The organism is Vulcanisaeta sp. (genome assembly GCF_049966235.1).
Taxonomy (GTDB): Archaea; Thermoproteota; Thermoprotei; order Thermoproteales; family Thermocladiaceae; genus Vulcanisaeta; species Vulcanisaeta moutnovskia.
Map to the genome: position 1 here is coordinate 1 of NZ_JBMFVA010000014.1, position 52,208 is coordinate 52,208.

Genomic DNA, 52,208 nt, shown 5'->3' on the forward strand with positions numbered 1-52,208 from the left:
CACAGAACCACTTGCCAAGGCTGGCTCGTACCCATTGCTGGGTGGCCATGTTCGACTGATCCATCAGTCATTTCCCAGCCGTGTTGAATGCCTTTAGTAGCTCCTTGTCGCTGAACGTATTGGCTATCTTGATGTCGTCCCCATCGAGCTTAGACAGCGATAGGCTTATCGCTACGCCTCCACTCTTCGTAACCCTAGCCACCTTGACAGCCACTTCCCTATTGTATATGTGAACCATCAGCGATTTCTCGCCGTTCCCACCGGTCACTATTACGTCGATGGCGTTCCTCTTGAGCATCTCTATCAGCTCGAGTAGTTGCTTCCAGTATTCCTCGACCCACCTCCTCCTAAGCTTCCTTAGTAGCTTGATCATCTTCCTAGCGATCTTCTTGGCTTCCTTGATCTTTTTGCCCTTGTCATTCTTATGCTCCTCGAGCCAACGCTCAAGCAGATTAATCAACTCATCAATGAAGGCTGCACTCCCAAGCTTGTCCCTATGCCTCTCAATCCTCCTTTTTAATTCCTCGATTAGTCTCTTAACCTCCTCAATGATGGCTTCATCAGTCACTGGCTCACCGCAGACCAACCTCTTGCCACGCCTGACGCCCCAACAAATCCTCGGCTTGGCTAGGCCCAAACCCACGGGTTGTGTTTTGACCTCTACTCCCACCGTTTCTATTTCTCTCTCATCAATTAGTAATTCCCAGCAGAGACTTAAAAATACGGCAACGCACCATGAACACCCAGGCAGTGCGCTTCAAACCTACAGGCCCATGAAAGGCTTAAAGGTATGAAGCCGCATTTTAAAACAATAAAAAGGGACTACGCAAACAAAGTTTCATGAAACAGCTACAGAGCCCTGACCAAGCCTATAAAGCAAACGCCTATAATTACGACTATTCCTCCTCCTAGGCACAAGATTCCTCCTAGGCTTAGCAGGAACCTTAGGCGTTTGACTCCTCACCTTGCCTGCTTTTGTCAGACTGCCGTGGGAAGGCACGTTCTATCCCGCACTTTTATGTAAGTACTACTATTTAAGTCTTACTTACCTTTCTGCTGCAGTACTGAAAGTAATTTATAAACCAAGAAGATAAATTAACTATATGGATGCAAAATGCTTCTAAGCAATTTGCCCGGTATTAACAACTATGTAAAAATTACGATCGAAGAGCTCATCAATATGTTAGTAAATGTAAAAAATGAAATACTAAATAATTGGGATAAAATCAGGAGCGAAGGCAATGTTAGCGCTAAGGATTCTGCCCTGGGCACCAAGATGCATTACCTAAGTGGATTCTCACTACATCCATTCGTTACATTGGACGTTAAAGTCAATAATGCAGAGCAAATACTCGCCGGCCTCTTCATTAGTGATGTATCCCCAGTAGAGTACAATAACGGTATGCGAGCAGTTACGCTCAACTCGCCAGATCCCCACCTGGCAGCCACATTATTGATTTCGTTAATTAGCTACCTCAACGTGGATAAGGTTAAGGACTACATTTATGGTTGTTCTGGTGGGTTCTTTGGTGGTTCCTCGGGTAGGGGTAGTGAGCATTATGTGGTTTGTCCCGTGAAAGCCTCTGTGATTAATGACATTGTTAATCTAGCCAGTGGATGGCCTAGTTATGGGCTTACCGATAGGGTTGTTAAGTTGTTGGAGGCTGCTAGGTACTCAACGCCCTGCCTAACCTATGCCAAGTACCCCCGTGGTTAATGTGCTTGGTCATGACTTAGTGCTTAGGAAGCATAACATGGGACGTGGTTGGTACTTGGCTAAGTCCACGAGTGATGAGAGTTTAGCAAGGGCCATAGTCAGTGACCTTAAGGCCGCCGGGTTCAACGTCAGTGTCAACAACCGTGATGGAAGGTTCGAATTATACGTGCCGATTGAGGATACTAAGCGTGTCCTGAGGATGCTTGGTGTTTATGAGAGGTTCTATGGCGAGCCTAGGAGGATACCGAGTATTGATGACTTGGTTAGTGTGCTTGGTAGGTTTAGTATAGGGAGGTGGCATGTGCATGTGGCTAGGGCTCGTAATGGTAGGGGTTATGAGTATACGGAGAGTTGCCTATTGATTTCCCTCGGTGATTCTGGAGCAGCCGCTAGGCTTAGGGATGAGCTTGCCAGGCTTGGTGTCAGGGTTCGTAAGGTTGTTTGGGGTACGGTGGTTATATGCAATGCTGAGGATAGGGAGTTACTGATTAATGCCTTGAGTATTGTGAAGCCGCAGTAGTCGCTTCTGTCTATGGTTCTTCCATTGGTTCTATGTCTACGATTATTAGCTTGTTCATTCTTTGGTTTAGGTAATTCATGAGCCTAATACCCGCGTCTCTACTTAGTGGCGCCTTGATTGTGACCTCACGGCCATTTATAACGAGTTCGTGGGGAACCCTATACACGTTCATCAACATGTGTTGGATGAGCATTAGGTCTATGAGGAACTCCCTATCACCGTAGAGTAAGCGCATCAACAACCAAATCCTGAACCTAAGGCCTAATTCCTCAATGGCTGCACCAACGCCTGCCCAACCACCGAGGACCCAGCCAATACCAGCTATACCAAACAATAGCGGGATTAAAATGGCTACTATGAATATGGCACCATTACTAGTTGAGAAGAATAATGGATAGAGAGTTAGTGCTATGATTATGCCCGTGATAATTATTATGAATCCAATTATTAAATTAAATAAGCGCGCCATTTTAAATAAAAATGAGATTTATTATTTTTAAGTTATTAAGTTATTGGGTAAATTACATAGCCCAACAAGGTGGAAGGTCCCTGTAGCCACAAAGAGGATTTATGGAAAGGTAACCACTCCACGTTCCATGTCCTAAATTTAGTGGCAAAGCCCTATATAAAGGAGACATAATCATTAATATGCTTAGAGCCATTATAAGGAACGCTATTACTATCCCTAATATAATAATTTGCTTTTTCATCATTGTATTTATTTTTAACTAATATATATATTGCGCGGGAGTTAATTTAAATAAAATTGATTTCATTAGAGGTACTAATTCTATTTCTAAAAACAATGTCTAACTTCATAAACTTTAAAGTAAGTATTTCAAAATCAGCGATGATATGATTATAGCATCCTAGGCTGATTTGTGATGAGGCAGGGTTAGATGATTAAAAGGAATTGTTAGGGATTGATCACTGCCGGCCCGGTTCACATCATATGCTCAGTGGGGACGGGAAAAGCTCATCCAAATACTAATCATCGATATCCACTTATTAACCTTCCCCCTGGGTCTCTACGGGTATTTTGTCTGAACAGCCGAGTTAAAAAAAGTCCTCAAGCTTTGGTAAAAGCATATGAAGTTCTTCGGTGAAGCGTTTAAAAGGGATCCGCTTAAGAATAAGGTGAAAATGAACAGAAGTGGGTATATCATTATTGCAGGTGCGGTTGTTTCACTCATTATACTGTTTACGTATTCGCTTCTCCTGCAAAATTACTACGCACCTGCCTACCTCACCGTTAAGCCCACTTATTCCATTACTAAGTACCCTAATGGAACTACGGTGGTTAATCCGGCATTACAGTTTGGTAATGGTGGTTTAGCAGTACTGATGTTGCCTAATGGTTCGCAGTACGTATTTAACGTGACAAACATTAAGGGATTTATGGAGTTGTATAAGGTGGCACCTTGGGCATTCATTAATCTTAACAAAATTAATGCGCAGATTTTAATCGTACCGAATGCATTAAGGGGTTGGGTAATGATTAGGGGCGTTAATGTAACATTGACTTATTACTTTTATAATTATAGAATCATAAATGGTTCGTCACTGGAGATTACATACGTACTTAGTGAGCAGTTAATATCTGAAATAAATAGAACAAGCCCAGACATGCTTAAGTACGTACCTTATGCCATAAACTTATTAATAATGAGGCCCAGTGAATCTGGCGACAACATAATCTGGACCGGTGGCATTGAATGGGACTTAGAGGATGTATTTGGATTAACCGTTGCTAGGGCTGATCAGTATGTACAGTATGAGACTGATTGCGTGTCGGGTATTTATTGGGCCACTGGTTGGATAGATACTGGTGGCGTTCCTGGCTATACCTTCTATAACCAAATAACTATTGGTAGTGAAACATGGAGTGGTTGGGGTTCATTAACGGCGCCCCAGATTACGTTTTCACCACCAGCTTTTGAGGTCCAGGTTAAGGAATCCACGTCCTTCTACTTCGGTATTAATGAGAATGGTTATGGAGCTTATGGGCAGGTAGCCTCTGGAACAACTACCTGGGACCTATTTCCAACGGAGGTTTACTACGTTGCGTCTGGCACGGCAATATTAAACGCACCGTCAAGCTCAGGTACATTCAATGTTTGCAGTTAATTGCTAAATTTAGCTATGGACATGAATCGCCAAACTTAAATGTTTCCTAGGAATATAATGCGGGATAGTTATGGCTCAAAATTATACCCGCCTCTTGTACGGGCTTGGTGTCGCCGTATTTCTTAATCCATTTACCTGGCTATTCGTGTTAATCTACGTGGTTGTTAAGGGCTTTATCTGGGCAATGCTTTATCAGATTGGTATATCGATCATTGGCTTTATTTTGATTGCCAGGTTTCTTAGGGATGACGTAGTTGAATTTAACCTTAATTTTAGGAGGGCTTTGCTCCAGTCCTTGATTTACCTAGCCATGTGCCTAATTGTGCCCTTTGGTGAATTAGCCTTTCTTTACGTCGTTATGGGTTTTCCACCGCGCTTACCTAGTGTTGGCTTAACGGCTAATGACTTGGTCGTTGTGATGATGACTAACTACGTCCCAGTACTAATAGCCGCATTAATACCGGTCTATGCGTTAGCCATAACAATCCTTAGCGTGAGGTGGGCTAGATTGGCTGTACGTGGTGATGAATCCCCAGTTAATTAGGCATGATTTCTAATCCATAAGGTTTATTTAAAACCATTTACTACCTAAAGTGCTGGTAGAATGGTTGTTTTTCTAAGGCATTTAACTGTGGAGGACTACGGACCATTTAGCAAACTAGATATTGATCTTGGCGACATAACGATATTTGTAGGTAGGAATAACACAGGAAAGAGCACAGCACTTGAAGCTATCGTATTGCTCCTCTCCTCAATTGATAGCTCTAGGATGACTGACGTCCTCTCTAAACTTAGTTATAAGGGCAGGTATTTAATTAATTTGAGGAGTAGTAAGGAGACTGCCACTATTTCAGGCAATATATATAGTCAAGGCATTACTAATCGCGTCGAAGTGAGAATAACTAGTGATATTAGTAAATTAGGTGAGTATCGTAATAATGTAATACCGGAAATCATGAGATTAGCCATCGAGTTATCGCCAAGATCTCAGGAAATACTTATAGAGGCATTTCGTAGAATACAGAAGGAGAATAGAAATGTTAAGGACTTCTCTGAGGCATTCGGTAAATTCGTTGATGAGGTGGTGACTACACTTAGTGATTATGTAAATGATTTATTGTCCAGCATTATGCTAATGTATGTATATATTGATGATAAATTAATCAGTATCGCGTCACTACCGCTCATGAGTGAGGTAAAGTTTAGCGAAAATATAGTCAATAGACTAATGAGACTTGGATTAAGTAGTATTGAAGCTAGAAGATTATTGAATAATCAATTAGGAAGAATCTTGGAATCCCGCGTTATCCCTATTAACGTTAATAAGGTAAATATGAAGCCAATAAATGTTCAGTATTTAAATGCTCAGCGTTTATCGACCTATTCATTCCCGATAGATACCTTATCTCCTGGCAGGCAAACAGAATTTATCGATTTACTGAGGAGTGAGGTTCGTTATTTTTATGATTATAGGGGCGGACATGTCATACTTAATTTTGACGGCAATAAGGTCGATGTGCCGTACAGCTTGATGGGTGATGGCTTTAAGGCGTTGGTTAGGATGCTCGGTCTCATTGTTATGGGTGTTGATGTTGCCGTGATTGATGAACCTGAGGCGCATTTGCACCCCGGCTTTATGGAGTTAATTGTTAAGTATATGGTTGAGCCTAGGTTTCTTGATCGTATGCAGTTCATTATGGCTACCCAATCTCTTGAATTCCTCGATTACTTACTTAATGCGGCTAGGGATAGGGGTGTCCTTGATAGGGTTAGGCTCATTAGGCTTTACTTAATGCCTGATGGTAGTATTGATTATGAGCAGTTGAGCGGTGAGGATGCATATGGCGAGAGACACAAACTTGAGTCAGATCTCAGGGGTCCCTAATTGTACCTTGATTGTTCTTTGTGAAGGTGATAATGATCTCGAATTTGTTAGTGGATTATTGATGAGGATCGGACTTAATTGTGAGGTAAGAAGACAAGGTCCTAGGGATAAGGATTCGGTAATTAGGTTAGTTGTAAATGGTAAGCGGCTTCCTTACGTGCCTGTTATTGTTGAGGGTGGTAAGGATAGGCTTGATGGTAATGTTAGAGTCCTCGTTAGTAAGTTGCGTAGTGTTCAGGGATCTTATGTCAGGGTGTTGGTTCTGCGTGATTCTGATTCTGATGATGCGATTAGCGCATTTAGTAAGTTGAAATCTTCAATCGATGGGATTATTAATAATAAGACTAAATTCCCTTTGTATAAACCCACCATGCGTTGTGATCAGGGGAGAAGTATTGGTCCCCTTACGATTTATAACTGTACCCTGGTTTATAAAGATGGAGATGCGTGTTTTCAATTTGTTTACATCGTCCCATCCCTAGAGAGGTTTCTTTCTGGGTACGGATATGCTAATAATAAGTCATCTCTTAATCAAGCCATCAATAATGCTCTCAACGATCTCGAGAAGAGAGGCGTAGTAAATTACTTTAGGAATTACTTCCATAATGATTGTGAGATCTAGATGTGATACATCACCTTTAAATGATTATTTGTTTTCCTTGATTTAATGAGTGGCAGGGTTTTGGCTCATGGTGTTAGGGCCGTGTTTCCTGCTAATTTTGAGTCCGTTGTCAATGTTGTTAGGAGTTACGATCCCGCGTCAAGTATTTATTTCACGGTTTTGAACACGAGGCCTAGGGTTGCGGTTGCCTTTGGTCAGAGGTTCTTCTTTAGAATTAATCATTATCTCTCCTGTATGGTCTTGGTTATTGAGCGTGATTCTGAGACTGAGGTTAGGATTGTTGCGCATTCTGGCCTTCCTCTCTCTGCCTTTTCTGATTATGGTGCCAGTGCTGATTATGCCCTGGACGTACTTAACCACTTGAGTAAGTCTCTCGGTGTTAGTCCTAAGGATGTTGTTGAGATTGATTACATGGATGTTACTAAGTCCCAGCGATTGGGTTAGGTTGTATGTTGTGCAAAGGCTTAATTTTAGTGATTTAATGTGTTGTCATGGATAATGATTAGGGATGGTGATAAGGTTGTCTCTGCTGGGAAGGGTAGGACTACGATTAGGTTGGGTAGGCCCATTACTGTTGAGGAGGTTGAGAGGGTTATTGAGGAGGTTATGGATGAGTGTTGCCGTGATTTTGCGCCTTAGGATTTCATCAATATTACTTATCCTTTTCCTGTAGTGCCTTTTTAATTGGTTTGTGGTAGTTACTTTTGATGGGTTTTTCGTACTTAATGCCTAGTGTTAGGGCTGTCTTGACGCGGGATGTGGATGGTGTTGACCTTGGACTAATCAGCATAGCCCCTGCTAAGTCCGGTTCAGTCATTAACGCGCCACCCAATGTGCTTGAGGTCCTAATTAAGCGTGGCGTTGCTTCGTTGCTTGATGAGGATAGGATTAGTAGTGAGGAGATTCTTAAGAGGGTTTGGCTTGAGAATAGGGCTCCGAGTGAGTTGAGGGAGTTACCTAGGGACTTCTATGTTAGGGCTAGGTTAAGTATGGTTAGTGGTGACCAGAAGAGCGTTAGGGTTTATGCACAGCAGTTAAGGGAGCTCGCCCAGTTGAGACTTAGGAAGATACTCACATTATTGGCCGTTAACCCCGGCATTGCCGATTCAAGGGACTTCCTGGATAAGTTGACTATTGAGGAAGAGGAGGTTGTAAAATCCATTGCGCCAATAATTAAGGACTTCCTGAATGCGGTGGTGGGTTTACAATGACAACTCAAGAGACCACTGAAGTTAGTCTGGATGACTTAATTCAGGGACTTAGAGGCTTCATTGAGTCTAGTGATAGGTATGTTGATGAGATTAATAACATGATTATACAGAGAAAGAGGTCCCTAGTCGTTGATTTTCATGACTTATTAATCAGTAGTAAGGATTTAGCGGATATGCTTCTCGAGAGACCTCAATTAATTATCCAGGCTGGTTCTGAGGCTGTTAGGCAGGCGATAACTGAGAGGGATCCCGAGCTGGCTAAGTCCGTTAGGAATTTCTACATGAGGTTTAGGAGACTCCCTGAGTCACTGCCCATTAGGAGGTTGAGGAGTGAGGTCTTGAGTAAGTTTATAATGGTTGAGGGCATAATAACTAGGCAGACACCGCCTAGGCACTATCTAAGGAAGTCCGTGTTTAGGTGTTCACAGTGTGGTTATGAGATTGAGATCCCACAACCAACCTCAGGCTTTGTTCAACCGCCGAAGCGTTGCCCCAAATGTGGTGCATTTAATAGTATGGTATTTGTTGAGGAGAGGAGTGAATTCATTGATTGGCAGAAGGTGATTGTTCAAGAGAAGCCCGAGGAATTGCCGCCGGGTCAGTTGCCGAGGAGTATTGAGGCAATATTGCTTGACGACCTAGTAGACACAGTAAAGCCTGGTGATAGGGTTTACCTAGTGGGTATCATGAATCTCGACCTAGCTGACCTAAGGAAGGGTAAGCCACCCGTTGTCTCAAGTTTCATGGAGGTTAATTACGTGGAGAGTCAGCAGAGGGAGTTGGTGGAGATTGAGATCACGCCTGAGGATGAGAAGAAGATACTGGAGCTTTCAAAAATGCCCGATGTTAGAGAGAGGATAATCAGGTCAATAGCGCCTTCAATATACGGCATGGAGGACATTAAGGAGGCAATAGCATGCCTACTCTTTAGTGGTGTACCTAAGGTTTACCCTGACGGTATTAGGGTTAGGGGTGACATACATATACTGCTTGTTGGTGATCCAGGTATGGCTAAGACGCAATTACTTAGGTTCGTCACTAAGATAGCGCCCAGGGCGGTATACACAACTGGTAAGGGTAGTTCGGCGGCGGGTTTGACGGCAGCTGTCGTACGTGAAAAAGACACAGGCGAGTTTTACCTAGAGGCTGGCGCATTGGTTCTTGCGGACACGGGTGTGGCTGTTATTGATGAGATTGATAAGATGGATGCGAAGGATAGGGTTGCCATTCATGAAGCTCTTGAACAACAAACAGTCTCTATAGCCAAGGCAGGTATTGTGGCCACACTAAATGCCAGGTGCAGCGTCTTAGCCGCAGCTAATCCAGCCTTCGGTAGGTATTTACCCAATAGGACTGTGGCTGAGAATGTGGATTTGCCGGTCACTTTGTTGTCAAGGTTCGACTTAATATTCATCATTAGGGATGAACCAAACCTCGATAGGGATAAGGCAATTGCTGAGCATATAACCACACTACATGCGGGTGAGGTTCCTGAGGGCTTTACTGATATAATACCACCCGATCTACTTAGGAAGTACATAGCCTATGCCCGTAAGCACGTTAAGCCAGTACTAACGCATGATGCTAGGGACCGAGTCGTACAATTCTACGTCCAAATGAGGGCTAAGTCCAGGGAACCAGACTCACCAATAGCGATAACCGCTAGGCAACTAGAGGCCTTGATTAGGTTGGCCGAGGCCGAGGCCAAAATGAGACTTAGCCCTGTGGTTGAGGTTGAGGATGCGGATAGGGCAATTAGACTCTTCATGAAGTACCTGAGCAGTGTTGGTATTGATGTTGAGTCTGGGAAGATTGACATTGATATTATAATGACAGGCAAGCCCAAGTCAACCCAGGAGAGGATGGCATTAATAATGAACCTACTGGCCCAGCTTGAGGATTCCAGCGGTGGTAAGCCCGTGAGAATTGAGGACCTGTACAGGGAGGCTGAGTCAGCTGGGCTCGATAGGCAGGCAGTGGATAAGGCAATAAACATGCTGCTTAAGTCTGGCGACATATACATGCCGAAGCCAGGTTATGTGAAGAGAGTCCTTGTCTGACCTCCTCACAATCTATGGCTAGCTTCAGTTGCCTTAATGAATCAATTCACTAAGGACTTATCAGAATGCTTTAATAAAGCATGTGCGTAATCCTGATGTATGATCGATAGATTAAACATGATAATTACGGGTCTTAAAAACGCCGTAAATCTCACAGTGGAGAAGGTACTTGCTAGGCTTAAGGAGATGAATGTTGAGATAAACGAGGAGGAAACTGTGGGTGATTGGGGTTGGGGTGTGATTTCAAAGGCAATGGAGGTTGGTATACTGAACCTAAGTGATGCAGATATTAACGCTATGTATTATGTTTTTAGGAGATGCGCTACCCTTGAGGAGATGGTTAAGGAGGCGTTGTCTAGGCCTGAGGAGGTTGATGAGAATTTTGTGAATAATTTAATGGATGATTTTAGGGAGAACATAGAGGCGCTTGCAAGGATTAGGGAGAGGATTGATCAATTGATTACGTAAAACTATAAATACTATATATCATTGTTTATAAACCAGAGTTGTCGTAAAACACGTATCGAGTGTGTTGTTTTTAATATACCTAGGAAGGCACTACTTTTAAAGTGCGATATTATTGCCGCTTGGTTAGAATGTCTGTTCAAGTCCCCAGTATATACACGATAGAGATAATTTATAGAGGCATACACCAAAGGCACTTGGCAAGAAACTTAGCAAGGGGAATTGCCTATGCGGCTAGAATAGCTGGTAGCGTGGCTTTATCCTATCAAAGGTATGGTGATGATCCTGAAAGAGATGGTTCACCTGCGAAGTACTTTGTGGTTATTGCTAAGGGTGCCAGTGAGGAGGTTTTGGATGCTGAGGCCGCTAGGGTTGAGCCTGATTATGTGGATGTTTCGATAGTACTTGATGATTCAATACTCAAGGGTGTTGAGTCCTGGGCCTGGCAGGGAATTCAGCCAGTGCATTTGAAGTTGAGGGCTGGTGGATTATTGATAGTGGTTTCTAAGAGGAGTCCTGATGAATTAATCAAGTTTATACCAACTAGGGACTCTCCGTATACTCTTGTCGTTGTTTATGGGGAAAGAAGTATCGGTGATTTCTGGACATTCCCAGATGACGGCACGGTTGAAAGAATCCTTGGCGCAATAGCTAAGGTTTTACCAAATGTGCTGAGCCTTGATGATGTAAAGAAATACCTGGAGAATCTTGATAAGCCCAACGAAAGGATTAGCAGAGCCTTAGAGGCCTATCAATCACTTGTTAAGTTGAGGGAAGTTAAACCAGGTGAGGGCTTGCCGTATAAGTATGAGCCACCGCACCTACCTGGTTGGAAGGACATGATGATTGGCGGCGCAATACCTGGATTAAGACCAAATCAAAGAAACCCATACTTCACGGGTGGTACTGCTAAGCATTATAGGCCGGTTATTAACTTCGATAAGTGCATAAAGTGCAGTTTGTGTTGGGAGTACTGTCCTGACTCTGTATTTGACGTTACACCAGATGGTTACTTTAACCCGGTCCTCGCCTACTGTAAGGGTTGCGGTATATGCGCTGAGGTTTGTCCCGTACCAGACACAATAATAATGGTTGATGAGATGGAGTTTGAGGATGGTTATGGAAAGTTCATTGATGAGTACAAGGCCTGGAAGGAAGGTAGGGAGGCCTATAGGAAGTGGTTTGAGTCATTATTACCAAAGGCACAAATAATAAGTGTGAGAAAGAGGTGAGGAGGCATGTCAGTTTCAGCACTTGAATCTAAACGTCTTGATGCAGTGCTTAAGGGAGATGAGGAGGTAGAGGTTGTTGGTACTGGCACTGATGCAGTGGCCTACGCACTAATGCTTGCTGATATTGATGTAACATCGGCATACCCAATAAGGCCTTACGGCGGTGTCATGCAGACGGTGGCTAGACTAATAGCTGATGGTTATATGAAGGCCGAGTACATAGTGGCTGCCCATGAACATGACCAGTTCGAGATCGTTAAGCACGCATCTGCCGTTGGCGCAAGGACTTTTGTTGGCAGTAGTGGTGTTGGTTGGTTACTGGCTATTGAGGCCATAGTGGCCATTAGCACGGATAGGTACCCAGTGGTCGCATTAATAGGTAATAGGGCGCTTGATGATCCAGGAGCATATGGTGTAGAGCATAATGATGCATTGATGGTTAGGGACGTAGGCTGGTTATTGACATGGGTTGACACTGCCCAGGAGGCTCTGGACACCACATTAATAGCCTATAGGGTTGCTGAGGATCCAAGTGTCATGCTTCCAGTGGGTATATCAATGGATGGCGCATTCCTAACGCATAGCGAGCATGCATTTAAGATACCGCCTAAGTCTAAGGTCCAGAAGTTCCTACCACCCTACGACCTGGGCAACAGGAAGTTACACCCAAGCAACGTGATCAGTGTGGCACCACAGGTCAATGAGGACTGGGTTACAGAGCTTAGGAAGCAGATGGATGAGGCTATGAAGAATGCGAGGAAGGTTATTGAGGAAGCCTATAGGGACTTCGCGAAGATCTTCGGTAGGGATTATGGTAACCCATTTATTGAGACTTATATGGTTGAGGATGCCGACGTGGTCATGGTTGGTATGGGCACTGTTTCTAAACCAATTAAGGAGGCTGTGAGGAGATTGAGGGCCAAGGGTGAGAAGGTTGGCTTTCTCAGGATTAGGTGGTTCAGACCATTCCCAACTGAGGACATCATACGTTACCTGAGTGGTGTTAAGGTTGTGGCTGTTGTGGATAGGGATTACTCATTTGGTTCGCCTTTTGATGGTGGTGCAGTATTTACTGAAATAAGGAGTGCGTTGTATGAGGCGGAGCATAGGCCATTAATGATGAATTTCATTGGTGGACTTGGTGGTAGGGAGATTACCTATAATGATGCAATTAATATGTTCAATATGGCCTTGGAAGCAGCTAGAAAAGGTAAGGTTGAACAGAGGGTGATTTGGTATGGAGTTAGAGAGTAAAATGGGAAAAGGAGAAAAATTTATAAGGAGTGAAGGGGGTGATTGAGTGTGACAATTTCAATTAAGCTCGCCCGAACAGTCAAGGACCTAGTACAGATGGCTCAGACTGAGTACTTTGATGCTGGCCATAGGACTTGCCAAGGCTGTGAATCTGCAATGGTGCTTAGATGGGTTGCCAAGGCTGCTGGGCCTAATACTATAGTCATTGGCGCAACAGGCTGTATGTATGTAGCGAATACTACATACTATACAACGGCCTGGGCGTTACCTTGGATACACACTCAATTATCTGGCACTGGGTCGGCTGCTGTTGGTACTGCAGCAGCATTGAAGGCACTTATGGAAAAGGGTAAACTACCAAACGAGAAGATAAATGTAATTGGTATATGTGGTGACCTAGGCTGTGCAGATGCAGGCCTATCTGAGGTATCTAACGCATTAACACACACGAAGTATAACTTCCTAATACTCATGTATGATAATGAATCCAGCGCCAACACTGATATTCAAGAAACAACAATGACACCGTTTGGAGCACTGACAACCTTCAGCCCAAGTGGTAAGCAGATCAGGATAATGAAGTATAGGTGGAAGAAGAACATGGCTGCCATGATGGCTGTTGGACACCCAGAGGTTAAGTATGTAGCCACGGCAATGGCAGCGGATCCAATAGACCTATACAATAAGGTGAGGAAGGCTCTAGAGATTGGTGGACCAACATTCATACATACTCTAGATCCATGCCCGAAGGGTTGGGGCTACGATCCCAAGTACAGCCATGAAATAGGTAAGTTGGCGGTGGAGACAGGTCTATGGCCGCTCTTCGAGATAGAGAATGGCAAGTTCAGGCTAACAAGCACAAGCGCTAGGATAGCCAGCGGCGAGATTAAGAGAAAACCTGTTAAGGAGTACATAAGGAGGCAGACGAGGTTTAAGCACCTTACTGATGAGGATATTGAGTACATACAGAGGAAGGTTGATGAGATGTGGGAGAAGTGGTTAATACCTGGGCTATTGCCATTAACTAAGGAATTACCATATCCGGAGACAACAAAGGCTCAGTAAATAGGTAGTTATTTCTTAAAATTCTTCTTATATATTCATTCTTAATCTATTGTCTATTTAATTATCATTATTTATAATTATTTTTAAATCTTTTATACTTTTTCAGAAAACATTTAATTTAACAAAAATTAATCAATGATAACATGTCATAATTTATGATAGATTTTCTAATTATTACGAATTTTATAAAAATATTATCTTAGCAAGATTTTAATAATTATGAATAATTCTATCTAATGTATGGGTGGGGAGTCAAAATTAACGGACAAGCAAATACTTGGTTTTAGTAGATGGCTTGCCTTTGTTGGTGCATTCCTGGCAATGTTCATGATTAGTCCCTATGAGTATGCCTTTAGCGCTTTCTCGCATGATGTTACTCAATTCTTCCATATCAGTGCTGTGTTCCTTGGTACAGTATTTACAGTAAACGTGTTCCTTGAATCCGTGTTCGGCTGGCCAGCGGGATTCGTTAGAGATAGGTATGGACCTTGGCTTCTTCAATTAATTGCTGCATTTCTGGTTGGCATTGGTTACTTTGCGGCAATCTTTGGCTCACCAGCCCTGTTAATGTGGGTTTATGCCGTGATCGGTGGTATTGGTGCTGGTATTGTTTATAATAATAGCGTTACCGTGGCCAATAAGTGGTTCCCTGATCATAGAGCTACCGTGGCTGGCACCATATCAGCTGGCTTTAGCTGGGGATCAATACCAATAATACTACTAATTGGCATTTTACCCAGGACTCAGCCCATAGCCGTGTTTAAATCAATAATGCTAGGGCTTGCAATAACCTCCTTCGTAATAATATTGATCTCGGCCTTCCTCATGAGAAGAGACCCACCAAAAGGTTGGAAACCGTCCACGTATAATCCACAGTCATCAAGGTCAAAGCTGATACGTGCAACCGATTACCAATTTACATTCTCTGAGACAGTGAGAACTTGGCAATTCTGGATATTGGTCATTACATTCCTCCTAGTGGCTTCTGAGGGGTTAACTATAGTCTCTAAGGCCGTTCAGTACGGGCTCTACTTCCACTTTGCCTTGATCATTGCTGTGGCTGCATCGCTTGGTTCATCAATAATGGCAGGTTTAGGTAAGTTCATAACCGGCGTTGTTTCTGATGCTATTGGTGTTATTAAGACATTAATCCTATTTTACGCCTTATCAGGTATATTCACGTTATTAAGTGTACTGTTTGGTACTATACATAATGAAATTGGCTTTGTTACATCAGTTGCTCTTGCAATCTTGACTTGGGCGTCAATATATACCGTCAACCCGGCATCCATTGGTTACTTCTACGGCGAGGTAGCGTCAGGAAATAACTATGGGTTGCTTTACGCCATAGCTAAGGGTAGTGGTGCTATTTATGGTGGTGTTTTGACGGCAATAATGATAACATCCTTAGGCTGGATAAATACGATGGTGATCTCAGGTCTCTTTGGAATAATAGCCGCACTATTGGCTATACCACTACTCTGGAAAATACCAAGACCTCCTAGGAAGGCATAATTGTATATAGGTTTAAATTTTTTATTAAAAATTAATATTTTTCATATTATTCTGAAATATATAGAATAATCTTTTATTATATTGGTTATAGATAAAATATCATTTAAGCAATACTTATTAATATTTATGCATATATGCATGTATGGGAATAACCGAAGGCATTATTAATGAATTGAAGAGAATTGTTGGTGAGAGTAATATTATTACTGATGAGGTTGAGCTTACGGTTTATGAGGCTGATGGTTCATTTGTATACACGGCCAAACCTGATGTGGTTGTTTTTCCTAGGTCTGCTGAGGAGGTTGCTAAGGTCGTCAGAGTTGCTTGGGAGAATAGAATACCGATTGTTGGTCGTGGTTCAGGCACAAGCCTTAGTGGTGGTGCTCTGCCCATTGAGGGTGGTATTGTTGTTTCCCTAGCGAGGATGAATAGGGTCCTTGAGTTGGATATTGAGAATGAAACCGCTACCGTGGAAGCTGGTGTCATTAATCTATGGGTCAGTGATGCCCTGGCTAAGCTCAATTATCAGTATCCAATAGACCTTGGTTATTACTTCCCGGCCGATCCAGGTAGTCAGAGGGTGGCTACGATAGGCGGTAATATCAGCCATAATGCGGGTGGTGTTAAGTGCTTTAAGTATGGTGTTACTGTGAATAATGTGCGTGGATTAAAGGTCGTACTTCCCAACGGTGAGATTAGGTTCTTTGGTGGTAAGGTTATTGAGAATCCCGGTTATGACATTGTTGGCATTATAAGTGGTTCTGAAGGCACGATGGCCATAGTCACCGAGGCCGTTTTAAGGATTGTTAGTAATTATGAGTCCGTAAAGACCATACTAGCCGCATTTAATTCAATTGAGGATGCAGGAACAGCAGTTTCCAGAATAATAAGTACCGGCATTAGACCAGTAGCCCTGGAGTTCATGGATAAGATTGCCGTAAATGCCATTGAGGCTGGTCCATGGGGTGGTGGATTACCCACTGATGCAGAGGCCATATTACTCATTGATGTTGAGGGTTCAGAACCTGGAACAAGCGCTGAGGCTAATAGGATAATTGAAATACTTAAGTCATCCGGCGCATACATGGTTAAACTCGCCAGGGATAGAGCTGAGGCTAATAAGTGGTGGGGTGCCAGGAAGCAGGCCTTTGGCGCCATGGGCTTCGTAGGCCCTAACTACATTACTGGTGATGGTACAATACCTAGGAAGAAGTTACCTGAGGCGTTACATAGGATCAAGGAAGTTGGTAGTAAATACGGTTTTAGGATAGCCAATGTATTCCATGCTGGCGATGGCAACCTACACCCACTCATACTATATGATGAGAGAAAGCCTGGTGAGAGGGAGAGAGCTTTGCAGGCTGAGGATGAGATACTTAGGATGTGTGTTGAGATTGGTGGTACAATAACTGGTGAGCATGGAGTTGGATATTATAAGAAGCACCTAATTGGTTTGCTTTATACTGATTATGAATTGAATGTAATGAAGAACATAAAGTCCGTCTTCGATCCATTGGGTATTATGAACCCTGGGAAAATCTTTCCTGGGTGATTGAATGACCCTGGAAATAGCACTTAGGAATATTGAGAGGGAGGTTAGTAATGATTCAGTTAAGGAACCAACGAATAAGTACATAATTGACGGGCTATCACCTAAGGTCGTGCTATATCCAAGGGACATTAATGAGCTAAGTGTAATAATGAAGAATGTGAGTAGAGAGAAATTGAGTGTAATACCCATTGTTAATGGGTCGAAGGTTTTCATGGGGAATGTACCTAAGTCGTATGATGTCGCGCTTGACTTAAGCCGTGTACATAAGGTTATAGAGCCAGATCCTGAGGAGATGGTTGGTACTTACGGAGTTAGTGCATCATTTAATGAAACTCAGGAAGCACTTAAGAGAGTAGGTAGAAGGTTACCAATTGATCCACCTTTGTCGAACTACTCAAGCATCGGTGGTATATTCTCATGTAATCTATTTGGTCCTCTGGCATACATCTTCATGACAACAAGGGATATAACACTTAGGGTTAGGGCCGTAATGCCTGATGGTACCATTGTTAGATGGGGCACTGGAATGATTAAGGATGTTGCTGGCTATAACATAAAGAGGCTTTTCATAGGTTCCTGCGGCTCTCTAGGCATTATTTATGAGGTTATGTCGAGAATAGCGGCAATTCCTGACGTAACAGCAGTAGCTAAGGTAGATAAGGAACTTGGCTTATTGATCACCAGGAGGTTAAAGCCCTATGGAGTCATCATAATTAATGGCACTATGTATCTTAGATTTGAGGGCATTAAGGAGGAGGTTGAGTATCGTCTAAGTAAATTGAGTGAAGTTTCGAAATTCGAGGTTTTCTATGGTAATGAGGCCGATGGATTATGGTATAGATTAACATCAATTAATGAAATATTTAACTATAGTGTTGTGCTTAAGGTAATAACCCCGCAGGCCAAATTAGAGAATGCTGTGAAGGAGTTACCAAGTGATTACTTGGTTAAGATGCCCATGATTGGTGAGGCTTATCTTGGCATTAATAGTATTGATATTAACACCCTAAATGCCGCTAGGAAGAGAATTAATGACTTGGGTGGTTACCTGGTAATTTTGAAGGCACCTGTTGATATTAAGCGTGGCATTGATGTCTGGGGCATTGGTCAGAATATTGATATTATGTCAAAAATGAAATCTGTCTTTGACCCAGCAGGTATAATGAATCCAGGTAGGTTTGTGGGTGGTCTATGATGAGTAATGACTTGTATAAGAGGATTATTGAGGAGGGACTCAATGAGACCTATAAGTGTGTACACTGTGGTTTTTGCCTACCAACATGCCCAACCTACAGGGCTACATGGAACGAAGCAGATAGCCCGAGGGGTAGGATATACCTAGTCAAGGCATTGCTAACGGGTAAGTTACAACCCACTGAAACCCTGCTTAAGCATCTCGATGCCTGCGTAATATGTAGAAGATGCGAAACTGCATGCCCATCTGGTGTTCAATATAGTAAGGTCATTGATGCGGCGTATGCATATTTAGGCAGTAAATTAACGAACTACGGATATCCATGGCACATTAGAACTGGGTTCCAGCTTATTGAGAACCCAACAATAATAAAGTTAGCATTATCGGTGTCAAGCTCATTGCCTGGAATACCAAGGCATATGAAGGGCTTTGCCAGGTCAAGAAATGAGGAAAAACTCAATGATACGCTTGGTAGGGTGTTTAAGGTACCAAAAGACAAAATTATTAGGGGTAGGGTACTGTTATTCGTGACTGAATCATGCGTTGCCTGGCAATCACACACCCACCTGGTTTATGCAACCATCAGAGTACTTACTTGGAATGGCTTTGAGGTTGTTGTGCCCAGGGAATTTAAGTGCTGCGGTGCGCCATACATGCACATGGGAATGTTTAATAAGGCCCTTGAACTCGCAAAGCACAACATTGATGTATTGAATAGGTATGAGAAGACCTATGGAATAGACTATGTCGTGGTTCCAGACTCAGGTGGTTGCCAGGCCCAATGGCTTGAATATGAGAAATTACTCAATATGAACCTGAACCTTAGGCAGAAGGTAATGAATACATTACAGTTACTTGACAAAGTTGGACTAGTTGGCGAACTCGGCCCAGTTAAGATGAGAGTATCAATACAGCATAGTTGCCACTTAATGAATGTGGTTAAGGCTCACGATACCGTACTTAGGGTGGTTAGTAAGATACCAGGTCTTGAAATTAAAGGCTTAGACACAGCCGATATTTGTTGTGGTGCAGGTATGATGTATCCAGATAGACATCCAGGCATTGCCAAGGAAATAACTAGGCAGAAGCTTGAGGATCTAATGCGCCATAAACCTGAAGCATTAATATTGGAGAGCGTTACCTGTAAGGCACATTGGACAAACATCATTAGGGACAATAACCTAACTGTCAAGCTACTATATCCAACAGAGTTACTTGATATGTCATACATATCTGGTGAAAATCCAGGATATGAAAACATTATAAATAGAGTCTAGCATCAATGTATAATTTTACAAACATAATTCAGATAGTTAAAAATAAAACATACATAGTATTTTTTACGTTATATAAATATAAAATGTTTATCCATAATAGTAATATTTAAAATCATAAACAAATATTAATATATAGTATGTTTACTCAACCCTTAAACCCAATAGGCAATATAGTACTAACGGCTTTAGCGGCTTTAATACCCATAATAGTACTATTAATATTATTAGCTGGCTTAAGGATGTCTGCCTGGCTTGCCACACTAATTGGTTCTATAGTAACTATATTAGTGGCAATACCGCTCTGCCGGGGCGGTTGTTGATGGTTGTTTATAGTCGTTTATTTCCGCCTCCGGCTTCACTGCGGCGACTCCCTGGCCCCCTCACCGCAGGTTGGCCTACGGCTCTCGGGAACCAGGGACAACCAACGGGCCTATATAGAGGGGACTTATAAAACCATCTGTGGACATAGGTGACCATAAAAAGAATTCCACCAACATGAAAAAGGACACAGCCCTTTGGCATAGCCCGCCGTTAGAGACTATTGATGCTTGGATCATTGGTGCATTAGTTGGGTTCTGGTACATAACGTGGATAACCATTTGGGGCGTTACGATATATAATACATTAGTTCTGACAGGAAAATTTGATGTATTTAGGGATTGGGTTGTGGCTAATGCGACGAGTGATGCAAGGGTTCAGGCAATATTATTAGCGTGGTCCTTTGGAGCCTTAATGGAGGGCCTTGTGGGATTTGGGTATCCCTGGGCCATTGTTTCGCCACTATTAGTCGCGCTTGGTTATGACTGGATTAGAGCGATACAGACGTCCGCGTTGGCAAATAATGCCCCTGTTTCATTTGGTGCTCTTGGTACACCAGTGATTGCACTTTCTCTTGTTACTGGTATTCCATTAATGGTCATGTCAGCATCAGTAGGTAGAGTTGTAGCTCTTTTAGCGGTTTTTGTGCCATTTATATTATTGATTATTGTGGATGGAATTAGGGGCCTGAAAGACGCATGGCCAATTGCATTAATTGGTGGGTTAGGTTATGTTGCTGGGCAATTTCCAGTATCTAATTACCTAGGCCCATACTTACCAGATATCGCTGGCTCATTGATATCATTCTTCATATTATTAGCATTTCTTAGGATATGGAGACCGAGGAGGATAATAACGTTTGGATCGCAGTCAACAAATGGTTCAGGGCAGCAAAGGAAGTTTACGACTAAGGATGTCGTTATAGCATGGTTACCATTCATAATCCTAATAATTGTCGTTACGTCATGGACAGGTCCCTGGTCCCCATTGCCTCACTTCATAGTAACTACCTGGTCTGTAAAGGCATACTCAACGGTACTTCATAAGGTAATTGCGGTAGCTTTTGAGGTGAATCCCTTTGTTGCTGGTACGTCAATATTCGTATCATGGTTAATAATATGGGCTGTACTTGGTGCGAGTCCTAAGGTATTCATAGAGTCACTAAGGAGGATGTGGCATCAAATGTGGGGTGCAATATTGACAGGTTTCTTTGTGGTTGGATTGGCGTATGTATTTAATTATTCAGGTATGGCGTACTCATTGGCATATGCAAGTTCCCTTGTTGGTCTCATCTTTGTTATTATATCACCCTTCTTAGGCTTCATAGGCGCTGCTCTATCTGGTAGTAACACTGCTAGCAATACGTTATTTGGTGCGTTACAAGCCGCTGTTGGTAAGTTGCTAGGTTTACCTGTACCATTATTACCAGCTGCGAACTCAGTAGGTTCTGAGTTAGGGAAGCCTGTTGCTCCTCAAACCGTCAGTGTTGGTGTATCAACTACACCATACGTTAGGAAGGAGGGTATAATAGTTAGGAGGAATTTGCCTTGGGCGATAATGTATGTATTCTATCTAATATTTATAATATCATTATATGCGTTTGTATTTCCATGGGCTATGCCAAAGATTTAAGTCGATAAGTAATATGTATTTTCTTATCTCAAAATTCATGATATATAATTCCATTATAATCAGTGAGTAATGATGATTAAAGTTATAAATAGACACTATATTTATTGCCGATGCCAATATGTATTAGGAGCCCAGCCTCTATAGCTAATTTAGGACCTGGATTCGATGTATTATCACTAGCCATTGCAGAGCCTTATGATGATGTTTACGTAAGGCTAAACCAGGGAGACGATTACATAGAATTTATTGGTAATTACTCTCATTACTTGCCTAGTGATTATAAATCCACGACTTTATATCCAGTCATTGAGGAGTTTAGGAGAATTACGGGCATTAACTTTAGTGTGCGCATCATAGTTAAGAAAGGCATTAGGCCAGCCAGTGGTTTAGGAAGTAGTGGCGCTGACGCTGCTGCAGTGGCCTACGCCCTAAATAAATTGCTCAATACGAACCTTGATACCAAGTCCCTAATTAGGATTGCGGCGCTAGGTGAGACTGCCGCGGCTGGCACTCCACATATGGATAATGTGGCTGCATCCCTATTAGGCGGCTTAGTCATCATTAATCCAGTGACTGGAGACTTTGTTAGGATTGATGTACCTAATAAATACTGGCTTTCAATAATCATAGCCGGTAATAAGCCCAGCACCAAAGAAATGCGTAGGTTATTGCCTAGCACAATAGACATGGGCAGCCTTAAGAATAATTCTGCCTACGTATCAATGTTCATCTACTCATTTATTTCCGGTAATAAGGAAATATTGAGCAAGGCATTAATGGGCGATACAATTGTCGAACCCATAAGGGCTAAGTTTTACCCACATTACAATGCTGCTAAGGAGACTCTACTCAAGGCTGGTGCCATTGGCGTTGCCCTTGCTGGCGCTGGTCCATCGATTTTTGGATTATTTGACCACGAACCACCTAAGGACAACATAGACAAAATGCTAGGGGCATATGGATTAAGGGATCATTTATTGATTGTTACGCGACCAAGTAACGTTGGAGTTCATGAAATACCCTGTGAAGGCCTAAATGCTTAATACCTACTCCATACTTTAGGCCCCTGCATGGATGCGGTAATAATTGGTGGGGGTGTTTTGGGGACAGTATTAGCATACTTACTTACAGCAAGGGGTGTTAATGCCACTTTGATTAATTCAGGTTTTCAAAGGCCAAGGTTTCCACTCATTCACTCGAAGCTTTTGAGGATTCCTGAGGATATTAGGTTGGCGAGGATTAGTGAGGACGTTTATGGGGAATTATCGAGAGAGATTGGGATTGATGTGTTAAGGCCTATGGATTCCGTAACGATAATACCGAATACGTGTTATGATGATACGTCGAGATTAATGAACATGTGGCATAACGTTGGTGTGAACACGCGCATAATAAGTGATGTTCGTGATTACGGAATTAAGGGAATTAATGAGAAGGAGGTTTATATACTTAGTACAAATGGTGATAATTTCGTTAATTACCCATTATTAATGAAATATGTTCGTAATGCTAATGGAATTAAATACATCAATGGTATAGCCAGAATTAAGCTTAGTGATGATGGCGTTAAGGCTCTAGTAAATAGTGAAATACTGCATGGCGATTATTTTATCATTACCGCTGGTGCCTGGAATTCCATAATTGCCAGGAATGCCAATCTAAGAATTCCATTATTACCTTATAAGTGTCAGGCAGCTGCATTTCTTAGTAGGAGAATTGACATTATTGTCTATGACTATGTGCTTGAAATTTACATAAGACCCCTCGGTTCCATAATCAACAATGCACTAGGTGCATTAGGGCTTTCTGTTATGGTTAGTGGTGATGGTAATTCCCGAGTTACCGAACCAGGCAAGGAAGGAAGTGTTGACCGTGAATTCCTTAATGAGATAAAGAATAAGGTTAGAGCAAGATTGGGTAATGCACTACTTATTGGATCCAGGTTTGGTTTTTGCGAGAGTACTCCTGACATGAGGCCTGTGGTGGGTGTTGTTGGTTCAAATAATTTATTATTGATTGGTGGTTTTAATGGTTATGGGGCTGAGGTTGGTCCAGCATTGGCTATGGCCGTCGTTAATTACTTACTCGATGGTTCATGGCCTGATTATGCAAGGCCTTATCTTATTGATAGGTTCGGTAATGACTGGCCCAATATCTGGGATATCGATATTGAGGCCCATGAATTATGTGTATAATACGGCTTTAAACTCTTTATTAATTCTGCTGTGAGTTAATGAATTGGTTGATTAAGTTGCGTGTTGGCGACTTACCACTACCAGACGTGTTAAGGGACTTCATAATCAAGGAAAGAGGTATCCAGGAGCTTTATCCACCTCAGGAGGAAGCTGTACGTAAGGGCTTATTCGATGGAAGAAATCTCGTAATGTGCACTAGTACGGCTACTGGGAAGACATTAATAGCTGAATTAGCAATGATAAATGCAGTACTCACCAGGGGAGTTAAGGCTGTATTAGCTGTTCCATTGAGGGCACTGGCCTATGAGAAGGCCAGGGACTTGAGGATTTATGAGAAGCTTGGTGTTAGGATTGCCGTTACAACGGGTGAGTATGATAAGGAGGATGCATGGCTTATGAATTACGATATTGTCGTAACAACCTACGAGAAGCTTGATAGTTTATTGAGACATAAGGTTGATTGGCTTAAGCAGGTGGGTATTTTAATAATTGATGAGATTCATTACATTGATGATGATAAGAGAGGGCCGACTATTGAGTCAATAATTGCTAAGGTAAAATCCCTGGGACTTAGTATGCAATTGCTGGCTTTATCAGCAACTGTGGGTAATGCCGAGGAGATAGCCAAGTATCTTGACGCTGAACTTGTTGTTTCTGACTGGAGACCAGTCAAGCTTAGGGAGGGGGTTTATTATGATGGGGTTATCTACTACGCAGATGGTTCCAGGGAACCCATTAAAGACCTAGAGAATCCAGTATTATCGTTAGTAATGGATACAATATTTAATGGTGGTCAGACGCTTGTCTTCACGAGCTCCAGGTCGAATACCGTGAAGCTGTCTCAACAAATTGCTCATTACATATGTAATTACAACGTGAAATTAATAGAACCGAGAGAATTAATGAAAGTATCCAATGCAATCCTTGAGACCTCACAGTCTAAATTGCTCGGTGAAGAGTTGGCGAAGATTGTTAGATGCGGTGTTGCCTTTCATCACGCAGGTTTAGACATGGATGTAAGATCCATCGTGGAGAACTCCTTTAGGGACCGGTTAATTAAGGCCGTGGTTGCAACAACTACGTTAGCCGCAGGCGTTAATTTACCAGCTAGAAGGGTGATTATTCATGAGTATAGGAGATATGAACCTGGCTTTGGAATGGAGGAGCTCCCTATCATGGAGTATAAGCAGATGGCTGGTAGGGCCGGTAGGCCTGGGCTTGATCCATATGGTGAGGCAATACTAATTGCCAGGAGCGAGGATGAGGTTGATTACCTAATTAGAAATTACATAAATGCCAGGGTTGAGGATGTAAAGTCCAAGTTTCTCACTGATAAGAATCTAGCAACGCACATACTCTCAGCAATAGCCAGTGGCTATGCATTGAATATCGATGATGTGATGAGGTTTATATCATCAACTCTAGGCTACATTCAAGGTGGCTTCCATAGGAATGAATTCCTCAGAGATTTATTGAAGAGGAAGATTGATGATGTACTAAACTTCTTGGTTGAGTCAGGGTTTCTTGAAAGGAGGAACAATGATGTGGCGGCAACTGCCTTAGGCTCATTATTGAACACGCTTTACCTGGATCCGTATACTGCGAATGTATATATTCGTGGACTTAGGTCTAGGAATGAGACCAATGACTTAGGCTATACACATTTAATTATTCAATCGCCTGAGGTTCCAAAATTACGGGTTAGGAGAAATGAGTTTGACGATTATATAAAACTTGTTTTAGATAATTGGGATTATTTATTGATTAAGCCATCAATTACTAGGGATGAGATTGAGAATGATGAGTTTGAGGATGAGGAAATTGAGGATTACTTATCCACAATTAAGACTGCAGTAATGCTCCTTGACTGGGCCAATGAGGTCTCTGAGGATGAGTTATATAAGAATTATGATGTTGGTCCTGGCGATTTGAGAGTATATAGTGATTTAATGAATTGGTTAGCCAGTGCTGTGACAAGGCTTGCCGGTGCCATCGGCATGAGGAAGCATGAGGAGAGGCTGAATGTACTTAGGTGGAGGCTGATCTATGGTGTTAAGGAGGAATTAATAGAGCTTGTGATAAACCTTGAAGGCGTTGGTAGGACTAGGGCTAGGGCGCTTTATGATGCTGGTTTTAAGGACATTGCTGATATTGCAAATGCAGATCCAAAGGCTATAAGTATTATTAGGGGCTTTGGTGATAGGCTTGCGCATTCAATAATTGAGCAGGCTAGGAGGTTAATTAAGGATGGTAAGGTCGTTAAGCCAACAATAATAGAGAGAGATAGGGAGGGTGGTAAGCAGGGATATACGAGGAGGAGGGGTTCGTTGCTTGATTACCTTTGATATCGAATATGAAATACTTATATATTAATGCCATAACACTAGCGTGTTGATGATTAGCAAGGCAGTTATTACTGCCGCTGGGTTGGGCACTAGAATGAGGAGTATGACATTGATAATGCCAAAGGCATTATTGCCGTTAATACGCAGGAATGAGACACCAATGCTTGTTCCAATTATTGACCTAATAATAGCGCGTTTGCAGGAGGTTGGTGTCACTAAGTTCATAATTATTATTGGTAGGAACGGTAGACCATTAATTGATTATTTAATGGATAAGGTATTTACGGATTCCCTAAGGGTTCAAATATCATTTACATTTCAAGAAAAACCCCTTGGCTTTGGTGATGCTGTGCTTAAGGCTGAGGATTTCGTGAGCTCAGAACCATTCTTTGTACATGCTGACGATGGGATCCTAACCGATGGATACTCAGAAGGTGTTAAGTTATATGACGAGTTAAGGCCTGATGCATTACTATTCCTCAGGAGAGTTAGTAATCCAAGTAGGTATGGCATTGCTATTGTCAGGGATGAGGGGCCATACAATGGTTATAGGTTGGTTAGGGTATTAAATGTGGAGGAGAAACCAAGTAATCCTAAGTCGAACATTGCCATAACTGCTGCCTATATATTTAACAGGAAGATATTTGATAGCCTTAGATTGATTAATACGAATAGAGAACTTGAGCTGACATATGGCATTGAAGGCATTATTAATAGTGGTGGTGAGGTTTACGGATTATTACTCAATGATAATTCCTGGCTAAGTGTTGGCGATCCAGAGAGTTACTTCGAAACTATTAATAAGACGTTCAATTCCAACGAAAGAACTAATATTTATTAATGAATCACTTTAGTAACAGCTTGCTTATATGATTGTAAACATTATCGTAAGTAAAAACAGAGTATCTGGAGAATTAAGGACGGGAATTAAGTTAAGGCTTGAAAATCCACCACCTGGTGTTAATTATAGGGCAATTGATGAACCCGTTGGTTTATCCCCATCCTTTAATGACTTCTACATAACTAAGGACACAACAACTAAATGGTTTCTTAAAACCCTCATAGAGCCCATATACTCCCTCAAGCTTAAGGGTTTAACACATGCCTTCTTCCTAAACCTATTCATACCGCACACACCCTGGATTCAGGAGATTGACCAACCAATATTTAACCTATTTGAGAAGTACATAGGTAAGTCGAGAAGGAGTGTCCTATATAGGCTCGCAATAAGGACCTTTAGGTACTTGTTCAATAGGGACAACGTTATAATAGTGACTTGGACCCAATGGAGTAGGGAGGGACTTGAGGAGGAGGGATTTAGGTACGTTAGAGTTGTGCCACCGCCAATGAAAACAAGCTTTAGGAAGATTGATAATAAAATAACGATTGGGTTTATAGGTGTTGAGTACCATAGGAAGGGTGGTGATATTGCTGAGGATATTATGTCAAAATTACCAAGGCACATTAGGAAGGTTTATATCGGTAAAAGTCCGAGGAAGATAAGTGGAATTGAATATTATAATCCAATGAGAAGGAATGAATTACTTAAGTTGATGGCTGAGTTCGACATACTCCTTTTCCCAACTAGGGGTGAGGCCTATGGATTCACGGCGCTTGAGGCAATGAGTATGGGCATACCCGTGGTTGCGTCTAATGTGGATTCAATTCCAGAGGTCGTGAGCGATGGCGGTATACTTTGCGAGGTCAATGACATTAAATGCTTCCTTGATAGTATTAAGGAACTAGTAAGTTCGCCGGAATATGTAATAGAACTTGGTGCAAGGGCTAAGGCAATCGTCGCCCAGAGACACTCGCCAAGCATTGTTGGTAAGGAATTATTAGCAATATATAATGAATTAAGTGAAGATGAGTGAATTAGTGGATCATGTATCAAGTATACTAAAGGATTTAATTAGAGTGAAAACAGTAACACCACCAGGCGAGAATTACCTGGACCTAGTTACCTATTTAGATGGATTATTAACGAATTATGGAGTAAACACGAAAATAATCGAGGTACCAAAGTCAATTATTAAGGAGCACTATCCTGAATATGCAGATCACCCTAGGTACATATTATTGGCCGAACTATGTAATACCAGGGACAAAAGAATTCACTTTAATGCACACTATGATGTAGTTTCCGGAGGAGGAGGATGGCTTGTTACGGAACCCTTCAAGCCCGTTATCATTAATGGTAGGGTTTATGGTAGAGGAGCCTCAGATGACAAGGGCGGTGTTACAGCATTGGTATTACTTGCAAAGCAACTTAGTGAGCTGAGAGACTTTCGTGGTTGTGCGGAATTCTCTTTTACACCGGATGAAGAAATTGGTGGTTTAACAGGTGTTGGTTATCTCATTAATCAAATTCGTAGGCCTGACTATGCCATTGTGACTGAACCAACTGGCCTCAATACCATATGGATTGGCAGTATGGGCATACTACAGCTAGATATTGTTGTTAGGGGGTTGCCGAGTCATGCCTCGCAACCATGGTATGGCATTAACGCCTTTGAGGATGGCATCACTATGGCCTATTCATTAATCACTAGGTTGAAGCCTAGAATTGAGGATAGACAATTCATGAATGAATCAGCGTCTGTAGTATTAGGAGGTCTTGTTAGAGGTGGTGATGCGCGTAATATTGTGCCTAGTTATTTTCAATTCTCAATTGATAGAAGAATATTACCCAATGAAGACATTGACCAGGCATTTAATGAAATAGTGAGTTTAATCAATATGTTTCACAGTTATGTAAAGTCCACAATAGATGTCTACGTAATAAATAAGATAGAACCTGCAATAAACAATAACTCATTATTGCTTACAGGGTTAATCAATGCCATTAGTGAAACTCTCAAGGTTAATCCTCAAGTAAAAATCTCGAGGGTGCCTGTGGATACTCGATACTTCCAGAAAAGTGGCATAGATGCATTAACATATGGACCTGGAGATATTGCTGCGGCTCATGGACCCGATGAGTATATACAAATCAATGATATTATGGAATCAGTGAAGGTTTACCTAAAGTTAATTAGGAGAATTTATAGCAATAATATCTAGATTCCTGGGCGTTCATAGAACTCGATAGGTAAATATTTTTATATTGCATTATTCACGTTGATTTTGGTATGGCTAGGATTGATTGGAGCATTGATACTGAGGATATCGTTAGGAGGGTTAGGGAGATTTATGGGGCAAGCATTACTGAGGACCAGGTAGTCAAGGCCCTTGGTTATGAGTATAGGATTAGTTGGAAGAAGGCTGTTGAGGTTGCCAGGTTCATTAGGGGCTTCACTATTAAGCAGGCCGAGGATTATCTGGGTAATGTAATTAGAATGAAGATGCCAATACCAATAAGGAGATTCACTAAGAAACAGGCACACCACACAATACCTTGGGAGGGTTGGCCGGTGGCTAAATGGCCCATTAAAGTCGCTAAGGCCTATTTAGAGGTAGTTAAGAATCTTGAGAATAATGCTAGTTATAAGGGCCTTAATGTTGATAACGTGGTTATTATACATGCGGCTATTCATAAGGGCCGTAAGATTAAGAATTACATGCCTAGGGCCTTTGGCAGGTCTACGCCTTGGTTCCAGGATACGGTAACCATAGAACTAGCTGGAGCGGAGATACCTGAGGAGAACGTGCCAAAGAAACTAAAGCTAAGGCCGAAACCCTACTGACGCTTCCTTAGGAAAATCACCGAGTACCTTATTCCCAATCTTCTAAGGAATTTTATTAGTAATGAATCATCCGTGATCACTAATGGGTTTCTATCCCTTAACTTCATCGCCAAAACTATCAATGATACATCAGTATCACTCAATAACCTAGGTATGCGATAAGCCCTCCTTGTAAGTATTATATCATTCTCACTCACATCATAAATATCTATGCCCAGGACCTCAGGCACGGCGATGGCTCTCGCATCCTTAAGTTCATTAATTACGTAATTAGTGGTTATTAGATGACCAATACTCGATAATGGACGTAAATCCCTCATATGAAGTATCGCTGATGTATCAAGTATTACTGCATCTTCATTACTCATGGTATGAACAACCTCCTGAACAACCTATCGTACATCCTGTATTGACGAGTCCTAATGAATCTAACCCTCCTATCATTTGGAACAATGCGTATCTCAGCACCTCTCTGTGTGACAATACCATCACATAATATGTGCGCAACCTCGCTCGTTAAAACCTTAATGGGTACTTCATATGGATGAACAATAGGTACTAAAGCCCTTGAGAACGGCGCAAGAGGCACTATTAATTTCACGGCTAACCTATTATCAATCACAGGACCTCCAGCCGCTAATGCATACGCCGTTGAACCAGTTGGCGTGGCTATTATAACGCCATCCATCCTAGCTCTTATCATCTCCTCGCCACCATCCTCAACAATAGTCACACTTATTAAATGACCAGGATCAACACCTTTAACCAATACCTCATTTAATGCCATGCATTCAAAGCCAGCGGCAATGGCCTTAAGTGTGATCCTCTCCTCAACCACGTATTCACCCTTAATTATCCTATCAAGAACCTGGGGTAACTCCCTGGCACTCACATCACTTAAATAATTAACCCGACCAGTGCCTATGTGAAGGATTGGTGTGTCCGTGGAATTGCCAATTTCATGTATGAATCTTAGGACTGTACCATCACCACCAATTACCATGGCAATATCAATACCCTGAGAACCATCCCACTTAGGTATACTGAGATTCTTAACCTCTAAATCCCTTGCAGCCACTACCTCAACTCCATTACTACTTAGTAACCTACTCACTATTAGCTTTGCTAATGCGTAATCCTCGTACTTACCAATATACATCATAATTCTCATTAATACTCAGGCTAATGCAAACTAGGCGAATTAATAAATAATTTCTCAGGGAATTACTCGATAGAAAACCTTTTATTAGCTCTAGCTATGTCGATTTGTATGTCAACGAAGCCAACAGAGGCAGGTTCGGTGAAGGAGGGTAGCTACTTAATGATTGATGGAGAGCCATGCAAGGTGGTTGAGGTTGAGAAGAGTAAGACTGGTAAGCATGGATCCGCCAAGGTCAGGATAGTGGGTATGGGCGTATTCGATAATGTTAAGAGAACCTTAATAGTACCTGCTGACGCCCAGGTCGAAGTGCCGATAATTGAGAAGTTCGTTGCCCAGGTAGTGGCTAAGGTTGGTGATTCCTGGCAATTAATGGACCTGAGAAACTATACAACGTTTGAAGTTCCAGAGAGCCAAATTGAGGAGGATATTAAGGGTAAGATCGAGCCTGGTATTGAGGTTGAGGTTTGGGATATCGCTGGTAGGAGGAAGATAATTAGGGTTAGGTAATTGCCATAAAATCAACTAACGAATACCTTATACTGATCAGCACCCTGTAATTCCCTCAATATTCTGTCAATAATTAACTTCTCAGGGTCAATACCAATCCTACTCTTTATATCCTCAAAGGACTGGAAGGGCTTCTTCCTCCTCTCCTCAAGTATTTGCCAAAGCGTCTTCTTACCAATACCCTTAAGTAACTCTAGGCTATGCATTTTCAGAGTTATTGGACCAGCCTTATTAAAGAAGTCAACGAACCTACTCTCCTGGGCCTTAACAATCTTCGCAACTATCTCAGGAAGCGCGTTCTTTGCCTCACTGGTTAATTCATCATAATTAATCCTCCTAACTATCTTATTCACCTTATCCCTAGGTCCATTACCTATGTAAACCCTTTCACCAACCTCAGCCGCAGTGTTTGGTTTCAATGTTAATTCAAGAAGTGTGAAGAACTGATCACCAATGGCCTGTACATAGGCCTCATTCTTAGGAAACCCCTTCTTAATAAGGGATGGGTCCTTAATGAGCATTTGCTCCGGCGGTATTATGTCCAGTATGTAGGCATAGTCCTCACGCTTAACCATTAATAACACCCTCTAGGATTCCTTAGTGCTTTTTAGTAGGTTGAGGATATCCTCAATCTCCTTATCACTGAATTCCCTTTTTTCGGTCCCCAATAATATCCTAAGCTCATCAGTTGTTTGAGGCATTAAATTAACTATCTGTATAGCCGTTAACTTTGCTAAACCAAATCTCTTCATTAATTCTGAGATCAAATCCTTAGCCTTATCAGGGCTTATCCTAGAGAACTTCCTAAGGTAGTTCAGGGTATTATTCACAACATCATCAGTAATTCCAGGATTAATACTGATTAATTTATCCTCGAGAATCCTGAGTGCCTCGGCCATGGAAATATCCTCAGAATTAACAATACGCTTAACCACAAGTAACTTCCTAAGAAAAATCCCTATTTAAGGATTTGGTATATGCAGGTTAATCATTAATGAAGAGAATGCTTAAATACTCAATAGAGTGATGATGCCTTGGGGTTACTCGTGCACCGAACACACGGCCTACGCTACAAATCAAGGAAGCTACTGACAAAGAAGCCCAGGGAGAAGGGTAGACCTGGTGTTTCAAGGTGGCTTTATGAGTATAAAGTAGGCGATAAGGTGGTTATTGATATTGACCCAACATTCATAACCACAGCACCCCACAGGAGGTATCAAGGCAAGGTTGGTACAATAATAGGAAGAAGAGGTAAGGCCTTTGAAATAGAGATTTACGTTGGTAGTAAGAGAAAGGTTATCATAACAACGCCAGACCACATCCTTCCTTTCAGCTCTCAAATCACGGAAACAAAGACAACAGCATCGTAATCACATAGTTACTAAGGTAATTAATCACTTATGTTAAGTATGTCAATCTCCACAGGCCTAACACCAAAACCTAGAGTTCCAGCAATACTTGGTTCAACATCACCAAAACCACCATGTATGAACCCTCTAATGTACAGGTTACCCTGGCACCTAATCAGAAACTCCACAAGCCTATCCCCAATCACCTTACCATCTAATTCATAGACCATACTAACCCTCCTCTTAACCCTACGCCCACGCCTAAACACCTGAACCACCTGCCTATTCCTGAAGTAATCATGTAATGATTTTATATTCCCATCAGTAACTGAATTATCAGTAATTGCCAGGACTCTATACGTTATTACGTAATCCCTAACCCTAGCCTTCATCCTCACTATTGCAGAACTCTTAACACGGGATAGATCACTAAGTATAACGTCATAATTCAATCCCTTCAATAACGGGTATACATCATCAATACTAGGTCTCCTACTAGGTTTAATTACCTGTAGAATTGTAGGCCTACCATTACCAAGAACACGAGCACCAAATGGGTCTTCACCGCCCACGTGTATCACCACATCCTGAGCACCAAATACCTGGATTATACTGTCAATGGGCCACCTAACCTGTCCTCTCCCATTAACTAGCCTATGTATCTTCCTATACCTAGCCGATATGTATATTGGCATTACCTGCACCTCCACGGATCCGGTGGTAATGTTAATGACGACCTCCGCATCAGGTTCTTCCCTACTGAATGAAACACTGAGTATCGACGAAACCCTCTTACCCAACTCCCTATTTAACTCACGTTTAATGGACTCGGCACTGGATATATTGAACTCTGTAGTTATGCCCAATTCCCTCTTTAGTACTTCAATTGGTACCTTACTACCAAGCCTAAACGACCTAACCTCAACACCTAGGGACCTCAGGCTATCAGCTATTGTTTTAGCCCATTCATCAAGTCTATTGAAAATGTTATCATTACATACATAACATGTAATTGGCGAGACCTCAATACCTAGATTCTTAAGGAATTTTATACTTGGTTCATGCCCACTTAATGCCAACGCCTTAACATCACTGAGTAACTCATCACTCAATCCCTCACTAATTATTCTCTCATGAATCATCATTAATAAGTAATCCTTAATCGCCTTACCCCTTTCCTCATTACTAAGCCCGGTGCCCAACCTAGCGAATAACCTGCCAAGGCAGTGATTGCACAGTGGATACTTCCTCAATATATCCATGGCCCTTTCAAGACTCATATGGCATATTCACGGAACATAATAAGTATTAAAGCATATAATTAAGAAGTTATTTCCGTGGATGCTTACCTGGTGGGTGCCTTCATAAATGAGTGCTCAGTAAGGTGGAGAAGTATTGAGGGATTCTCAGATGCCGTTGATTATACTAAGTCATTAGAGCCAGGTATCACGGTAATAAACAATACAATAAACGCAACGAGTAAGTTATGTGATGAGATTAATAGAATCCTTCAAAAGCCCATTAGGTTGCTAATGTTCCTTAACATTAATGATTGGGTCAAATTAATGAGGGGGCTCTATGACTTTTATGGGGAGTTAATTGATCCGGAACCGGAACTCGATATACCTAATTTCGTACTTAGCATTAAGATTCCAAGTAAATCCTTCGGAACAACACTAAGGATAGTACTCAAGTTACTAGGCATTAATAGTAATGTATTTCCAAGCAGTGATAGTAAGCTTTACCTTGTTATTCACGATAGAGACTCAATAGCTAGGTTTATAAAGACCATAAAACCGTACTTAAACCCAGAACTGAACATCGTTCTAAGGAACAAATGGAATAAGCACTACGCAGACTTCGGCGAACCAATAATAATCACTAAGGAATAGATGAAGGAGCAAACAGAGACTCAGTCGGTTTAGGCCTCACCACCAATCAGCGTGGGTTCAATTCATCAACTGCTAAGGAATACATGGTTTTTAATTTTAAGTTTTATTTCGAGGGATTAATACGATTCACTGTATTTGGAATAAATAACATAATTCGCATTCATTATTTAAGACAACTTTCTGCTCTTGCAGCGCTATGATTTATTAGCCAGGCGATTAAATTAGACATCGTTAAAAGCACTGCACTAAATTTAATTTAGGACCATATAATTAGACCATTGTGATGAGATGCCACTGGCTTATTGGTGCTGATGCGTGTGAGGGCTGATCCTCATATTGGGTAATCGAAGTTAGTCTCAGCCAGCTTAAGTGGTGGGCATTTACCGTCCTTTTCACTTACTATTACATTCTCCCTTATTGGCCATGGTATGCCGATCTCCGGGTCATTCCAGACAACACATCTCTCGTGCTGTGGACTATACTCCTTCGTCTGTAGGTATAGGAATAGCGTGTCATCCTCCAGTGCCTGGAAGCCGTGGGCAAAGCCAGGCGGTATCCAAAGTAGCCTTGGGTTATCGGCGGATAACTCAACCATCACGTACTTACCAAACCAGGGAGAACCCCTCCTAACGTCAACAGCCACATCAACCACGCGCCCCTTAACCACAGTAACCAGCTTTCCCTGCTCCATGGGCTTAAGCTGGTAGTGTAGGCCACGAATAACACCACGCCTTGACTTACTTAGGCTTACCTGGACGAAATCATGGGGTACGCCACCAGCAAGGAAGTCCGTCCTCTTATAAAGCTCTGCGAAGAAGCCCCTGATGTCTGGGAAGACCACGGGCTCCACCAGTATTACATCGGGTATTTCAAGCCTTGCGAAATTTTTAAACGGCATAGCTAGGTCATAAACAATACAGATTAATAAGAAATACCTCATGTTAACTAATGAAGACAAAATAATTCTAGAAATTAGTTAATAAGTTGGTCATTAACTGCATGATTTAATGAACGCCGTTGTTAAGCCTGAAATCATAGTGACGCTGAATGGTGAGGAAAGGAGAACTGTTCCAAGTTATGACAATGAATATGTATTAATGAGAGAGAAGGACTTCAACGTAATTCTCGACAATACAAACCTGGGCATAATACTTGCCATAATAAGCGGGCATGACCACTTTGCCCAAATAATGAAGAAGACCGGTTTACAAAGAGGTAAATTATCAAGACATTTAAGAAGATTATTGAATACTGGTTGGGTTATTAAAAATGGTAATAGGTACCTGCCCAGTGGACGTATTTACGTTGCCTATGACGTTAAGGACGTCAATGGCGAGATCATGCTTAGTATATCAATGAGTAAGGGCGCATTTATTGACCCGTTTTATGGACTCGTGATAATCAATGGCGAGCCACTGAGTAATTATTGCTCGACCTGCCCCCTCAGGCAGGTCTGTGTCAATAATGTTAAGTCCTTGGCCCGTAAATATAACATTGAGTTGAGGGGTGCCGAACCCAGTGAAGCCTATGTGGAGTTATTCAGGGAGTTGATTAGGAGGGATTTAATTAAGAGGTTTAGGAGTGGTTGGAGGATCGTTATTAGGAGGTAATTGGAAGATATGTTTATATTCTCCTGGGAATTGAATAGCGCAGTAATGGAGAGAACAAGTGAAGCACTGAGTAAGGTTGCTAGGGATTTCCTAAACAATGTTGAGAATATTAGCGGTATATACATCGCAACATTAGATGGCCTCTTAATCGCCCATGCATCAAGAATTGACGCGGACCCAGACCGTGTAGCGGCAATGATAGCATCACTCAGCGCTGTTGGGGATAGGGTTAGCAAGGAGTTACTTAATGAGGATTCGAATCACGTAATTGTCCAATCCAGTACTGGCTATATAGTTATTAAGAGAGTTAATGATCTAGCAGTAGGTATTTTGGTTCAGGGTGGTGATGACTCGACAATTGGACTTACAATGCTCGAACTAGAGAGACTTATAGCCACTATTCAGAAACAATTAAGGTAATTTATGAAGTAAGTTTTTACTAAATGTATTAAGTGAGTAGTCATGTTATGAAGGTCGTTACGAAAGAAATCACGGTACAGAGTAAGAGACGTAGAGAGGTTATTAACATAACAAATCATATTGAGGATTTCGTTAGAGACTCAGGCATAAGGAATGGTATAGTACTTGTTTTTCTACCACATGCAACCTCAGCATTGTTTGCTAATGAAGATGAACCAAGGGTAAGAAAGGATTATGAAAACTTATTTGAGAGGTTGGTACCTGCTAATGGAAATTATTTCCACAATGAAATCGATAATAATGCTGACGCTCACCTATTAACATCAATCTTTAAGCAGTTCTACGTATTGCCAATAATGAGCGGCGAGCTCGTCCGTGGAACTTGGCAGGAGGTTTTTCTAGCAGAGTTTGATGGCCCTAGGAGTAGGAGGGTTGTTCTTGTGACTATTGGTGAGTAGTGATTATGTTATAAGTTCTTATTAAAACTGAAACCATATCTGGCTCTCAATTCCCTGTAGTTCTCAAGGGGTTCTGTATAAGCCACTAGATGCTCTGCAACGTATATGGGTGCACCAAGCCTTACGGCTATTGCCGTGGCATCACTTGGCCTGGCATCCAATTGGAATGTCTCGTTTGTCCTATTATCCTTAATGAATATTGTTGATAGGTAAACGCCATCGATCATTGCATCTATCGTTACCCTATCAACAATTACATCGAGCCTATTAATTAGGTCTACAATGAGATCGTGAGTTAATGGCCTGTGGAATGATACAAGACCGAGCGCCTTCTTTATTGAGAATGATGCTGTTACGTCAATCCTAATAGGCAGGACCCTATCTTCCCAATCCTCAGTTGTGAATAGCATTACAGCAACGCCCTCCTCAGGTATTTCAATCACATCCAGGAGATCAGCCTTTAAATACTTTGACGAACCACTTGAACTCTCCTCTCTAACCATTACAATACTAGGCACTAACCCCTTTATTTACTTATTCTAGACATTGATGCCGAACTCTATGAGCGGAGCCTCCCTCTCACTCCAGTTGCTCATGTCCCTAACCTTAACAACACCCCGTGAAATCTCCTTAGGACCTATTATTATGAAGTACCTGGCATTTATCTTAGAGGCATACTCAAGCGCGCTCCTGAGACTCTTCTCGCCCGTGTCCATTACTACCTTACTACCACCAGCCCTCAAAATACTGGCTAACCTATAACCAAGAGATAAGTAATTCTTCTCATTACCTAGGACGTACACGTAGTAATCAATTTGCGGAAGTCCACGTTTAAGCGAACCCCTCTGCTCAAGAACCTCCAATAGTCTCTCAATACCCATGGCGAACCCCGAGGCAGGCATTGGCTTACCACTATAAATCTCGATTAAATTATCATACCTACCACCACCACCAACTGATAACTTATAATCAGTCACGTACATTTCAAAGACAATACCTGTGTAGTAGTCAAGCCCCCTGACAATACCCATGTCTAGGTCCATGTAACTACGTATACCATACATATCAAGAAACTCCATTAACTCATTGTAATACTTAATGAAATCGTCACTAACACCAAGTTCCCTGAATGAGTCAATCGCCTTATCAAGACTCTCGCTCGTGTTAGCCAGTCTAAGAACCTCCTGTGCCGTATCATTACTTAACTCAAGATTCCTCAGCATCTCCAGGAGCTCCTCATCAGGCACCTTACCCCTCTTATCCATAATCCTAAGCACACTGGGTTTTACATCGCTTGGGATGCCGAACTTACTCAGTAATTGTTCAATGATTCTCCTATCATTTATCCTAATCCTGAAATCACCAATATCAAGTGACCTAAGTGCTTCAACACCAACCGCGAGTATTTCAGCATCAGCCCTAGTACTGGATGATCCTATGAACTCAATACCGAACTGGTGGAACTCCCTATACCTACCGTGTTGAGGCTCATCATAACGCCAAACCTTAGTAATATAATACCACCTAATTGGTTTAGGTACATCAACCCTATATGAAATAACCCTTGCCACAGGCACCGTCATATCAAACCTAAGCCCAACCTCTCTACCAGCCTTATCCTTGAAGTAGTAAATCTCGTTAATTACGTCCTCGCCGGCCTTAGCCTTAAGTATCTCATAATACTCGAGGGCTGGCGTCTCAACCCTTAGGTAGCCAAAGGACTCAGCAACCCTAGCCAACTTATCAAAGACTTGAAACATTGGGTAGTACTCCTCGGGTGTTAAATCTCTCATTCCCCTGACAGGCCTAAGGTCTTTATCGTCAAATACCACAGAATCAGCGATATAGAGGCTAAATAAAAACTTTCGTATTCATAATGAGGCTAGGGCAAGGACTAGGAAGTTAATGTGAGTTAATACATACATTAATAGGCCAAGGGTTATAGGCACTATAAAGGGTATGTGATATGAGGTTAGTACCGGTGTATCAATACTGATTCTGCCCTGGGAAAGCCATTCAATTAGTGATTCCCTTGGATCCTCAACGTCAAGACCAAGCCTAATCACTGGTTGAAACTCATTACCAATAAGTACCTGGGATATCGCGTAATTATTGGGGTTCCTAAACACCCTATGTGCGGGTACGCACATGAGCGTTATTAAGTATATTAACTTATTGAATCCCTTAACCCTGGCCAAGGCCTCGCAATTACTGCCGTACCTAATATTCTGAATAACATTGTAGGGTATGTACATTATTAGGGCTATGATTAATGAATTAATTAGTACTGATAATGGTGTGATGTTTATTACGGTCAATGCTATGTTTGATGCCGAGATTGTCGGTATTGATGCCGAGATAAAGGCTATTGATTTAGAATCAGCACCACCCATAGCCCTTAACCAATAAGCCATAAATGCGAACGCTGAACCAATAACCACACCAATGATGTATAGGAGTAATTGACCCAATACGAATACTGAGTATAGACCAAGCGGTATGCATATTATTGAACCTATTATCCACGTCCAATCACTAATCTCCCTAGTCATTAAGTCCTGTATTGACGCTATTATTTGAATAATTATAGCGAATACGTAATCCACAGTGAGTAATAAATATGCATTAATCATTATGTCATGGGAATAACCACCCTCCCTTTAAGATTAATGTTTGATAAATACTAGCCAACATGTATAGTGGGTAATAAATTAAAAGGATTCTTAATGATTGATTACTATGTCAAGGAGAGTTGCAATTATCGGAGTTGGTTGGTACGGGTTTAGGCCCGTGGTTGAGGAAGCGTCGTTTAGGGAGATGATGTTTGAAGCTGCAGCCCGCGCCTATGAGGATGCTGGCGGCATAAACCCAAGAACTGATATTGACGCATTCGCCAGCTGCCAGGAGGACTTCTGGGAGGGCATTGCAATAGCTGATGAATTCGCCCCAGAACCCATTGGCGGTGCATTAAAGCCCGTATTCACAACACCTGGTGATGGTCTTCAATGCGTGGCTAATGCATATATGATGATTAAGACAGGGCAATTCGACGTAGTTGTTGCCGAGTCACACGCAAAACCTAGTGATATTGCCAATATGCATGATGTTATGCTCTTCGGCATGGACCCATTAACTGTTAGGGCAATAAACACACCTAACTACCATGCATTAGCAGCACTGGAGGCTCAGGCATACATGTCGCGCTATAATGTAACTAGGGAGGCATTGGCGTACGTGGTGGTTAAGGACAGGAGGAACGCTCTCTATAACGAGAGAGCTAGTTATGGCGCTAATTTAACCATTGACGAAGTCCTGAGTTCACCATACACAGTATCACCACTGACTAAACTCGATATTGCGCCTTTTGTTGATGCATCGGTCGTTGTTGTTCTCGCGGGCGAGGACGTTGCAAGAAGGTACACGGATACGCCCGTGTGGGTTGATGGTATTCATTGGATTACTGAGGATCCGTCCCTTGAATTCCATAGTTGGGAATTTCCAATGCACGCAATGAAGGCTGCCGAGGCAGCGTATAAAATAGCTGGTATTCAGGACCCAATTAAGGAACTGCACTTCGCAGAGGTTGACTCGAGGTATAGCTTCAAGGAACTACAATTCATAGAGGCGTTAAAGCTTGCCCCAATCGGTGAAGCCCATAAACTACTCCTAGAGGGCGCCTTTGATAGGGATGGTCTATTCCCAGTAAACCCAAGCGGTGGCGCGCTTGGTGAGGGTGTTCCGCTCGAGGTTCATGGCCTCGCCAGGTTAGTTAATGCCGTACTTCAATTAAGGGGTGAGGCTGGCAGAATGCAGTTGAATAGGGCTGAAAGGGCTGTTGTTCATTCATGGCGTGGCGTACCAACCACCACAAGTGTCGTTGCTGTGTTAAGTAGGTGATCGGTAATGCTTAAGAATCAAGTCATGGGTGGTAATTTATGAGTAGGAACATTTACGTGAAGCACAGGCCTGCAGTAATTGGTGCAGGACTAACATTATTTAGGAGGAGGATGCTCGAGACTCCTAAGGAGCTTGCCTGGATAGCCGCTAAGCAAGCGCTTGATGAGGCTGGGCTTACGCTTAAGGATATTGATTGCGTGGTAATAGGCTCGGCGCCGGACACGTTTGATGGAGTCCACTTTAAAGGTGAATATTTAGCCGATGGCTCCGGTGGTGTTGGTAAACCAACGATGAGGGTTTTCGTTGGCGGTGCTACCGGCGTAATGGTACCAATAGCCGCCTGGTGGCATGTAGCAAGTGGGCATTGCAAGACTGTGCTAGCCGTCGCTGAGGAGAAAATGAGTAGCGCCGATATACCGCATCCACAAGCGGTCTTTAGGTACATATGGGATCCGGTCACTGAGGTGCCACTACAGCCGAATTTAATTTGGATATTCGCAATGGAAATGCATAGGTACATGTATAAGTGCGGTGCTAAGAAGGAGGATATAGCTCTAGTCAGCGTTAAGAATAAGCGTAATGCCCTCGATCATCCAGCGGCCCAGGTGGCGGCGAACATAACGGTGGATGATGTATTGAAGAGCGAGATGTTGGTATGGCCTGTTCAGTTACTCGATATCTCACCAGTAAGTGATGGTGCTGCGGCATTCATAGTAGCCAGTGAGGATGTTGCAAGGAGACAAACTGATACGCCGGTTTGGATTGATGGTGTTGGTTGGACCTTGGACACAACATCCTGGACAAACAGGGACCTGGCGTTTCCAGAATATGCTAATGTTGCTGCTCAGATGGCTTATAGAATGGCCGGTATTACGAATCCGAGGAGAGAGATTGATGTTGCTGAGGTCTACGATCCATTTGACTACAAGGAGCTGCATCACATGGAGGGGCTTGGGCTCGCCAAGAAGTGCGAGGCGCCGAAACTAACTAAGGAGGGCGTTACCCAGAGGGATGGTGACTTACCAATAAATCCATCAGGTGGATTGCTCGGTGTCGGTAATCCAATAGCCGCTGCCGGCACAATGAAGGTGGCAGAGATATACTGGCAATTAGCTGGGAAGGCAGGTAAGAGACAAGTAAGGAAGCCAGCATATACGGGTCTTGCTCATGCCTGGGGCGACCTAATGCAAGCGAGCACAGTAGTAGTAATGAGGGTATAAAAACAAGTTGATCCTTACCAATCTCATCATTCAATATAATAATTTTCTTTGGTTTTCCTTTGTCATCACTTCTATTTCCTCCCTGGTAAAGCCTTCATTCATTAGTTGCTCAATGAACTTAGCATAGCCCCGTGGCGGTGGCTCATTATGGACCTGACCTAAATCCGTTGATAGTATGTTCCTCTCAACACCGGTTTCCCTAATGGCCTTCACAACATCATTAATACTTGCCCTACCCGCTAGAACTGATTGATAGCATCTCTCAAAGTAGACACTGTAATTGGCTAATTCCCTCTGTTGCTCAATACTGTACTTAGTCATTGGGAATTCAGGATGAGTAACAATTATCTTCCTAACGCCACGCTCCGCAGCCCTCTTAACTAATTGCATACCCTCACTAGAGCTTAAGTGGCCTGTGGCAAGTATCATGTTGAATTCTTTAATTAAGTCTAGGATCTCATCAACCTCAGGCTTAATCCTACCATCCTCATCAAAAATACTTAACGCATTACCCAGCAAGCCCCTTTCATAAAGCTCAAGCTGTGCCCTAACCCATGCCGGTGGGTTGGGCTTGTCACGCCAATTAAGTAATGAGGACCTCTCATTTGCCGAGTCAACGGTTGGGAACCAAACAATCTTAGCCCCTGATCGACCAGCCACATACACAATCCTTGGATTTAAGCCGCCAACTGAATTATTGAGCACAACACCTCCAAAGATCTCAATGTCCTCCACAATCTTCCTAACCAGGTAGGCTCTATCATAAGTCGGTGAGTAATGATTCTTGATAATGAAACCACCAAAACCATAATCCCTATATAGTCTTGCTAAATCTACGTCATCAAGGAGCCTAGGTACAATATCAGGTGCGCTATGAACATGAAAATCAAATGCACCCCTCAATAAATCCCTAGTATTAATCATAATCATTATCAGCCGAAAATAATGCGTTATTTATATTTATCATTAATTTGGCGGTAAAATTATAAAGGTATGATTGATTTTACGTTTCGATAATTTATGGCAGTTGTTGCTGTTGATGTTGGTGGCACATTTACGGATTTCGTAATCCTTAAGAGCGACGGAACCATATACTCGATTAAGATCCTCAGTACTCCGAGGAGCCCTGAGGTTGCGGTGCTCGATGGTTTAAGGAGGATTAGGGAACCAATTTCCGAGGTTCTTCATGCAACTACTATTGGTACGAACACACTGCTTGGGCAGGTTGGTCTTGAAATTCCTAAGGTGGCGTTGTTCACTACGAAGGGCTTTAGGGACGTTATCGAGATCGGCCGTCAAAACAGACCTAGGCTTTATGACTTGTTCTTCGATAAGCCGAGGCCCCTAGTCCCTAGGGAGCTTAGGTTTGAGGTTGATGAGAGGGTTTTGGCTGACGGCACCGTGGCTAAGCAGGTTGATCCTAGGGCAGTTGAGGAGTACGCTGTTAAGGCTAGGTCAATGGGTGTTGTCAGTGTGGCTGTTTCATACCTTCACTCATACATTAACCCAGTCAATGAGGAGGTTACGGGTGATGTACTTAGGAAGTACTTTAGGTACGTTAGTTTATCGAGTAAGATAGCCCCTGAGCCTAGGGAGTATGAGAGGACCTCGACAACGGTTGTTAACGCCGTTCTCATGCCAATAGTCAGTGAGTACATAGCCAGGTTCTCTGAGGGCCTTAAGGAGCTCAACATTGACAGGTTCTACATAATGTCCAGCGCAGGTGGTCTCATAGACGCTAATGAAGCTATGGAGAGACCCGTGCAATTAATCGAGTCTGGTCCTGCAGCTGGCGCTGTGGCTGTTGCGGAGTTCTCGAGGTTGATCGGTGCTGAGAATATTATCGGCTTTGACATGGGTGGCACCACGGCTAAGGCATCCTCGATACTCAAGCACGAACCTGAGGTTACGACAGAGTACGAAGTAGGTGGTGAAGCTCATCACGGCAGGTTAATCAAAGGAAGTGGTTACCCAGTTAGGTTCCCATTCATTGACCTAGCGGAAGTTTCGAGTGGTGGTGGAACGATTATTTGGCGCGATGAAGCTGGAGCCCTCAGGGTTGGTCCGATCAGTGCTGGTGCCGATCCAGGGCCTATATGCTATGGTAGGGGTGGTAGGGAGTCGACGTTGACGGATGCTAATGTGGTTCTTGGCAGGATTGGCGAGTACCTACTAGGCGGTGAGATGAGGCTTGATAGGGATGCCGCGATTAAGGGCTTGTCGAGGCTTGGTGATCCTATTAACGTGGCTCTTGAGGCCATTAGGCTCGCGGTTGTTGAGATGGCTAGGGCTGTTAGGCTTGTGACTGTTGAGAGGGGTCTTGACCCGAGGGACTTCACGTTGATGGCCTTTGGTGGCGCTGGTCCTCAGTTTGCGCCCTACATAGCCGAGGAGTTGGGTATTAATTCCGTGATCGTGCCGCCGGAGCCAGGCGCCTTCAGTGCCCTTGGCCTGTTGATGGCTGATGAGAGGTTTGAGGTTAGGGCGTCATTCCCAAGGAATCTTGAGGATGAGTTTAGGAGACTTGAGGATGAGTTGCTTAGTAGGTTGGGTAGGGTTGATTACTTCCTTAGGTATGCGGATGTTAGGTATGTTGGGCAGGGTTGGGAGTTAACAATACCTGTTGGTAAGCCAGCAAGTATGGGCGATGTCGAGAGGACATTCAATGATAGGCACTATGCGACATACGGCTTTAAGTTAAATAAGCCCGTCGAGATCGTTACCATTAGAGTATTCGCGGTAATAACCAGGGTTAAGCCGAGGTTCAAGGCACCAAGGACCAATGGCGAGGCCAAACCAAGGAGTTTCAGGAGAGTATTCTTCGAAGATTGGGTTGAGGCGCCAGTTTACTGGCGTGAGGATATACCGATTAATCAAGCGATTAAGGGACCAGCAATAATTGAGGAGTATGGATCAACGATAGTGGTACCACCAAAATGGAGGACCATGGTTAATGAACATGGGGAAGTAATGATGATTCACTGATTTTGATGCAATTGATCATGAATACTCCCCGCCCAAGACAAGGATTATACCTAGCTCCTCAGCTCTCCGTCTTAAATACTCAGCAACTTGCTCTGGCGTTGTCTTCACAGCTAGTATGAGAGCAAGGGCTTTCCTACCTAGTGACCTCACCAACTACTAATGGATTATAGCAATTTCCATCAATCTCTTTAAAAGCCATCTGCTGGTATTGTTACGTTAGTCTTAACATCACAAGAAATACCCTTGCTCAACAACAATTCCCTAATCCAACGCGCAGTATATAATACTCATAAGCACCATTCAATGAAACCCTTATTTCAATTAATGCATTCAGCATTCGTTTATTAAATCTAATGATACCATATGATCTCTCCCCTCCTTAAAGGGGTAATGCTTTAGGTACATTATAATGCCTTTTCTTAATTTATGAATAACATGCTTAATATTTATTAATAAGCATGTTATTGAGTACATAATGATTAATTATTGGAATGACCTGCAGGCCATTAGGAGGAAGAGGCCCTTGATTCATCACCTTATGAATTATGTAGTAATGAATGATGCAGCAAACATAACCCTTGCTGTTGGTGCATCGCCAATCATGGCACATGCTAAGGAGGAGGTTGAGGAGTTAGTTGCCAAGGCTGACGCTGTGTATATAAATATTGGTACACTTGACGATAGGTGGATAGAGTCCTTCCTATTGGCTGGTAAGGCCGCCAATAAGAATAATGTGCCAGTACTCCTAGACCCAGTTGGCGCCGGCGCAACTAGGCTTAGGACAGAGACCGTGCTTAGGATACTTAATGAAGTTGAGGTTAGTGTACTTAAGGGGAATGGAGGCGAGATGATGACGTTAGCCGGTGTGGTGGGCATGATTAAGGGCGTTGACTCACTGGGTGAGGCTAATCTTGAGATTGCCGAGAGGTTGGCTAGGGAGTATGGTGTTACGGCAGTAATTACAGGCCCCAGGGATTACGTGTCTGACGGTAAGAGGGGCGCCATTGTTAGTAATGGTACGCCCATGTTACAGTACATAACTGGCAGTGGCTGTATGGTTGGTTCTGTAATCGCAAGTTTCATGGCCATTAACAAAGACCTCCTGATTGCCTCAGTGGAGGGCTTAGTCACGTTTGAAATAGCTGCAGAGAAGGCGGAGAAAAAGTCCTCAGGGCCCGCATCATTAAAGGTAAATTTAATTGATGAATTATACAATATGAAATCCAGTGATTATGAACTAGCCAAGATCGAATTTAAAGAGTAAGTACACCGAGATAATCAATAAGGAATTCCTTAAAACGCAGCAATCCAGCTATTAATTGATGAAGGCAGTTGTCGTTTATGATAAGGGTAAGTACGAGATACGTGATATACCAATGCCAAGACTTAACGATGGTGACGTATTAATAAAGATAAACTACGCAGCACTATGCTACCGTGATCTACTTCAACTCGCTGGTTACTACCCAAGAATGAAGTATCCCGTTATCTTAGGCCATGAAGCCGTTGGTGTCGTAGTTGAATCAAGGGACCCAAGGTTTAAGCCAGGTGATAGGGTAGTACCACTGCTTCATGAGCCAGATGGCACCTGTGAATTCTGCATGCGTGGACTTGATTCATACTGCATCAATGCGCTTAGTTATGGTGAGAACATTGATGGGTTCTTCGCAGAGTACGCCAGAGTATCAGCTAATGCATTGGTTAAGGTGCCTAGTGGAGTCCCCGATGAATTAGCAGCATTCACCCCCTGCGTCATAGCCATGGTTTACAAGGGTCTCAAGAGGGCAGGGTTAATGCATGGTGAGACCGTCGTAGTGACTGGAGCGAGCGGTGGTGTCGGTATTCACGCAATCCAGCTAGCCAGGGCATTGGGCGCCAGGGTTATTGCAATTACCAGATCGCCTGATAAGGCCAAATTCATTAAACAGTTTGCGGATGAAACTACCACTGAGCAGAGGTTTAGTAAGGTTGTTAAGGACCTAACAAATAACGTAGGTGCGGATATAGTGATTGAAGCCGTAGGAACGCCTACCCTTGAGGAATCACTAAGAAGTCTACGTAATGGAGGTCGTATAATAATCATTGGTAATGTAAACCCTGATGAGAGTTATTCATTAAGGCTTGGTTACTTAATAATGAAGGATATAGCGATTATTGGGAACGTTAGATCACATAAATCTGACGTTGCCGAAACATTTAAAGTATTAAGCCGCGGATTGATTAAGCCCATCATAGCTTCTACATACTCATTGTATAAGTTTGATGATGCATTGGAGTCTATGAGAAATAACTCTAGGATCGGTAAGGTACTTATTAAACCTTAATTCATTAATTCATACAAATAACTTTATATTTTATTGAATTGATTACGTGGATTTAGGTTTACACAGTCAATATTTATTCTACAATGGGAGAAGGCTTAATAAATAGGTCTAAGCAACCTCATTGTAATGTCTACGGACATAATGTGGGTTATTGGTGGACCGCAGGGTGGTGGTATAGATACTGGCGCCAATGTCTTCATGAGGTCTGTGGCTAGGGCTGGCTATTACGTGATTGGCGATAGGGAATACTTCTCAAACATTAAGGGTAGGCATAGCTACTTCATGGTTAGGGTTAGTGATGAACCCAAGGGAGGATTACTAAGTACAATAGATATATTAGTAGTCCTTGATGCAGAATCCGTATTCACTCACTTCCAGGATGTTAAGCGCGGTGGTTATGTAATCGTTGATACATCAATATTCAATACAAAGCTTGATCAACTGCAATACATGGAGGATGAACTCAAGGAGAGACTCAGGGAATTTTTCAGTAAGTCTGGTATTGAGCCCACGGTTAAGGGTATCATTGACTACCTGAGGAATAACGGTATTAATGTATTAACCATGCACTATGCCGACCTACTGCAGGAGGTTAAGAAGAAACTTCATGATATTGACCTACCATCATTAATTGGTAGATACTCAAATGTGGTTATGACCGCATACTCAACTGCCATAATGGGCTTACCCATTGACTATGTATTTAAGGGTCTCGAGGACGTGTTCACAGGCAGGAGAGGTAAACTTCTTGAGTATAATAAGGTCATTGTTGAGGTTGTTTATGAGTATGTAAAATCCATTAAGACGAACTTATCATTACCGCCAATAAAGAGAAATACGAGGGCCGTGATTGTTAATGGTAATGAGGCAGTGGCGATAGGAAAAATACTAGGTGGTCTCCGGTTCCAGACCTACTATCCAATAACACCTGCGGCTGACGAGTCGGTATTCATAGAGGCCCATAATATAGTCAGCCTAGACCCAGTTACTGAGGAGGCTAAGGCCCTAGAGAAGGCAGGTATAGTCGTTGTACAAACGGAGGATGAGATATCAGCCATTAACATGGCTATAGGCGCGGGTATAGCAGGTGCCAGGACGGCGACAGCAACGTCAGGACCAGGCCTAAGCCTAATGGTTGAGGGTACGGGCTTTGCTGGGATGAATGAGGTACCAGTCGTAATAACGCATTACCAAAGAGGTGGACCAAGTACTGGAATGCCCACAAGAAATAGCCAGTCTGATCTGAGGTTTGTAATGCATATGGGACATGGCGAATTCCCAAGGATAGTAATTTCATCTGGCGATCATAGGGAGGCCATTGAGGATGCATTCAAGGCCCTCAACTGGGCCGAGAGATATCAAATGCCTGTTATTCACCTAGTTGATAAGGCACTCGCCAACTCATACACAACGGTTATTTGGGATCTTGATAAAAAGGCCCTTAAGATTGATAGGGGGTTAATAGTAACGAAGGATGAGAATGATTATAGAAGGTTTAGGATAACGAAGGATGGAGTATCACCGAGGTCAATACCTGGGCTAGGACCAATATTCTGGTTGACAGGCGATGAGCATGATGAGTTCGGTCACATAACGGAGGATCCAAACACTAGGACGGAGATGTACGAGAAGAGAATGAAGAAACTTGAATTGGCAGATAAGGAAATACCAATCACAGATAAGGTTAGGCTTTATGGACAGGAGAGTGCCGACATAACACTTGTTGGTTGGGGATCAACAAAGGGCGTTCTACTGGATGTAATGAACATACTAAGTAAGGAGGGTTACAGGGTTAACTTCCTACAGCTTAAGATGTTCATACCATTCCCAACAGAGTTCGTGAAGAACGTACTGAGCAAGGGCCAGTTAATAATTGATGTTGAGTCGAACTACGAGGCTCAAGCAGCAGGCGTGATTAGAGAGAAGACGGGCATTGAGATTAAGCACAAGGTTGTTAAGGTAACGGGGAGACCTATATTCGTTGATGAGGTTTACGAAGTAGTTAAGAAGATATTGAAGGATAAGGATGAAAAAATAATACTAATGAAGGGCCCATAACAGCTTAAATAATTCTCAATATCTCAATTCTAAAACATTATATACCAGTATTTTACACATAGTATGTTATGAAGGCAGTTACCGTTATTCCAGGCATACCAGAATCCCTAAGATTAATGGACGTACCCAAGCCAAGTCCCGGCAAGGGACAAGCACTGCTTAAACCAATTAGGGTTGGTGTTTGCGGCACCGATAAGGAAATAATAGAAGGCAGGTATGGCAAGGCCCCTGAGGGTAATCAATACCTAATCCTTGGTCATGAGTCTGTGGCTGAGGTTGTTGAGCTTGGTGACGATGTTGATAACGTGAGTGTCGGTGACATAGTCGTACCAACAGTAAGGAGACCACTGAATTGCGACTTGCCCGTGGACTTTTGCCCAGTTGGTCATTACCTGGAACACGGGATTTGGGGATTACATGGACATGCCGCTGAGTACTCTGTGACAGACGCTAAGTACTTAGTTAAGGTGCCCAAGGAAATTGTCGATATCGCAGTACTTACCGAACCGCTCTCAGTGGTTGAGAAGGGTATTGACATGGCTATGAGGATTGGGCAGGCAAGGTTCGATTGGAAGCCAAAGACAGCGTTAATACTCGGTGCGGGACCCGTGGGTTTATTGGCAACGATGGTCCTGAGACTTATGGGATTAAATACAGTAACCACGGCAACAAGACCACCAGATAGTCTAAAGGCAAGACTCATTAAGGAACTGGGTGGTACGTACATCGACTCAGCAACCGAGCATGTGAGCAGCGAGTTTGACATAGTTATTGAAGCTACGGGATCACCACAGGTAATTAACGAAGGATTAAACCACCTGGCACCTAACGGTGTTTACATACTCCTTGGCGTATATCCAAGTGGTGGTTCCCTGAGCAATCTAGGTGGGTTAATGACAAGTGTCGTGCTTAACAATAAGGTGATTGTAGGCTCAGTAAACGCAGGCATTAAACACTTCGAAATGGCACTGGAACACCTAAGGAGGGCTAAGGATGAATTCAACAATTGGCCCGCCAAGTTAATAACAAAGAGAGCTAACCTAAGTAATTATCAGGAGGCATACACATGGACTCATGACGATATAAAGACAGTACTAGAGATTATTCAGTCATAAAATTACGACAACCTACATCCAAGCTTGTTATTTATACCTAAGCCATCATAGAGCAGCTTACAGCCCCTGAGCATCTCCTTAATGACTGGACCATCAAGATCATCAATACTAAGTATAGTTAGGTCTAGGAATAAACCCTCGGGCTTTAGTGAACGAAGTCTCAATAACTCACTATGCACGTCAGATACCTGCCTAAGTATAACCGCAACATCATAGTCACTACTAGGTAAGTAATCACCACGAGCCCTAGAACCAAAGAGCACAATAGTGCTCTCAGGCAACTCCTGAATCAACCTATTCACATACTCCTTGAGAGCCTTATCTCCATCCTCGACGTACTTAGCCAGGGTCCTTAGAAACTGACTTAACAAATTCAATGAGTCTCCTCGCATACTCAACACACCTAACTGCAGTATCCTCATTATAAACCCTGAGCTCCCTGCCAGGATACTTGGCTAACGTATACTCACCGCTCAGGGCATCTGCATATAAGTAAAGTTCCATAGGCACATCAACACCTAAGGATTTAATGGTCCTTAATAACTCAGCTAAGTCGTGAGTGAATGGGTAAGTACCTACCCTAGCCATTAAGAATCCCTTTAAGTAAAGTTCTGCGGCTTGTTGGTCTTCGAAGCATGATAGCCAATAGAGTCTGTCATTTACATGATTCTCCGCATCCTTAAGAAAGGCATCACCCTTCTCAATCCATTCGCTAGGTAGGTTCATTACTTACCAGTAATTATATATAATTAAATGAATTATGCAAGCAAGCACTGATATTATTATTAACACAAGTAAGTATAATAGGTTATTAGTTCTCTACATAATGAGACATAGTCATGAAGATCACTGATGTAATCACATACGTAGCCAGGGCCTATGTGGGAAAACCAGTTACTGGGTTTAGGGGACCCTATGAGGAGGTTGCATCGAAGATTAGTCATGGATTCACCGCAGTCTATGTTAAGGTAGTTACTGACGAGGGATTGATAGGCTGGGGCGAGGCAATAGCTAGGGAGGCTCCTGAGGCCACGGCATCCGTTATTAACGCATTATTTAAGCCAATGCTGATCGGAAAGGACCCTCTGGATAATGAGGTTCTTTGGGAACAATTATTCTCTGCCATGAGGATCCGCGGGCACTACGCTGGTTATTATGTTGAGGCCTTGTCAGGTATTGACCTAGCCCTATGGGACATCAAGGGTAAATACCTTGGTAAACCAGTGTATAAGTTGCTGGGCGGCGCCTTTAGGGATAAGGTTAGGGCCTATGCATCATCGGTATTGTTCATGAGCCCCGAAGATACTGTTAAGGAGGTGGAAAGGTTGGTTCAAAGTG

At 42.7% G+C, this 52,208-nt stretch carries 56 protein-coding genes and 1 pseudogene; 41 read left to right on the top strand and 16 right to left on the bottom strand.

Annotated features, from left to right (window positions below; genetic code table 11):
* Window positions 1-67: 67 nt before the first annotated feature.
* Together ACP5L5_RS08170 and ACP5L5_RS08175 are read right to left on the bottom strand one after the other, a co-directional pair.
* A complete protein-coding gene (locus tag ACP5L5_RS08170; protein ID WP_428762950.1) occupies window positions 68-670 on the bottom strand; it encodes a hypothetical protein in 603 nt (200 codons plus the stop codon).
* A gap of 168 nt (window positions 671-838) precedes the next feature.
* A complete protein-coding gene (locus ACP5L5_RS08175; RefSeq protein WP_428762952.1) occupies window positions 839-1,000 on the bottom strand; it encodes a 30S ribosomal protein S30e in 162 nt (53 codons plus the stop codon).
* A 180-nt stretch (window positions 1,001-1,180) separates the two neighbouring features.
* Here ACP5L5_RS08175 and ACP5L5_RS08180 point away from each other — a divergent pair, with 180 nt between their 5' ends.
* Window positions 1,181-1,717 (top strand): hypothetical protein, encoded by a 537-nt coding sequence (locus tag ACP5L5_RS08180; protein ID WP_428762954.1) that lies wholly within the window; start codon window positions 1,181-1,183, stop codon window positions 1,715-1,717.
* The gene (locus ACP5L5_RS08185; protein WP_428762956.1) at window positions 1,695-2,237 is read left to right on the top strand and encodes a hypothetical protein; all 543 of its coding nucleotides are present in this window, start codon (window positions 1,695-1,697) and stop codon (window positions 2,235-2,237) included. The genes ACP5L5_RS08180 and ACP5L5_RS08185 overlap by 23 nt, the downstream gene beginning before the upstream one ends.
* Before the next feature lie 10 nt (window positions 2,238-2,247).
* On the opposite strand, the gene ACP5L5_RS08190 is transcribed toward ACP5L5_RS08185, so the two are convergent.
* Window positions 2,248-2,706, bottom strand: coding sequence for a hypothetical protein (locus ACP5L5_RS08190; protein WP_428762958.1), 459 nt, complete (start codon window positions 2,704-2,706; stop codon window positions 2,248-2,250).
* Between the two features lie 668 nt (window positions 2,707-3,374).
* Here ACP5L5_RS08190 and ACP5L5_RS08195 point away from each other — a divergent pair.
* The 25 genes from ACP5L5_RS08195 (at window position 3,375) to ACP5L5_RS08315 (ending at window position 29,873) form a co-directional block, all read left to right on the top strand.
* Window positions 3,375-4,364 carry a hypothetical protein gene (locus tag ACP5L5_RS08195; RefSeq protein WP_428762960.1) on the top strand — a complete coding sequence of 330 codons (990 nt, stop codon included), beginning with the start codon at window positions 3,375-3,377 and terminating at the stop codon, window positions 4,362-4,364.
* A gap of 70 nt (window positions 4,365-4,434) precedes the next feature.
* Window positions 4,435-4,908 carry a hypothetical protein gene (locus ACP5L5_RS08200; RefSeq protein ID WP_428762962.1) on the top strand — a complete coding sequence of 158 codons (474 nt, stop codon included), beginning with the start codon at window positions 4,435-4,437 and terminating at the stop codon, window positions 4,906-4,908.
* Window positions 4,909-4,968: 60 nt separating this feature from the next.
* Complete coding sequence (locus ACP5L5_RS08205; protein WP_428762964.1) at window positions 4,969-6,249, top strand: ATP-binding protein; 1,281 nt, start codon at window positions 4,969-4,971, stop codon at window positions 6,247-6,249.
* The gene (locus tag ACP5L5_RS08210) at window positions 6,206-6,871 is read left to right on the top strand and encodes a hypothetical protein (RefSeq protein ID WP_428762966.1); all 666 of its coding nucleotides are present in this window, start codon (window positions 6,206-6,208) and stop codon (window positions 6,869-6,871) included. The genes ACP5L5_RS08205 and ACP5L5_RS08210 overlap by 44 nt, the downstream gene beginning before the upstream one ends.
* 45 nt (window positions 6,872-6,916) lie before the next feature.
* Window positions 6,917-7,315 (top strand): hypothetical protein, encoded by a 399-nt coding sequence (locus tag ACP5L5_RS08215; RefSeq protein WP_428762968.1) that lies wholly within the window; start codon window positions 6,917-6,919, stop codon window positions 7,313-7,315.
* Between the two features lie 54 nt (window positions 7,316-7,369).
* Window positions 7,370-7,510, top strand: coding sequence for a hypothetical protein (locus ACP5L5_RS08220; protein WP_428762970.1), 141 nt, complete (start codon window positions 7,370-7,372; stop codon window positions 7,508-7,510).
* 68 nt (window positions 7,511-7,578) lie between these two features.
* Complete coding sequence (locus ACP5L5_RS08225; protein WP_428762971.1) at window positions 7,579-8,082, top strand: hypothetical protein; 504 nt, start codon at window positions 7,579-7,581, stop codon at window positions 8,080-8,082.
* On the top strand, window positions 8,079-10,142 hold the full coding sequence (mcm, locus tag ACP5L5_RS08230) for a minichromosome maintenance protein MCM (protein WP_428762972.1): 2,064 nt from the start codon (window positions 8,079-8,081) through the stop codon (window positions 10,140-10,142). Before ACP5L5_RS08225 ends, mcm begins: the two co-directional genes overlap by 4 nt.
* Window positions 10,143-10,241: 99 nt before the next feature.
* Window positions 10,242-10,610, top strand: a complete 369-nt coding sequence (locus ACP5L5_RS08235) for a hypothetical protein (protein ID WP_428762973.1) — start codon at window positions 10,242-10,244, stop codon at window positions 10,608-10,610.
* 128 nt (window positions 10,611-10,738) lie between these two features.
* On the top strand, window positions 10,739-11,839 hold the full coding sequence (locus ACP5L5_RS08240) for a 4Fe-4S dicluster-binding protein (RefSeq protein WP_428762975.1): 1,101 nt from the start codon (window positions 10,739-10,741) through the stop codon (window positions 11,837-11,839).
* Between the two features lie 6 nt (window positions 11,840-11,845).
* Window positions 11,846-13,093 (top strand): pyruvate ferredoxin oxidoreductase, encoded by a 1,248-nt coding sequence (locus tag ACP5L5_RS08245; RefSeq protein WP_428762976.1) that lies wholly within the window; start codon window positions 11,846-11,848, stop codon window positions 13,091-13,093.
* Window positions 13,094-13,189: 96 nt separating this feature from the next.
* Window positions 13,190-14,158 carry a thiamine pyrophosphate-dependent enzyme gene (locus tag ACP5L5_RS08250; RefSeq protein ID WP_013604566.1) on the top strand — a complete coding sequence of 323 codons (969 nt, stop codon included), beginning with the start codon at window positions 13,190-13,192 and terminating at the stop codon, window positions 14,156-14,158.
* 240 nt (window positions 14,159-14,398) lie between these two features.
* Window positions 14,399-15,673 carry an MFS transporter gene (locus tag ACP5L5_RS08255; RefSeq protein ID WP_428762978.1) on the top strand — a complete coding sequence of 425 codons (1,275 nt, stop codon included), beginning with the start codon at window positions 14,399-14,401 and terminating at the stop codon, window positions 15,671-15,673.
* A 142-nt stretch (window positions 15,674-15,815) separates the two neighbouring features.
* Entirely contained in the window at window positions 15,816-17,225 is a 1,410-nt protein-coding gene (locus ACP5L5_RS08260; RefSeq protein ID WP_428762980.1) for an FAD-binding oxidoreductase, read from the top strand.
* Between the two features lie 4 nt (window positions 17,226-17,229).
* Window positions 17,230-18,420, top strand: a complete 1,191-nt coding sequence (locus ACP5L5_RS08265; protein ID WP_428762981.1) for an FAD-binding oxidoreductase — start codon at window positions 17,230-17,232, stop codon at window positions 18,418-18,420.
* The gene (locus ACP5L5_RS08270; protein WP_428762983.1) at window positions 18,420-19,697 is read left to right on the top strand and encodes a (Fe-S)-binding protein; all 1,278 of its coding nucleotides are present in this window, start codon (window positions 18,420-18,422) and stop codon (window positions 19,695-19,697) included. Before ACP5L5_RS08265 ends, ACP5L5_RS08270 begins: the two co-directional genes overlap by 1 nt.
* Window positions 19,698-19,834: 137 nt before the next feature.
* Entirely contained in the window at window positions 19,835-20,017 is a 183-nt protein-coding gene (locus tag ACP5L5_RS08275; RefSeq protein ID WP_428762985.1) for a hypothetical protein, read from the top strand.
* Window positions 20,018-20,192: 175 nt separating this feature from the next.
* Window positions 20,193-21,647 (top strand): L-lactate permease, encoded by a 1,455-nt coding sequence (locus ACP5L5_RS08280; protein WP_428763035.1) that lies wholly within the window; start codon window positions 20,193-20,195, stop codon window positions 21,645-21,647.
* Window positions 21,648-21,757: 110 nt separating this feature from the next.
* Window positions 21,758-22,690, top strand: a complete 933-nt coding sequence (locus ACP5L5_RS08285) for a homoserine kinase (protein WP_273302656.1) — start codon at window positions 21,758-21,760, stop codon at window positions 22,688-22,690.
* 27 nt (window positions 22,691-22,717) lie between these two features.
* Window positions 22,718-23,842, top strand: coding sequence for an NAD(P)/FAD-dependent oxidoreductase (locus ACP5L5_RS08290; protein ID WP_428762987.1), 1,125 nt, complete (start codon window positions 22,718-22,720; stop codon window positions 23,840-23,842).
* A 38-nt stretch (window positions 23,843-23,880) separates the two neighbouring features.
* Window positions 23,881-26,187, top strand: coding sequence for a DEAD/DEAH box helicase (locus ACP5L5_RS08295; RefSeq protein WP_428762989.1), 2,307 nt, complete (start codon window positions 23,881-23,883; stop codon window positions 26,185-26,187).
* Between the two features lie 49 nt (window positions 26,188-26,236).
* Window positions 26,237-27,028, top strand: coding sequence for a nucleotidyltransferase family protein (locus tag ACP5L5_RS08300; protein ID WP_428762991.1), 792 nt, complete (start codon window positions 26,237-26,239; stop codon window positions 27,026-27,028).
* A 28-nt stretch (window positions 27,029-27,056) separates the two neighbouring features.
* The gene (locus ACP5L5_RS08305; RefSeq protein ID WP_013604576.1) at window positions 27,057-28,061 is read left to right on the top strand and encodes a glycosyltransferase family 4 protein; all 1,005 of its coding nucleotides are present in this window, start codon (window positions 27,057-27,059) and stop codon (window positions 28,059-28,061) included.
* Window positions 28,054-29,250, top strand: a complete 1,197-nt coding sequence (locus ACP5L5_RS08310) for a M20 family metallopeptidase (protein WP_428762993.1) — start codon at window positions 28,054-28,056, stop codon at window positions 29,248-29,250. The genes ACP5L5_RS08305 and ACP5L5_RS08310 overlap by 8 nt, the downstream gene beginning before the upstream one ends.
* Before the next feature lie 68 nt (window positions 29,251-29,318).
* Window positions 29,319-29,873 (top strand): 50S ribosomal protein L22, encoded by a 555-nt coding sequence (locus ACP5L5_RS08315; RefSeq protein WP_428762995.1) that lies wholly within the window; start codon window positions 29,319-29,321, stop codon window positions 29,871-29,873.
* Here ACP5L5_RS08315 and ACP5L5_RS08320 read toward each other — a convergent pair.
* Together ACP5L5_RS08320 and ACP5L5_RS08325 are read right to left on the bottom strand one after the other, a co-directional pair.
* On the bottom strand, window positions 29,867-30,241 hold the full coding sequence (locus tag ACP5L5_RS08320; RefSeq protein ID WP_428762997.1) for a twitching motility protein PilT: 375 nt from the start codon (window positions 30,239-30,241) through the stop codon (window positions 29,867-29,869). The genes ACP5L5_RS08315 and ACP5L5_RS08320 overlap by 7 nt on opposite strands.
* Window positions 30,238-31,044 carry an NAD(+)/NADH kinase gene (locus ACP5L5_RS08325; protein WP_428762999.1) on the bottom strand — a complete coding sequence of 269 codons (807 nt, stop codon included), beginning with the start codon at window positions 31,042-31,044 and terminating at the stop codon, window positions 30,238-30,240. Before ACP5L5_RS08325 ends, ACP5L5_RS08320 begins: the two co-directional genes overlap by 4 nt.
* A 99-nt stretch (window positions 31,045-31,143) precedes the next feature.
* Here ACP5L5_RS08325 and ACP5L5_RS08330 point away from each other — a divergent pair, with 99 nt between their 5' ends.
* Window positions 31,144-31,542 carry a translation initiation factor IF-5A gene (locus tag ACP5L5_RS08330; protein ID WP_013604581.1) on the top strand — a complete coding sequence of 133 codons (399 nt, stop codon included), beginning with the start codon at window positions 31,144-31,146 and terminating at the stop codon, window positions 31,540-31,542.
* A gap of 11 nt (window positions 31,543-31,553) precedes the next feature.
* On the opposite strand, the gene ACP5L5_RS08335 is transcribed toward ACP5L5_RS08330, so the two are convergent.
* Window positions 31,554-32,117 carry a DUF655 domain-containing protein gene (locus tag ACP5L5_RS08335; protein ID WP_048057223.1) on the bottom strand — a complete coding sequence of 188 codons (564 nt, stop codon included), beginning with the start codon at window positions 32,115-32,117 and terminating at the stop codon, window positions 31,554-31,556.
* 12 nt (window positions 32,118-32,129) lie between these two features.
* Window positions 32,130-32,477 (bottom strand): RNA polymerase Rpb4, encoded by a 348-nt coding sequence (locus ACP5L5_RS08340; RefSeq protein ID WP_428763001.1) that lies wholly within the window; start codon window positions 32,475-32,477, stop codon window positions 32,130-32,132.
* 99 nt (window positions 32,478-32,576) lie between these two features.
* Here ACP5L5_RS08340 and ACP5L5_RS08345 point away from each other — a divergent pair, with 99 nt between their 5' ends.
* Window positions 32,577-32,912, top strand: coding sequence for a 50S ribosomal protein L21e (locus ACP5L5_RS08345; protein WP_428763002.1), 336 nt, complete (start codon window positions 32,577-32,579; stop codon window positions 32,910-32,912).
* A gap of 20 nt (window positions 32,913-32,932) precedes the next feature.
* Here the strand turns inward: ACP5L5_RS08345 and ACP5L5_RS08350 are convergent, their stop codons facing one another.
* Window positions 32,933-34,171 (bottom strand): tRNA pseudouridine(55) synthase, encoded by a 1,239-nt coding sequence (locus ACP5L5_RS08350; RefSeq protein WP_428763004.1) that lies wholly within the window; start codon window positions 34,169-34,171, stop codon window positions 32,933-32,935.
* A 57-nt stretch (window positions 34,172-34,228) separates the two neighbouring features.
* On the opposite strand from ACP5L5_RS08350, the gene ACP5L5_RS08355 reads away from it, so the two are divergent.
* Complete coding sequence (locus ACP5L5_RS08355) at window positions 34,229-34,783, top strand: hypothetical protein (RefSeq protein WP_013604586.1); 555 nt, start codon at window positions 34,229-34,231, stop codon at window positions 34,781-34,783.
* A gap of 331 nt (window positions 34,784-35,114) precedes the next feature.
* On the opposite strand, the gene rfbC is transcribed toward ACP5L5_RS08355, so the two are convergent.
* Window positions 35,115-35,681: a dTDP-4-dehydrorhamnose 3,5-epimerase gene (gene rfbC / locus ACP5L5_RS08360; protein ID WP_428763006.1), complete on the bottom strand. Its 567-nt coding sequence runs from the start codon at window positions 35,679-35,681 to the stop codon at window positions 35,115-35,117.
* 109 nt (window positions 35,682-35,790) lie between these two features.
* Here rfbC and ACP5L5_RS08365 point away from each other — a divergent pair, with 109 nt between their 5' ends.
* The 3 genes from ACP5L5_RS08365 to ACP5L5_RS08375 are packed head-to-tail and all read left to right on the top strand — an operon-like array spanning window position 35,791 to window position 37,271.
* On the top strand, window positions 35,791-36,393 hold the full coding sequence (locus ACP5L5_RS08365; protein WP_428763008.1) for an ArsR family transcriptional regulator: 603 nt from the start codon (window positions 35,791-35,793) through the stop codon (window positions 36,391-36,393).
* A 45-nt stretch (window positions 36,394-36,438) separates the two neighbouring features.
* Window positions 36,439-36,813: a roadblock/LC7 domain-containing protein gene (locus ACP5L5_RS08370; protein WP_428763010.1), complete on the top strand. Its 375-nt coding sequence runs from the start codon at window positions 36,439-36,441 to the stop codon at window positions 36,811-36,813.
* A 32-nt stretch (window positions 36,814-36,845) separates the two neighbouring features.
* Complete coding sequence (locus tag ACP5L5_RS08375) at window positions 36,846-37,271, top strand: secondary thiamine-phosphate synthase enzyme YjbQ (RefSeq protein ID WP_237699615.1); 426 nt, start codon at window positions 36,846-36,848, stop codon at window positions 37,269-37,271.
* An 8-nt stretch (window positions 37,272-37,279) separates the two neighbouring features.
* On the opposite strand, the gene ACP5L5_RS08380 is transcribed toward ACP5L5_RS08375, so the two are convergent.
* Genes ACP5L5_RS08380 through ACP5L5_RS08390 form a run of 3 tightly spaced genes read right to left on the bottom strand, consistent with a single transcriptional unit; the run spans window position 37,280 to window position 39,904 of the window.
* The gene (locus ACP5L5_RS08380; RefSeq protein WP_013604591.1) at window positions 37,280-37,774 is read right to left on the bottom strand and encodes a bifunctional nuclease family protein; all 495 of its coding nucleotides are present in this window, start codon (window positions 37,772-37,774) and stop codon (window positions 37,280-37,282) included.
* Between the two features lie 36 nt (window positions 37,775-37,810).
* Complete coding sequence (gene hisS, locus ACP5L5_RS08385; RefSeq protein ID WP_428763012.1) at window positions 37,811-39,103, bottom strand: histidine--tRNA ligase; 1,293 nt, start codon at window positions 39,101-39,103, stop codon at window positions 37,811-37,813.
* A 39-nt stretch (window positions 39,104-39,142) separates the two neighbouring features.
* Window positions 39,143-39,904 (bottom strand): prepilin peptidase, encoded by a 762-nt coding sequence (locus ACP5L5_RS08390; protein ID WP_428763014.1) that lies wholly within the window; start codon window positions 39,902-39,904, stop codon window positions 39,143-39,145.
* A gap of 106 nt (window positions 39,905-40,010) precedes the next feature.
* Here ACP5L5_RS08390 and ACP5L5_RS08395 point away from each other — a divergent pair, with 106 nt between their 5' ends.
* Together ACP5L5_RS08395 and ACP5L5_RS08400 are read left to right on the top strand one after the other, a co-directional pair.
* Window positions 40,011-41,168 (top strand): thiolase domain-containing protein, encoded by a 1,158-nt coding sequence (locus tag ACP5L5_RS08395; protein WP_013604594.1) that lies wholly within the window; start codon window positions 40,011-40,013, stop codon window positions 41,166-41,168.
* A 38-nt stretch (window positions 41,169-41,206) separates the two neighbouring features.
* On the top strand, window positions 41,207-42,388 hold the full coding sequence (locus ACP5L5_RS08400; protein WP_428763016.1) for a thiolase domain-containing protein: 1,182 nt from the start codon (window positions 41,207-41,209) through the stop codon (window positions 42,386-42,388).
* A 30-nt stretch (window positions 42,389-42,418) separates the two neighbouring features.
* Here ACP5L5_RS08400 and ACP5L5_RS08405 read toward each other — a convergent pair whose 3' ends face one another.
* Window positions 42,419-43,318: a DUF6282 family protein gene (locus ACP5L5_RS08405; protein WP_428763018.1), complete on the bottom strand. Its 900-nt coding sequence runs from the start codon at window positions 43,316-43,318 to the stop codon at window positions 42,419-42,421.
* 90 nt (window positions 43,319-43,408) lie between these two features.
* Between ACP5L5_RS08405 and ACP5L5_RS08410 the strand changes: the two genes are divergently transcribed.
* Window positions 43,409-45,373, top strand: a complete 1,965-nt coding sequence (locus tag ACP5L5_RS08410) for a hydantoinase/oxoprolinase family protein (protein ID WP_428763019.1) — start codon at window positions 43,409-43,411, stop codon at window positions 45,371-45,373.
* Between the two features lie 15 nt (window positions 45,374-45,388).
* Here the strand turns inward: ACP5L5_RS08410 and ACP5L5_RS08415 are convergent, their stop codons facing one another.
* Complete coding sequence (locus ACP5L5_RS08415; RefSeq protein ID WP_428763021.1) at window positions 45,389-45,523, bottom strand: hypothetical protein; 135 nt, start codon at window positions 45,521-45,523, stop codon at window positions 45,389-45,391.
* A 325-nt stretch (window positions 45,524-45,848) separates the two neighbouring features.
* Between ACP5L5_RS08415 and thiM the strand changes: the two genes are divergently transcribed.
* The 4 genes from thiM (at window position 45,849) to ACP5L5_RS08435 (ending at window position 50,870) form a co-directional block, all read left to right on the top strand.
* Window positions 45,849-46,637: a hydroxyethylthiazole kinase gene (gene thiM, locus ACP5L5_RS08420; RefSeq protein WP_428763023.1), complete on the top strand. Its 789-nt coding sequence runs from the start codon at window positions 45,849-45,851 to the stop codon at window positions 46,635-46,637.
* A 58-nt stretch (window positions 46,638-46,695) separates the two neighbouring features.
* Window positions 46,696-47,697: an acryloyl-coenzyme A reductase gene (locus tag ACP5L5_RS08425; RefSeq protein WP_428763025.1), complete on the top strand. Its 1,002-nt coding sequence runs from the start codon at window positions 46,696-46,698 to the stop codon at window positions 47,695-47,697.
* Window positions 47,698-47,823: 126 nt separating this feature from the next.
* Window positions 47,824-49,755 (top strand): 2-oxoacid:ferredoxin oxidoreductase subunit alpha, encoded by a 1,932-nt coding sequence (locus tag ACP5L5_RS08430; RefSeq protein ID WP_428763027.1) that lies wholly within the window; start codon window positions 47,824-47,826, stop codon window positions 49,753-49,755.
* A 68-nt stretch (window positions 49,756-49,823) separates the two neighbouring features.
* Window positions 49,824-50,870, top strand: a complete 1,047-nt coding sequence (locus ACP5L5_RS08435; protein ID WP_428763029.1) for a glucose 1-dehydrogenase — start codon at window positions 49,824-49,826, stop codon at window positions 50,868-50,870.
* A gap of 2 nt (window positions 50,871-50,872) precedes the next feature.
* On the opposite strand, the gene ACP5L5_RS08440 is transcribed toward ACP5L5_RS08435, so the two are convergent.
* A complete protein-coding gene (locus ACP5L5_RS08440) occupies window positions 50,873-51,262 on the bottom strand; it encodes a nucleotidyltransferase domain-containing protein (RefSeq protein WP_428763031.1) in 390 nt (129 codons plus the stop codon).
* A complete protein-coding gene (locus ACP5L5_RS08445; RefSeq protein ID WP_428763033.1) occupies window positions 51,210-51,596 on the bottom strand; it encodes a HEPN domain-containing protein in 387 nt (128 codons plus the stop codon). Before ACP5L5_RS08445 ends, ACP5L5_RS08440 begins: the two co-directional genes overlap by 53 nt.
* Before the next feature lie 113 nt (window positions 51,597-51,709).
* Between ACP5L5_RS08445 and ACP5L5_RS08450 the strand changes: the two are divergent.
* A pseudogene (locus ACP5L5_RS08450) lies at window positions 51,710-52,208 on the top strand (mandelate racemase/muconate lactonizing enzyme family protein); the annotation flags it as partial.

Coding starts and splice junctions, on each gene's coding strand:
- ACP5L5_RS08180 (WP_428762954.1), top strand. CDS start 1,181: ATGTTAGTAAATGTAAAAAATGAAATACTAAATAATTGGGATAAAATC.
- ACP5L5_RS08330 (WP_013604581.1), top strand. CDS start 31,144: ATGTCAACGAAGCCAACAGAGGCAGGTTCGGTGAAGGAGGGTAGCTAC.
- ACP5L5_RS08215 (WP_428762968.1), top strand. CDS start 6,917: ATGAGTGGCAGGGTTTTGGCTCATGGTGTTAGGGCCGTGTTTCCTGCT.
- ACP5L5_RS08305 (WP_013604576.1), top strand. CDS start 27,057: ATGATTGTAAACATTATCGTAAGTAAAAACAGAGTATCTGGAGAATTA.
- ACP5L5_RS08265 (WP_428762981.1), top strand. CDS start 17,230: ATGACCCTGGAAATAGCACTTAGGAATATTGAGAGGGAGGTTAGTAAT.
- ACP5L5_RS08320 (WP_428762997.1), bottom strand. CDS start 30,241: ATGAGTAATGAAGATGCAGTAATACTTGATACATCAGCGATACTTCAT.
- ACP5L5_RS08260 (WP_428762980.1), top strand. CDS start 15,816: ATGGGAATAACCGAAGGCATTATTAATGAATTGAAGAGAATTGTTGGT.
- ACP5L5_RS08435 (WP_428763029.1), top strand. CDS start 49,824: ATGAAGGCAGTTACCGTTATTCCAGGCATACCAGAATCCCTAAGATTA.
- ACP5L5_RS08270 (WP_428762983.1), top strand. CDS start 18,420: ATGAGTAATGACTTGTATAAGAGGATTATTGAGGAGGGACTCAATGAG.
- ACP5L5_RS08405 (WP_428763018.1), bottom strand. CDS start 43,318: ATGATTATGATTAATACTAGGGATTTATTGAGGGGTGCATTTGATTTT.
- ACP5L5_RS08185 (WP_428762956.1), top strand. CDS start 1,695: ATGCCAAGTACCCCCGTGGTTAATGTGCTTGGTCATGACTTAGTGCTT.
- ACP5L5_RS08390 (WP_428763014.1), bottom strand. CDS start 39,904: ATGATTAATGCATATTTATTACTCACTGTGGATTACGTATTCGCTATA.
- ACP5L5_RS08210 (WP_428762966.1), top strand. CDS start 6,206: ATGGCGAGAGACACAAACTTGAGTCAGATCTCAGGGGTCCCTAATTGT.
- ACP5L5_RS08295 (WP_428762989.1), top strand. CDS start 23,881: ATGAATTGGTTGATTAAGTTGCGTGTTGGCGACTTACCACTACCAGAC.
- ACP5L5_RS08220 (WP_428762970.1), top strand. CDS start 7,370: ATGATTAGGGATGGTGATAAGGTTGTCTCTGCTGGGAAGGGTAGGACT.
- ACP5L5_RS08445 (WP_428763033.1), bottom strand. CDS start 51,596: ATGAACCTACCTAGCGAATGGATTGAGAAGGGTGATGCCTTTCTTAAG.
- ACP5L5_RS08285 (WP_273302656.1), top strand. CDS start 21,758: ATGCCAATATGTATTAGGAGCCCAGCCTCTATAGCTAATTTAGGACCT.
- ACP5L5_RS08410 (WP_428763019.1), top strand. CDS start 43,409: ATGGCAGTTGTTGCTGTTGATGTTGGTGGCACATTTACGGATTTCGTA.
- ACP5L5_RS08425 (WP_428763025.1), top strand. CDS start 46,696: ATGAAGGCAGTTGTCGTTTATGATAAGGGTAAGTACGAGATACGTGAT.
- ACP5L5_RS08250 (WP_013604566.1), top strand. CDS start 13,190: ATGGCTCAGACTGAGTACTTTGATGCTGGCCATAGGACTTGCCAAGGC.
- ACP5L5_RS08275 (WP_428762985.1), top strand. CDS start 19,835: ATGTTTACTCAACCCTTAAACCCAATAGGCAATATAGTACTAACGGCT.
- ACP5L5_RS08315 (WP_428762995.1), top strand. CDS start 29,319: ATGGCTAGGATTGATTGGAGCATTGATACTGAGGATATCGTTAGGAGG.
- ACP5L5_RS08400 (WP_428763016.1), top strand. CDS start 41,207: ATGAGTAGGAACATTTACGTGAAGCACAGGCCTGCAGTAATTGGTGCA.
- ACP5L5_RS08235 (WP_428762973.1), top strand. CDS start 10,242: ATGATCGATAGATTAAACATGATAATTACGGGTCTTAAAAACGCCGTA.
- ACP5L5_RS08430 (WP_428763027.1), top strand. CDS start 47,824: ATGTCTACGGACATAATGTGGGTTATTGGTGGACCGCAGGGTGGTGGT.
- ACP5L5_RS08350 (WP_428763004.1), bottom strand. CDS start 34,171: ATGAGTCTTGAAAGGGCCATGGATATATTGAGGAAGTATCCACTGTGC.
- ACP5L5_RS08395 (WP_013604594.1), top strand. CDS start 40,011: ATGTCAAGGAGAGTTGCAATTATCGGAGTTGGTTGGTACGGGTTTAGG.
- thiM (WP_428763023.1), top strand. CDS start 45,849: ATGATTAATTATTGGAATGACCTGCAGGCCATTAGGAGGAAGAGGCCC.
- ACP5L5_RS08205 (WP_428762964.1), top strand. CDS start 4,969: ATGGTTGTTTTTCTAAGGCATTTAACTGTGGAGGACTACGGACCATTT.
- ACP5L5_RS08240 (WP_428762975.1), top strand. CDS start 10,739: ATGTCTGTTCAAGTCCCCAGTATATACACGATAGAGATAATTTATAGA.
- rfbC (WP_428763006.1), bottom strand. CDS start 35,681: ATGCCGTTTAAAAATTTCGCAAGGCTTGAAATACCCGATGTAATACTG.
- ACP5L5_RS08310 (WP_428762993.1), top strand. CDS start 28,054: ATGAGTGAATTAGTGGATCATGTATCAAGTATACTAAAGGATTTAATT.
- ACP5L5_RS08245 (WP_428762976.1), top strand. CDS start 11,846: ATGTCAGTTTCAGCACTTGAATCTAAACGTCTTGATGCAGTGCTTAAG.
- ACP5L5_RS08200 (WP_428762962.1), top strand. CDS start 4,435: ATGGCTCAAAATTATACCCGCCTCTTGTACGGGCTTGGTGTCGCCGTA.
- ACP5L5_RS08440 (WP_428763031.1), bottom strand. CDS start 51,262: ATGCGAGGAGACTCATTGAATTTGTTAAGTCAGTTTCTAAGGACCCTG.
- ACP5L5_RS08280 (WP_428763035.1), top strand. CDS start 20,193: ATGAAAAAGGACACAGCCCTTTGGCATAGCCCGCCGTTAGAGACTATT.
- ACP5L5_RS08225 (WP_428762971.1), top strand. CDS start 7,579: ATGGGTTTTTCGTACTTAATGCCTAGTGTTAGGGCTGTCTTGACGCGG.
- ACP5L5_RS08335 (WP_048057223.1), bottom strand. CDS start 32,117: ATGGTTAAGCGTGAGGACTATGCCTACATACTGGACATAATACCGCCG.
- mcm (WP_428762972.1), top strand. CDS start 8,079: ATGACAACTCAAGAGACCACTGAAGTTAGTCTGGATGACTTAATTCAG.
- ACP5L5_RS08300 (WP_428762991.1), top strand. CDS start 26,237: ATGATTAGCAAGGCAGTTATTACTGCCGCTGGGTTGGGCACTAGAATG.
- ACP5L5_RS08365 (WP_428763008.1), top strand. CDS start 35,791: ATGAACGCCGTTGTTAAGCCTGAAATCATAGTGACGCTGAATGGTGAG.
- ACP5L5_RS08190 (WP_428762958.1), bottom strand. CDS start 2,706: ATGGCGCGCTTATTTAATTTAATAATTGGATTCATAATAATTATCACG.
- ACP5L5_RS08380 (WP_013604591.1), bottom strand. CDS start 37,774: ATGGTTAGAGAGGAGAGTTCAAGTGGTTCGTCAAAGTATTTAAAGGCT.
- ACP5L5_RS08370 (WP_428763010.1), top strand. CDS start 36,439: ATGGAGAGAACAAGTGAAGCACTGAGTAAGGTTGCTAGGGATTTCCTA.
- ACP5L5_RS08325 (WP_428762999.1), bottom strand. CDS start 31,044: ATGAGAATTATGATGTATATTGGTAAGTACGAGGATTACGCATTAGCA.
- ACP5L5_RS08290 (WP_428762987.1), top strand. CDS start 22,718: ATGGATGCGGTAATAATTGGTGGGGGTGTTTTGGGGACAGTATTAGCA.
- ACP5L5_RS08255 (WP_428762978.1), top strand. CDS start 14,399: ATGGGTGGGGAGTCAAAATTAACGGACAAGCAAATACTTGGTTTTAGT.